Source organism: Mailhella massiliensis (assembly GCF_900155525.1).
Classification (GTDB): domain Bacteria; phylum Desulfobacterota; class Desulfovibrionia; order Desulfovibrionales; family Desulfovibrionaceae; genus Mailhella; species Mailhella massiliensis.
Genome location: NZ_LT706951.1, coordinates 563,516 through 620,793 on the forward strand (window position 1 = coordinate 563,516; position 57,278 = coordinate 620,793).

51 protein-coding genes, 4 tRNA genes and 1 riboswitch (2 of these 56 running past the window's edge) are annotated in these 57,278 nt (G+C 60.8%); of the genes, 41 read left to right on the top strand and 14 right to left on the bottom strand.

The features are described from left to right. Together CZ345_RS08225 and CZ345_RS08230 are read left to right on the top strand one after the other, a co-directional pair. A protein-coding gene (locus CZ345_RS08225) for a manganese-dependent inorganic pyrophosphatase (RefSeq protein WP_077072664.1) crosses the window boundary here: on the top strand, positions 1–100 show its 3' portion. It extends 956 nt beyond the left edge of the window; 100 of the gene's 1,056 nt are visible here — the last part of the coding sequence; its start codon lies beyond the left edge, outside the window; the stop codon is at positions 98–100. Between the two features lie 30 nt (positions 101–130). Beyond that, a tRNA-Met gene (locus CZ345_RS08230) sits at positions 131–207 on the top strand. Positions 208–213: 6 nt separating this feature from the next. Here CZ345_RS08230 and CZ345_RS16580 read toward each other — a convergent pair. Together CZ345_RS16580 and CZ345_RS16585 are read right to left on the bottom strand one after the other, a co-directional pair. Further along, positions 214–516, bottom strand: coding sequence for a hypothetical protein (locus CZ345_RS16580; protein WP_144277284.1), 303 nt, complete (start codon positions 514–516; stop codon positions 214–216). Positions 517–654: 138 nt separating this feature from the next. Continuing rightward, on the bottom strand, positions 655–873 hold the full coding sequence (locus tag CZ345_RS16585; RefSeq protein ID WP_144277285.1) for a hypothetical protein: 219 nt from the start codon (positions 871–873) through the stop codon (positions 655–657). A gap of 90 nt (positions 874–963) precedes the next feature. Between CZ345_RS16585 and fdnG the strand changes: the two genes are divergently transcribed. From fdnG to CZ345_RS08255, 4 genes are all read left to right on the top strand, one after another. Then, positions 964–4,005 (top strand): formate dehydrogenase-N subunit alpha, encoded by a 3,042-nt coding sequence (gene fdnG / locus CZ345_RS08240; RefSeq protein WP_144277286.1) that lies wholly within the window; start codon positions 964–966, stop codon positions 4,003–4,005. 45 nt (positions 4,006–4,050) lie between these two features. Beyond that, positions 4,051–4,710, top strand: a complete 660-nt coding sequence (locus CZ345_RS08245) for a 4Fe-4S dicluster domain-containing protein (protein ID WP_077072667.1) — start codon at positions 4,051–4,053, stop codon at positions 4,708–4,710. A 74-nt stretch (positions 4,711–4,784) separates the two neighbouring features. Beyond that, entirely contained in the window at positions 4,785–5,708 is a 924-nt protein-coding gene (locus CZ345_RS08250) for a formate dehydrogenase accessory protein FdhE (protein ID WP_077072668.1), read from the top strand. Positions 5,709–5,750: 42 nt separating this feature from the next. Beyond that, complete coding sequence (locus CZ345_RS08255; protein WP_077072669.1) at positions 5,751–6,191, top strand: cytochrome c3 family protein; 441 nt, start codon at positions 5,751–5,753, stop codon at positions 6,189–6,191. 492 nt (positions 6,192–6,683) lie between these two features. Here CZ345_RS08255 and CZ345_RS08260 read toward each other — a convergent pair. The 4 genes from CZ345_RS08260 to CZ345_RS08280 form a co-directional block, all read right to left on the bottom strand. After that, positions 6,684–6,759 (bottom strand) — tRNA-Phe (locus tag CZ345_RS08260). Positions 6,760–6,834: 75 nt separating this feature from the next. Beyond that, entirely contained in the window at positions 6,835–7,824 is a 990-nt protein-coding gene (locus tag CZ345_RS08265; RefSeq protein ID WP_077072670.1) for a DUF3426 domain-containing protein, read from the bottom strand. A gap of 263 nt (positions 7,825–8,087) precedes the next feature. Further along, positions 8,088–8,603 carry a hypoxanthine phosphoribosyltransferase gene (hpt, locus tag CZ345_RS08275; protein WP_077072672.1) on the bottom strand — a complete coding sequence of 172 codons (516 nt, stop codon included), beginning with the start codon at positions 8,601–8,603 and terminating at the stop codon, positions 8,088–8,090. A gap of 7 nt (positions 8,604–8,610) precedes the next feature. Next, entirely contained in the window at positions 8,611–9,129 is a 519-nt protein-coding gene (locus CZ345_RS08280) for a TlpA family protein disulfide reductase (RefSeq protein WP_077072673.1), read from the bottom strand. 165 nt (positions 9,130–9,294) lie between these two features. Here CZ345_RS08280 and CZ345_RS08285 point away from each other — a divergent pair, with 165 nt between their 5' ends. Genes CZ345_RS08285 through radA form a run of 5 tightly spaced genes read left to right on the top strand, consistent with a single transcriptional unit; the run spans position 9,295 to position 15,118 of the window. Next, on the top strand, positions 9,295–10,611 hold the full coding sequence (locus CZ345_RS08285) for a sigma-70 family RNA polymerase sigma factor (RefSeq protein ID WP_083717261.1): 1,317 nt from the start codon (positions 9,295–9,297) through the stop codon (positions 10,609–10,611). Positions 10,612–10,633: 22 nt separating this feature from the next. Next, complete coding sequence (locus tag CZ345_RS08290; RefSeq protein WP_077072674.1) at positions 10,634–12,439, top strand: tetratricopeptide repeat protein; 1,806 nt, start codon at positions 10,634–10,636, stop codon at positions 12,437–12,439. Then, on the top strand, positions 12,436–13,287 hold the full coding sequence (locus CZ345_RS08295) for a hypothetical protein (RefSeq protein WP_077072675.1): 852 nt from the start codon (positions 12,436–12,438) through the stop codon (positions 13,285–13,287). The genes CZ345_RS08290 and CZ345_RS08295 overlap by 4 nt, the downstream gene beginning before the upstream one ends. 22 nt (positions 13,288–13,309) lie before the next feature. Then, positions 13,310–13,741 carry a ribose 5-phosphate isomerase B gene (gene rpiB / locus CZ345_RS08300; protein WP_077072676.1) on the top strand — a complete coding sequence of 144 codons (432 nt, stop codon included), beginning with the start codon at positions 13,310–13,312 and terminating at the stop codon, positions 13,739–13,741. A gap of 12 nt (positions 13,742–13,753) precedes the next feature. Continuing rightward, entirely contained in the window at positions 13,754–15,118 is a 1,365-nt protein-coding gene (radA, locus tag CZ345_RS08305) for a DNA repair protein RadA (protein ID WP_077072677.1), read from the top strand. A 1,018-nt stretch (positions 15,119–16,136) separates the two neighbouring features. Here the strand turns inward: radA and tnpA (CZ345_RS08310) are convergent. From tnpA (CZ345_RS08310) to CZ345_RS08320, 3 genes are all read right to left on the bottom strand, one after another. Further along, the gene (gene tnpA / locus CZ345_RS08310) at positions 16,137–16,598 is read right to left on the bottom strand and encodes an IS200/IS605 family transposase (RefSeq protein WP_077072120.1); all 462 of its coding nucleotides are present in this window, start codon (positions 16,596–16,598) and stop codon (positions 16,137–16,139) included. 287 nt (positions 16,599–16,885) lie between these two features. Then, positions 16,886–17,356 carry an IS200/IS605 family transposase gene (gene tnpA / locus CZ345_RS08315; RefSeq protein ID WP_077072678.1) on the bottom strand — a complete coding sequence of 157 codons (471 nt, stop codon included), beginning with the start codon at positions 17,354–17,356 and terminating at the stop codon, positions 16,886–16,888. A 205-nt stretch (positions 17,357–17,561) separates the two neighbouring features. Then, complete coding sequence (locus CZ345_RS08320; protein ID WP_144277287.1) at positions 17,562–18,671, bottom strand: 50S ribosomal protein L11 methyltransferase; 1,110 nt, start codon at positions 18,669–18,671, stop codon at positions 17,562–17,564. Between CZ345_RS08320 and pth the strand changes: the two genes are divergently transcribed. The 6 genes from pth to CZ345_RS08355 all read left to right on the top strand — a co-directional run bounded on the left by pth (position 18,652) and on the right by CZ345_RS08355 (position 24,145). Further along, positions 18,652–19,254 (top strand): aminoacyl-tRNA hydrolase, encoded by a 603-nt coding sequence (pth, locus tag CZ345_RS08325; RefSeq protein ID WP_077072680.1) that lies wholly within the window; start codon positions 18,652–18,654, stop codon positions 19,252–19,254. The genes CZ345_RS08320 and pth overlap by 20 nt on opposite strands. A 165-nt stretch (positions 19,255–19,419) precedes the next feature. After that, positions 19,420–20,739: a transcription termination factor Rho gene (gene rho, locus CZ345_RS08330; protein WP_420538674.1), complete on the top strand. Its 1,320-nt coding sequence runs from the start codon at positions 19,420–19,422 to the stop codon at positions 20,737–20,739. An 84-nt stretch (positions 20,740–20,823) separates the two neighbouring features. Further along, a tRNA-Arg gene (locus tag CZ345_RS08335) sits at positions 20,824–20,900 on the top strand. A 78-nt stretch (positions 20,901–20,978) separates the two neighbouring features. Next, entirely contained in the window at positions 20,979–21,623 is a 645-nt protein-coding gene (locus CZ345_RS08340) for a hypothetical protein (RefSeq protein ID WP_077072682.1), read from the top strand. Between the two features lie 1,032 nt (positions 21,624–22,655). Further along, positions 22,656–23,336, top strand: coding sequence for a molybdate ABC transporter permease subunit (gene modB, locus CZ345_RS08350; RefSeq protein WP_077073018.1), 681 nt, complete (start codon positions 22,656–22,658; stop codon positions 23,334–23,336). Further along, positions 23,333–24,145, top strand: a complete 813-nt coding sequence (locus tag CZ345_RS08355) for a sulfate/molybdate ABC transporter ATP-binding protein (protein ID WP_077072684.1) — start codon at positions 23,333–23,335, stop codon at positions 24,143–24,145. The genes modB and CZ345_RS08355 overlap by 4 nt, the downstream gene beginning before the upstream one ends. A 270-nt stretch (positions 24,146–24,415) precedes the next feature. Here the strand turns inward: CZ345_RS08355 and modA are convergent, their stop codons facing one another. Next, complete coding sequence (gene modA, locus CZ345_RS08360) at positions 24,416–25,162, bottom strand: molybdate ABC transporter substrate-binding protein (protein WP_077072685.1); 747 nt, start codon at positions 25,160–25,162, stop codon at positions 24,416–24,418. A 441-nt stretch (positions 25,163–25,603) separates the two neighbouring features. Between modA and CZ345_RS08370 the strand changes: the two genes are divergently transcribed. From CZ345_RS08370 to CZ345_RS08415, 10 genes are all read left to right on the top strand, one after another. Beyond that, positions 25,604–26,191: a histidine phosphatase family protein gene (locus CZ345_RS08370; protein WP_077072687.1), complete on the top strand. Its 588-nt coding sequence runs from the start codon at positions 25,604–25,606 to the stop codon at positions 26,189–26,191. A gap of 418 nt (positions 26,192–26,609) precedes the next feature. Beyond that, a riboswitch (molybdenum cofactor riboswitch) is annotated at positions 26,610–26,754 on the top strand. Between the two features lie 91 nt (positions 26,755–26,845). Continuing rightward, positions 26,846–27,862, top strand: coding sequence for a molybdopterin-binding protein (locus CZ345_RS08375; protein ID WP_077073019.1), 1,017 nt, complete (start codon positions 26,846–26,848; stop codon positions 27,860–27,862). Between the two features lie 79 nt (positions 27,863–27,941). Then, positions 27,942–30,680 (top strand): molybdopterin-dependent aldehyde oxidoreductase, encoded by a 2,739-nt coding sequence (locus CZ345_RS08380; protein WP_077072688.1) that lies wholly within the window; start codon positions 27,942–27,944, stop codon positions 30,678–30,680. A gap of 97 nt (positions 30,681–30,777) precedes the next feature. Next, entirely contained in the window at positions 30,778–33,111 is a 2,334-nt protein-coding gene (locus CZ345_RS08385) for a pyridine nucleotide-disulfide oxidoreductase/dicluster-binding protein (RefSeq protein ID WP_239446646.1), read from the top strand. A 28-nt stretch (positions 33,112–33,139) separates the two neighbouring features. Continuing rightward, positions 33,140–33,355, top strand: coding sequence for a DVU_1557 family redox protein (locus tag CZ345_RS08390; protein WP_077072689.1), 216 nt, complete (start codon positions 33,140–33,142; stop codon positions 33,353–33,355). After that, positions 33,342–34,100, top strand: coding sequence for a DVU_1556 family methyltransferase (gene trsM / locus CZ345_RS08395; protein ID WP_239446647.1), 759 nt, complete (start codon positions 33,342–33,344; stop codon positions 34,098–34,100). The genes CZ345_RS08390 and trsM overlap by 14 nt, the downstream gene beginning before the upstream one ends. A gap of 107 nt (positions 34,101–34,207) precedes the next feature. After that, on the top strand, positions 34,208–34,672 hold the full coding sequence (locus tag CZ345_RS08400; protein ID WP_077072691.1) for a C-GCAxxG-C-C family protein: 465 nt from the start codon (positions 34,208–34,210) through the stop codon (positions 34,670–34,672). Continuing rightward, complete coding sequence (gene trsS / locus CZ345_RS08405; protein ID WP_077072692.1) at positions 34,673–36,052, top strand: radical SAM (seleno)protein TrsS; 1,380 nt, start codon at positions 34,673–34,675, stop codon at positions 36,050–36,052. Beyond that, positions 36,049–38,025, top strand: coding sequence for a DVU_1553 family AMP-dependent CoA ligase (locus tag CZ345_RS08410; protein WP_077072693.1), 1,977 nt, complete (start codon positions 36,049–36,051; stop codon positions 38,023–38,025). Before trsS ends, CZ345_RS08410 begins: the two co-directional genes overlap by 4 nt. Positions 38,026–38,372: 347 nt before the next feature. Then, positions 38,373–39,530: a DVU_1551 family NTP transferase gene (locus CZ345_RS08415; protein WP_077072694.1), complete on the top strand. Its 1,158-nt coding sequence runs from the start codon at positions 38,373–38,375 to the stop codon at positions 39,528–39,530. A 187-nt stretch (positions 39,531–39,717) separates the two neighbouring features. Here CZ345_RS08415 and CZ345_RS08420 read toward each other — a convergent pair whose 3' ends face one another. Continuing rightward, positions 39,718–40,629 carry a hypothetical protein gene (locus tag CZ345_RS08420; RefSeq protein WP_077072695.1) on the bottom strand — a complete coding sequence of 304 codons (912 nt, stop codon included), beginning with the start codon at positions 40,627–40,629 and terminating at the stop codon, positions 39,718–39,720. 143 nt (positions 40,630–40,772) lie between these two features. On the opposite strand from CZ345_RS08420, the gene CZ345_RS08425 reads away from it, so the two are divergent. Continuing rightward, positions 40,773–44,018: an AsmA family protein gene (locus tag CZ345_RS08425; protein WP_077072696.1), complete on the top strand. Its 3,246-nt coding sequence runs from the start codon at positions 40,773–40,775 to the stop codon at positions 44,016–44,018. 388 nt (positions 44,019–44,406) lie between these two features. Here CZ345_RS08425 and CZ345_RS08430 read toward each other — a convergent pair whose 3' ends face one another. Continuing rightward, positions 44,407–44,667 (bottom strand): HypC/HybG/HupF family hydrogenase formation chaperone, encoded by a 261-nt coding sequence (locus CZ345_RS08430; protein ID WP_077072697.1) that lies wholly within the window; start codon positions 44,665–44,667, stop codon positions 44,407–44,409. Positions 44,668–44,834: 167 nt separating this feature from the next. Between CZ345_RS08430 and CZ345_RS08435 the strand changes: the two genes are divergently transcribed. From CZ345_RS08435 to gpt, 6 genes are all read left to right on the top strand, one after another. Next, a complete protein-coding gene (locus tag CZ345_RS08435; protein ID WP_077072698.1) occupies positions 44,835–45,608 on the top strand; it encodes an MlaE family ABC transporter permease in 774 nt (257 codons plus the stop codon). Positions 45,609–45,616: 8 nt separating this feature from the next. Beyond that, positions 45,617–46,438, top strand: coding sequence for an ABC transporter ATP-binding protein (locus tag CZ345_RS08440; protein ID WP_077072699.1), 822 nt, complete (start codon positions 45,617–45,619; stop codon positions 46,436–46,438). A gap of 10 nt (positions 46,439–46,448) precedes the next feature. After that, on the top strand, positions 46,449–46,892 hold the full coding sequence (gene mlaD, locus CZ345_RS08445; RefSeq protein ID WP_077072700.1) for an outer membrane lipid asymmetry maintenance protein MlaD: 444 nt from the start codon (positions 46,449–46,451) through the stop codon (positions 46,890–46,892). A 3-nt stretch (positions 46,893–46,895) separates the two neighbouring features. After that, positions 46,896–47,522: an MlaC/ttg2D family ABC transporter substrate-binding protein gene (locus CZ345_RS08450; protein ID WP_077072701.1), complete on the top strand. Its 627-nt coding sequence runs from the start codon at positions 46,896–46,898 to the stop codon at positions 47,520–47,522. Beyond that, the gene (locus tag CZ345_RS08455) at positions 47,522–48,388 is read left to right on the top strand and encodes an MlaA family lipoprotein (RefSeq protein ID WP_077072702.1); all 867 of its coding nucleotides are present in this window, start codon (positions 47,522–47,524) and stop codon (positions 48,386–48,388) included. The genes CZ345_RS08450 and CZ345_RS08455 overlap by 1 nt, the downstream gene beginning before the upstream one ends. A 111-nt stretch (positions 48,389–48,499) precedes the next feature. After that, entirely contained in the window at positions 48,500–48,997 is a 498-nt protein-coding gene (gene gpt, locus CZ345_RS08460; protein WP_077072703.1) for a xanthine phosphoribosyltransferase, read from the top strand. 331 nt (positions 48,998–49,328) lie between these two features. On the opposite strand, the gene CZ345_RS08465 is transcribed toward gpt, so the two are convergent. Continuing rightward, positions 49,329–50,444, bottom strand: coding sequence for a metal-dependent phosphohydrolase (locus CZ345_RS08465; protein ID WP_077072704.1), 1,116 nt, complete (start codon positions 50,442–50,444; stop codon positions 49,329–49,331). 134 nt (positions 50,445–50,578) lie between these two features. Between CZ345_RS08465 and CZ345_RS16590 the strand changes: the two genes are divergently transcribed. The 7 genes from CZ345_RS16590 (at position 50,579) to CZ345_RS08500 (ending at position 56,439) form a co-directional block, all read left to right on the top strand. Further along, positions 50,579–50,848: a hypothetical protein gene (locus CZ345_RS16590; RefSeq protein WP_144277289.1), complete on the top strand. Its 270-nt coding sequence runs from the start codon at positions 50,579–50,581 to the stop codon at positions 50,846–50,848. Beyond that, positions 50,836–50,922 (top strand) — tRNA-Leu (locus tag CZ345_RS08470). Before CZ345_RS16590 ends, CZ345_RS08470 begins: the two co-directional genes overlap by 13 nt. Positions 50,923–51,109: 187 nt before the next feature. Then, positions 51,110–51,880 carry an alpha/beta hydrolase gene (locus CZ345_RS08475; protein WP_077072705.1) on the top strand — a complete coding sequence of 257 codons (771 nt, stop codon included), beginning with the start codon at positions 51,110–51,112 and terminating at the stop codon, positions 51,878–51,880. Between the two features lie 20 nt (positions 51,881–51,900). After that, positions 51,901–52,656 carry an esterase family protein gene (locus CZ345_RS08480; protein WP_077072706.1) on the top strand — a complete coding sequence of 252 codons (756 nt, stop codon included), beginning with the start codon at positions 51,901–51,903 and terminating at the stop codon, positions 52,654–52,656. 175 nt (positions 52,657–52,831) lie between these two features. After that, on the top strand, positions 52,832–54,028 hold the full coding sequence (locus tag CZ345_RS08485; protein ID WP_077072707.1) for an ATP-grasp domain-containing protein: 1,197 nt from the start codon (positions 52,832–52,834) through the stop codon (positions 54,026–54,028). Between the two features lie 548 nt (positions 54,029–54,576). Further along, complete coding sequence (locus CZ345_RS08495) at positions 54,577–55,110, top strand: flavodoxin family protein (RefSeq protein WP_077072709.1); 534 nt, start codon at positions 54,577–54,579, stop codon at positions 55,108–55,110. A gap of 201 nt (positions 55,111–55,311) precedes the next feature. Further along, positions 55,312–56,439, top strand: coding sequence for a metallophosphoesterase (locus CZ345_RS08500; protein WP_077072710.1), 1,128 nt, complete (start codon positions 55,312–55,314; stop codon positions 56,437–56,439). Between the two features lie 593 nt (positions 56,440–57,032). Here CZ345_RS08500 and CZ345_RS08510 read toward each other — a convergent pair. Further along, a protein-coding gene (locus tag CZ345_RS08510) for a RelA/SpoT family protein (protein WP_077073021.1) crosses the window boundary here: on the bottom strand, positions 57,033–57,278 show its final stretch. 1,962 nt of this gene lie beyond the right edge of the window; 246 of the gene's 2,208 nt are visible here — the last part of the coding sequence; its start codon lies off the right edge, out of view — the gene reads right to left on this strand; its stop codon occupies positions 57,033–57,035.

Here is a 57,278-nt window from a genome sequence, read left to right on the forward strand (position 1 = left end):
CTGGGCCGACGAACTTGCGGAACAGTGGATGCCCGGCATGATGAGCCGTAAAAAACAGGTTATGCCTTTTCTCATGGAGGCCTTCAATTCGCTTGACTAATATGGGCGAATCGAGTAGGGTTCTCCCCATGGCAAGGTAGCTCAGTTGGTTAGAGCATACGGTTCATACCCGTAGTGTCGAGAGTTCAAATCTCCCCCTTGCTACCATGACTGTCACCCCGGAAGCTTGCTTCCGGGGTTTTCTTTTATCCGCACGTCTTCTTTCTTTTCCGCCCGCCGCATCTCCGCAGTCCTCCCCTCCGCCCGTCCTGCCTGCGCTCCGCATTTTTCTGAAAATTTTTCCTTTCTGCGCCGCAGCAAAGGTTTTCCGTCTCCTTTAAAGCAAAACCGTCTCTGCCGCGTCCTCGTCCGCTGCCGCAATGCGCCTTCTTCCGCTTCCGCCCCTGTTGAAAAAACATCGTTTCTCCCCCTCTTGTGAAGGAAAGGACCATGAACAAGAGCGGAAAAACTCTTCATGGTAAAGAACCGCGTTCCGGGAAGCTCTGAAAAAGCCTCCCTTTCCAGAGAAAGAACCCATCCGTAGACAAAACAGCACAGGAATTTTTGCACAAGTCAAAAGCATTCTTTCCTTCCCGCTCCTTCATCTTTTACTTCTCAAGGCGGGTTGCGCCGTCTTTCCGGCGTTTTTCCCGCCGCAACAGAGGCCATCCTCCAACCGGCACGCGAAACAAGAATGTTTCTTCCATGCATACGGCCCTTTTCTCCGGTTCCCCCGCCCTTCCCGGCCCGCCAACAAAAGAACATTTCTACAATTTTTTCTTCCATTGCAAATGGACATAGGAAATAAAATGAGTTACAGATGAAGGAAAGCATACATGCGCCTTGCGGCCAGGCGGGGAACATGTATATAACCATTCAAAATTATTCCCTTATTCACCCCGTATATTTTAAGGAGCAATACTCATGGCGTGTACACGTAGAGGATTCCTTAAAATGGTCGGCGCAGGGGCCATGTGTCTCACGCTGGCTAATTTTGGATTCGACCTGAAGGAGGCGAAGGCCTACGCCACGTCTCTGAAGATTGAAGGCGCGAAGGAAGTGACTACGGTGTGTCCCTTCTGCGCCGTATGCTGTCAGGTCATCGCCTATGTGAAGGACGGCAAGCTCGTCTCCACGGAAGGCGATCCCGATTTCCCCGTCAACGAAGGCAGCCTCTGCGCCAAGGGCGCGGCTCTCTTCACCATGTACACCGGCGAGCACAGGCTCACCAAGCCCATGTACCGCGCCCCCTACAGCAACAAGTGGGAGGAAAAGGACTGGGACTGGACGCTTGAACAGATCGCCCGCCGCGTGAAGGCCGCCCGCGACAACGACTTCATTCAGAAGAACGCCAAGGGGCAGACGGTCAACCGGCTGGAGTCCATTTTCTGCATGGGCACCTCCCATGCCTCCAACGAAGAGTGCGCCGTCATTCATCAGGCGATGCGCAGCCTGGGGGTCGTGCATATCGACCACCAGGCGCGTGTCTGACACAGCCCGACTGTACCGGCTCTGGCAGAGTCGTTCGGACGTGGGGCTATGACGAATCATTGGATCGACATCAAGAATGCCGATGCCATTTTGATTATGGGCAGCAATGCTGCAGAACATCATCCCGTATCCTTCAAGTGGATCATGCGGGCCAAGGACGCCGGGGCGGCGCTCATGCACGTCGACCCGAAGTTCTCGCGCACGTCGGCACGGTGCGATTTCCATGTGCCGATCCGCTCGGGTACGGACATCGCCTTCCTGGGAGGCATGATCAACTACATCATCGAATCGGGGAGCTGGTTCAAGGACTATGTGGTGAACTACACCAACGCCACCTACGTTCTGGCCGATTCCTACGACTTCCAGGATGGTCTTTTCAGCGGATACGACAAGGAAAAGCGCGTTTACGACCGCTCTTCCTGGACGTTCAAGCGCGATGAATCGGGGGCTCCCGTGCGCGACTTCACGCTTAAAGACGAGAGGTGCGTCTTCAACGTGATGGCCAGGCACTATTCCCGCTACACGCTGGAGAACGTGTCGAAGATCACGGGCGTATCCGAGGAAAACCTCATGAAGGTCTACAAGACCTTCTGCGCCACCGGCAAACCGGACAAGGCCGGCACCATACTGTATGCCATCGGCTGGACGCAGCACACGGTGGGCGTGCAGAACATCCGCGCCTCGGCCATCATCCAGCTTCTGCTGGGCAACATCGGCGTGGCGGGCGGCGGCATCAACGCTCTGCGCGGGGAACCCAACGTGCAGGGGTCTACCGACCATGCCCTGCTCTACCACAACCTTCCCGGCTACCACAACGTGCCTCTGGCACAGTGGCAGACGCTGGAGGAATACAACAAGGCGAACACTCCCGTCACTCATTTCAAGGACAGCGCGAACTGGTGGAGCAACCGGCCCAAGTATGTGGCCAGCCTGCTCAAGGGCTGGTTCGGCGACGCGGCCACGGCGGAAAACGACTTCTGCTACGGCTGGCTGCCCAAGTGCGAGGACGGCGAGGATTATTCCTACATGTACGCCATGGACAGGATGCTGAACGACAAAATGCGCGGTGGCTTCGTGTTCGGCGTGAACCCCATGAACAGCTTCCCCAACACCAATAAGATGCGCGCCGCTCTGGACCATCTCGACTGGCTGGTGGTGGGCGAACTGCACAACTCCGAAACTTCGGACAACTGGCGCCGCCCGGGCGTGGACCCCGCCACCAAGAAGACGGAAGTCTTCCTGCTGCCCTCCGCGCACCGTGTGGAAAAGGAAGGCACCATCAGCAACAGCGGCCGCTGGCTCCAGTGGTTCGACAAGGCTGTGGAGCCTGCGGGAGAAGCCCGCTGCTTCGGCGACATCTATGTACCTCTCATCAACACCATCCGTGAGATGTACAGGAAGGAAGGCGGCGTCTTCCCCGACCCGGTTCTGAAGCTGAACTGGGCGGAGAAGTTCGACGCATCCGACTGGGCGAAGCGCATCAACGGCTTCTTCTGGAAGGATACCACCATCAACGGCAAAACCTACAAGCGCGGGCAGATTGTGCCGGCCTTCGGCAATCTTCAGGCCGACGGCACCACCTCCTCGCTCAACTGGCTGTACACCGGCAGCTGGACGGAAGAGGACGGCAACAAGTCCAAGCGGCGCGACCCCTCACAGACGGAAATGCAGGCAAGGATCGGCATCTACCCCAACTGGTCTTGGTGCTGGCCCATCAACCGCCGCATCCTGTACAACCGTGCGTCCGTCGACCTTGAGGGCAAGCCGTGGAATCCCGACAAGGCGGTCATCGAATGGAAGGACGGCGCCTGGGTGGGCGACGTGCCCGACGGGCCCTGGCCTCCCATGGCGGACAAGGAAAACGGGCGTCAGCCCTTCATCATGAACACCGACGGCGCGGCGCAGATCTTCGGGCCCGGGCGGCTTGACGGCCCCTTCCCCGAACATTACGAACCTGCCGAATCGCCGGTGAAGGAGCATCCGTTCTCCAGTCAGCTGACGTCTCCCTGCTTCAAGTTCCACGAAAGCGAGTTCGACAAGTTCGCCGCTCCGGCCGACCCGCGCTACCCCATCGTGCTGACGACCTACAGCATGACGGAGCACTGGTGCGGCGGCGGTGAAACCCGCAACGTCCCCAACCTGCTGGAAGCCGAACCTCAGCTTTATGTGGAAATGAGCCACGAGCTGGCCAGGGAAAAGGGCATCAAGAACGGTGACGGCGTCATCATCGAAAGCGCCCGCGGCAGCGTGGAGGCCATAGCCATGGTCACCATACGCCTCAGGCCCTTCACCATCATGGGCAAAACGGTGCACCTTATCGGTATGCCCTTCGCCTATGGATGGACGACTCCCGGCTGCGGCGATTCCACCAATCGCCTCACCGTGACGGCCTATGACCCCAATACCACCATTCCTGAAACAAAAGCCTGCTGCGTGAACATCCGCAAAGCCGGCAAGCTGACCGAAATAGCCTGATGAGGCGGGGGCGCGCCGAAGGGCGCGCCCCTCAAGGAGTACGCGATGCCCAAGACATTTCTCATAGATACCACCCGCTGCACGGCATGCCGCGGCTGTCAGATAGCGTGCAAGGAATGGCACAACCTGCCGGCCAACGTCACGAAGCAGCGCGGTTCTCATCAGAATCCCCCGGATCTGAACCCCAACAATCTCAAAATCGTCCGCTTCCATGAGCACCTGGACGACAAGGGCAACGTGGTGTGGAACTTCTTCCCCGACCAGTGCCGCCACTGCCTTACCCCCATCTGTGTGGACATGGCCAATCTCGCCGTTCCGGGCTCCATGATTCAGGACAAGGCCACCGGCGCCGTGCTGGTCACGGAACGCTGCAAGGAACTTTCTGCGGTCGACATCGCCACCATCATCAAGGCCTGCCCCTACAATATTCCGCGCTACAACGAACAGACCAAAATGCTGACCAAGTGCGACATGTGCATCGACCGCGTTTCCGCCGGCCTGAAACCCATGTGCGTGAAAACCTGCCCCACGGGAGCCATGGTCTTCGGAGAGCGCGCCGAAGTGCTGGAAGAGGCGAAGGCGCGTCTGGCCAAAGTGAAGGAGCGCTTCCCCAAGGCCCGCCTTGTGGATACCGAAGAAGTCAGCGTCATCTACCTTCTGGCTGAGGAACCCGAATTCTATCACGAATTCGCAAGCTTCGGCTAAAAACCGGGCAACAGAGCCCTTCCGTTCCGCCTTTTTTCCGCGGCACTGCCGCTTCCAGCCTTTCAGGAGTCATCATGGCCACTTCCCGTCAGACAGTATCCGAAACCCTTGCCGCCATCGCCGCACAAAGGCCCGTGCTTCAACCTGTGCTCACCGCGTTCACGCCTCTTCTCGAAGCGCGCGCGGCTCTGCCGGAAACACTGGCCCCCATGCTGGAGGAAAGCGGCTTTTCCCTGCCTTCGTGGCGGCCGGAAAGAGCGCAGCAGGGGGTGCCGCTCCTCGCCGGAGCGCCGCTGGACGGGCTTTTTCCCCTTCTGCAGGAATCGGCCCGGGCGCTGCTGCCCCTTCTGAGCTCTCTGCCGGGCATGGAAGCACACCGCGCCCCGCTGGAGGAATTCTTCCTCAGGGAAAAAGAGGCCATGAAGGCCGCCCAGGCGCTGCTTGACGGCAACGAAACCGGCATTGCCCGCCTTGCGGAAAGCGCAGCCCTTCCCGCGCCGGTGCTGGTATTCGCGCTGGAAACGTGCCTCGGCCCCGTGATCCGCGTGGTGGCGGCGAAGTACGCCGCCCCCTGGGATGAACGCCCCGCCTCCTGGATGCAGGGCTTCTGCCCCGTATGCGGCTCTTTTCCCTCCATCTCCTACCTGGAAAACCGCGTTTTCGATGAAAAGAACGCGTACCTTGCCGGGGGCGGCGGGAAAAAGCACCTGCACTGTTCTCTGTGCGGAACGGACTGGCACTTCCGGCGCGGAGCCTGCCCCTCCTGCGGACAGGAAGGCTCCGGGGTCATGGAACTTCTTCGGGAAAGCGGCGGCAACCATGGGGAGCGCGTCGACTGGTGCACGAAATGCAAAAGCTACTGTCCTTCCGTGGATCTCAGGGAACGGGAAGCCGCTCCCGATATGGACGCCATGGCTCTGGGCATGATGCATCTCGACATCGTCGCTTCCCAGAAAGGCCTGCAGCCGCTCAAACCCTCCTTCTGGAACCAATTCTAGCCACCTCTCCGGGCATTGTCCCGACTGACTGGGAGACTGCGCATGAGACCGCTTTTCATCCTCACACTCCTCATCTCCCTGGCCTGGTGCGCCCCTGCGGGTGCTCAGGATTTCAAGGGAGCGCTCAAGTACCCCAAAAATCCCATCGTGCTGGGCGGTGAAGAAAGCCCCCGCCTCGCGGTGACGTTCAATCACAGTACCCACGGCGACGTCACCTGCGACACCTGCCATCACAAGCCGCGCTGCGCCATCTGCCACTACAGCCCCTCGCTGGAAAAATCTCCCTATGCCTCGTGCAGCGCCAATGACGGCTGCCACGTCATCAAGGGCAGAAGCAACGACGAAAAGAGCCGCTTCATGGCCTTCCACGACAGGGATTCCCTGCGTTCCTGCTTCGGCTGCCACAACAGCCTGAAGGCGGAACACCCCGAATTCCAGGGCTGCCGTCCCTGCCATCCCAACAAGCCCGCCGAAGGAAAGTAATTTCCCCAGCCCGCAAAAAAGCCCATGCTCCGTTCATCCGGGGCATGGGCTTTTCGTTTACCTTTCTCCGCCCTGCGGAGCACAGAAACGCCGACCGTCCGTCAAAGGACCTCCTCACAACAACGACGGCCTCCCGGAACGGCTGCAGAACCAGGGAGCGCAGGGAAACATGCGGCCCCTCCCATGACGCGGCGTCTTTTTCTCCGCATACCGGGCATATTCACGGCCCGGCAAGGCAAACGCCCGGGCCCGCTCCTCACACGATGTCCGCAATACGGCGCGTACAACAGCGCCTGCGCCCTCCGCATCGCTGTCTTCTTCCCTTCCGTGCCGCACCGGTCTTTCGGCTTTCCCGAAAGAACATCTCCCATGCCGGAACACTCCCCTACGGCCATGGGTCACGAATTCCGTCCGGGGGCATTCCTTCCCGGAACAGAGTGCGTTTAACGAAAAAAAGGGTTGCAACCCTGAGGATGCAACCCTGAAATTCGGTGGTGCCGAGGGACAGAATCGAACTGCCCACACGGGGATTTTCAGTCCCCTGCTCTACCAACTGAGCTACCTCGGCACAACGAAAGAGACCTTACTTCAACTCACCGCGCTTGGCAAGTGTTTTTTTGTCTGTTTTTCAAAAAATCCGATATTACTCGGTAAGATTGCCCGGCCCCTTGGGCAGGGAGGCCTCGGCAATGCGCACCTTGTAGTCGCTCGCCCCCGCCGGAGGATCAACGAACACCACGGTAAAGGGCACTTCGCTGCCCGGAAGCACGTTCACATTGCTGGACACGATGTCGAGCTTGCTGTTCAGCGCCTTGTCGAGCTCCTCCTTATCCAGCACCTCCAGCTGGAAGGAACTGATGCTGCTGCCCGCAAGCTGCTGCTGCGACACCAGCATGTTGCCCGAAGCGTCGTACAGTTCCGCTTCCAGGCGGATCAGTTCCCGGGGCGTGGGGAAGTTGTTCATCACCTTTCCTTCAATGATGATGAGATTGCCGAGCTTTTCATTCTTCACCTGATACTGGCGCACGTCGCGCAGTTCCAGCTTGCTCACCAGAGAAAGCGGGTCCGAGGCATCGGCCGTTTCCAGACCGAAATACGGAGCGACAAGGCCTTTCAGTCCGTCGAGGTAGGGGGTGTTCCCCCACATCCACCAGGCGCCCGCACACAGCGCCACGCAGAACACGAAACTGAAGATGCGGGGAAGAATCGAACGCTTTCTGCGGGGCATGTCCAGCCCGCCGAAGGCTTCGGCGCCGCCCGCGCCGTCGAGGCGCAGCCCCTGCATTCCCCGTTCCCCTGCGGGGCGTTCCCTGCGGGGTTCATCCATGGCAAGGGAAAGGCCTCCGCCGGAACCGGAGGAAGAGGAACCTCCCAGCGAAAGCGTGCCTTCCGAACCGTAGTCCGAAACGGAAGAACGCTTCTCGGAGGGACCGAAATCCAGAGTGTCGGCGGCGGGAGCGGACTTTTCCCCGCGGGACGGGGCCGGCTCCGGCCTGTCCAGAAGAACCGGCGCATCCTCCACGTTAAGCGCGAAGATATGGCGGCATACCGAACAGCGCAGCTTGACGCCCGACTTCACTTTTTCATCGGGCAGGCGATATACCGTATTGCACTGGGGGCAGGTAACATTCATGAGACATTCTCCATGCGTCTGGAGCGGCTTACCCTTCCCGGCAGGCAAAGGCCCGGCCGCAGGAAAAACCGCGTTTCTTCTCCTCTTCCGGGCGGCCCGACGCCAGAACAGGCCGATATTCGGAAAAGTTCCGTCCGGCAAGGCGTCCACCCGCAGCATACGGGGCGGACACGCCGGAAAAGCCGCAGCGTTCCCCCGGAAAAAAACTTCCCGGCAGACTCACCGCGACTTTACTCTGCGAAGCAGACCATACACCGGCTGCATCAGCAGTCAAGCAACTCATAAATCCCCGGAAGATCGCGATATCTTTCCGCGTAGTCGAGGCCGTAGCCCACAATGAAGCCGTCGGGCAGCTCAAAGCCGACGAAATCGGAATGCACCGGAAATTCCCGCCGTTCCTTCTTGTCGATGAGCACGGCGAGCCGCACGGACTTCGCGCCCAGCGAGGCGAGATGCTTCATGAGAACGTGCATGGAACGGCCGGAATCCACGATATCCTCGATGACAAGCACATGGCGGTCCTTCAGGTCGATTTCCACATCCTTGGTGATGCGCACCTCGCCGCTGCTGCTCTGGGCGTCCCCATAGCTGGCAAGACGGACGAAGTCGACGGCGGTTTCCGTCTTCATGGCCCGCACCAGATCGCTGAAGAAGAAAAAAGCCCCTTTCAGCACACATACGGCAACCACGTCTTCGCCGTTGTACACGGCGTCTATGCTCTCAGCCATGGCCGCAACGCGACTTCTAATGACGTCTTCCGACAATAGTTCTTTCAACATGCCTCACTCACCGACGAATAAGACTCATAAGAAACTGTTTCATTTCCGGGGCCGGGACATAGCCCGCCTCGCTCACTTCAATATGGCCGTCCCTGTTGTAGATGACGTTGAAGGGGATGGCGTCGATACGATAGGCCCGCGCCAGTTCCTCGCCGCCGTAGTACACGGGATAGGCCCCCAGCATCCCCATGGACTTCACGAAGCTGTCGGCCTCGCGGATGTTCTCGTCAATGGCGATGCCGATGATGAGCAGGTCCTCCTCGGGAATTTCCTTCCTCATTTTCATGAGTTCGGGAATCTCCCTGCGGCAGGGGCCGCAGAAGGCCGCGAAAAAGTTCACCAGAATCACCTTGCCGTGATTGGCGGCAAGTTCATCCAGCAGTTCATAGGTGTGCACGGGCTTCAGGTGCCTGCCGCCCTCCTGCCCCAGGGCCTCGCCCGCAGGACAGACCAGGGCAAGGGCCAACATGCCGGAAACCAGCGCTCCTGTCAGGCGGCGAAAAAAGCCCGACGGCTTTTCAACCATAAAAAACTCCTTCCTTTTCCTCAAAAGTCGGCGCAGAAGACTTTTCTTCCGCGAACCTGTTTAGGTGTACTGAAAATCGTTGAAAACGCCAACCTTAAACTATAGGATACATTCCGGCAATCAGGCTTCCATCCCCGGAAGCGCCGCCGAAATAAGGATGACTTCATGGCAAAAATTTCCGACTCACGCGAAGCCGAACTTCTTGTCTCCGCAGAACCCGGGCACGGTTCCTCTTCCGCGCGAGGCAAAAAACGCAAGATATCCAAGGATGATGTGGATATCATCGATCTTTCCGAAAGCCCGGCTTCCGAAACGTCTTCCGTTGCGCGCGCTTCTTCAAAGGAAAGTTCCGGCGGAGCTGCAAAAAATCCGAAAAAGCGATCCGCCGCGAAGGAGGAGGAAACCTCCCCCCTCCGTGAGGACGAAGCCGACATGCAGGACGGCCTTTCCGGCGAAAGCGACGACTCCCCGGAAGTCATGGAGGCGGAGCTTGAGCACGCGCAGGAAGGCGAACTCGTCCCCGACGAGGATTTTCCCGCCTTCGACGATTTCGACGACGGCGGAAAAGTCATCGACCTGGGCAGCAATCTGCCCGCCCTCGCGCAGGACAGGCTTCCCAGCGTGCCCATGCGCGACAATCTGCAGAGCTACCTGCGCGAAGTCAGCAAATTTCCCCTGCTGGAACCGGAGGAGGAAACGGAGCTCGCCCGCCGCGTGCGCGATCACGGCGACACGCAGGCGGCCTTCCGCATCATTTCCTCGCATCTGCGCCTCGTGGTGCGCATCGCCATGGACTTTCAGCGCCGCTGGATGCAGAACGTGCTCGACCTCATACAGGAAGGCAACGTGGGCCTTCTGCGCGCGGTGAACAAGTTCGATCCCGACAAGGGCATCAAATTTTCCTATTACGCATCGTTCTGGATCAAGGCCTATATTCTCAAGTTCATCATGGACAACTGGCGCATGGTGAAAATAGGCACCACGCAGGCCCAGCGCAAACTTTTCTACAACCTGAACCGCGAAAGGCAGAAGCTCATCCTTCAGGGCTTCGACCCTGATACGGCGCTTCTGTCCGAAAGGCTCGGCGTCACGCAGGATCAGGTGGTGGAAATGCAGCAGCGCCTGGACGCGGGCGATGTTTCCCTCGACCTTCCCGTCAGCGACGAAAACGGCAGCGCCTCCCGCATGGACTTTCTGCCCGCGCTCGGCCCGGGGGTGGAGGAAGGCATTGCCGATTCCGAGGTCTCCCGCCTGGTACGCGAGAGCATAGCGGAGCTTATTCCCTCCCTTTCGGAAAAGGAAATCTACATTCTGGAGCACAGGCTGCTCACCGACGAACCCGCCACGCTCCGGGAAATCGGCGAACGCTACAATGTCACTCGTGAACGCATACGCCAGCTGGAAGCGCGACTGCTGGAAAAACTGAAAGAACATCTCGGGCGCGAGATCAAAGACTTCTCGGAAGAGTGGATACAGCCCTGACTCTTCCGCCACAGGGATTTTCATGTTCCGTCATTCCACGCCTCGTTTCCGGGCCGGGCGTCGTGCCGCCGCTCCCAGGCGGACAAAGCGCCTGATGCTGGTTTCCACCCTCGCCCTCATGCTGCTTCCCGCAGGGTGCACGGGCAAAACCGATCTTTATTCCCGGCAGGAACGCTTTCTCCCGGCCTCCAGCCTCATGCCTCAGGAGCCTTCGCAGCGGGCGGAGCTCATTTTCGCGCAGCTCAAGCTCGACGCCGCTCTGGACCGCAACGACAAGGACGCCGTTCTCGACGCGGCCGAAAGGCTGCTCCGGTTCGGCACGGGCGCCCACGCGCTGCCCGCCTCCACGCCCATCATCGACGCGGCCATCTGGCTGCTGGCCCACGATTACGAAAACGACGCGGTGCTGCTCGTGCAGAACGCCTCCGCCCAGATGCCGGACGATCTTGCGCTCGTCTCCCTTCAGGCCGACCTTCTCATCCAGCGCAATGCGCGGGAGGAAGCCATAGAACTGCTGAGCAGCTTTGCCGCCGGCCATCCGGCGGACGGGCAGGCTCAGGCGGAGCTTGCGCTTGCGCTTCTGCGCAGCGGCCGCACCGACGACGCCATGAAGGTGTTCCGGCGCATCCCCGAAAAGCAGCTCACCCCGCAGATACGTTTCGCCTACGCCCAGGCGCTGAACGTGTCCGGCCGCTTTTCCGAGGCCAGAAGTCAGCTCGACGCGGCCGTGAAGGAAGACCCGGAATATTCCGAAGCCTGGCAGCTTCTCGCCCTCACGCAGGAAGAGCTCGGCAACAAAGGCGAAGCGAAGAAAATCTACAAAACGCTTCTGGACTCCGACCCGGAAAACCGGAGCGCGCGGCTTTTCCTCATCCGTCTGATGCTGCAGGAAAACAATACGGACGCCGTCGTCGACACGATCATCAGCTCCCACGACCCGCTGCACTTCGCCGTGGCCGCCGCAGCCATGCTCATGGACGAAAAGCTCGCCGCCCAGGCGGAGAAGCTTTTCACCCGGCTGGAAAAGCAGGCCGACATGCCCGACGGCATCTATTTCTATCATGCGGCGCTGCTTTATGAATCGGGCATGGACCAGGACCGCGCGCTGGAGTTTCTGGAGAAGGTGAACGCCAACAGCCCGGAATACGACAAGACGCTGCGCATGAAGGTCCGCATTCTTTATGAACGCAGGCGCTTTTCCGAAGCGCTGCAGACGCTGGACGAACTGCGCCGTATGCATCCTTCCGATGTGGAACCGCTGCTGCTCATGGCCGAACTTCATATGCAGACGCGGGATTTCAAGGCTGCGGACAAGGCGCTGGCGGAAGCCCTCCGCATCCAGCCGGACAATGAAAGCGCCGCCTTCCAGCAGGCCTATCTTCAGGAAGTGCAGGGCCACAGAAGCCGTGCCATGGCGCTCATGGAAAAAGTCATCGAAAAATTCCCCGACAACGCTCTCGCTCTGAACTACGTGGGCTACAATCTGGCCGACGCCGACCGCGATCTGGACAGAGCCTACAAACTTCTTCAGCGCGCCGTGGAACTGGAACCGGAGGCGGACTTCATTCTCGATTCCCTGGCCTGGGTGCATTTCCGCCGGGGCGAGCTGGACGAAGCCTGGGAGCAGATTCAAAAAGCGCTGGAAGCTTCCGACAGGGAAAGCCCCGGCGATCCCGCCATGTTCGAGCATTACGGCGACATCGCCGCCGCCCGGGGCGACAGGGAATCCGCCCTCCGGGGCTGGAGCAAGGCGCTCGATCTGTTCCAGCGCATGGACTACCCCGAAGACGCCGCCCGCGTGCGGCTCAAACTGGAAAAGCAGTCATGAAAAACATCACTCTTCCCCTTCTCTGCCTCGCCCTTTTCGCCATGCTCACAGGCTGCGGCCCCAAGGATCTGCCGCTTACCCCGGAAAGCGACGCCGAAAGCCGCTGGAAGACCTTCGAGCAGATGTCCTCCCGGCCCGTGCAGTATGAACTGCTTTCCGGGAGCCTCCGTTTCGGCCCGGAAAACGACACCCGGCGCGTCACCTATCTTCTCTGGTCAGAGAGCAACGCCGATAACGACGGCCTTCTCGACAGTCACGGCCCCGCCGGGCTGGATGCGGCGGATTCCGATCCCGACATGCCGGGCGACACGCGGGCCATACGTCTTGAAGTGAACGCCGGGGTGGGGGCCAACGTGGCCAAGGCCCTTTTCGACAACGGGCGTATGCTCGTGGTGCTTCCCCGCGACGGCAAGGCCTACACCGGGGTGGAATCGGCGGAAAACATACGCCGCCTCATGGGGCTGTCCCTGCCGTTTTCCATGAATGCTCTCAACGATTTTCTCGCCGGCCGCTACCTGTCCGCTCTTGACGTTCCGGCTCCGGAGAGATACCTCACCGGAAACGACGGCAACATCATCTACCGGTATCGCAGCGAAGGCCGCAGGTGCGAGCTTGAGCTGAATGCCGAGGCCCTGCCCGTGCGCTGGAGCATGAACGGCCGCTGGACGCTGAACATCGCCTACGGCGACGACGCCCTGCCCTACAAGCTGGACGGGCGGACCGACGGCGAAGAGCCCCTTCGCATGGTGCTGCTCGTCAAGGAACGTCGTTCCGCGAGCACGCTTCCCGCAGGAAACATGAAGCTGAACGTACCGCAGGATGTCGCCGTCTACTCGCTGGACCAATAACACCGCGTCACTGGAGAAAGTCATGAGCACCATTTACATCGCGTCCGATCACGGGGGCTTCAACCTTAAAACCTTTCTTGTGCGTTACCTGAAGGATCAGGGACACGACGTGCACGATCTCGGCCCCTCCGATCCCGCGAGCTGCGATTACCCGCTGAAGGCCCAGGCCGTCACGGAAGCCGTCCTCAAGGATGAAAACGCCTTCGGCGTTCTCGTGTGCGGAACCGGCATAGGCATGAGCATGGCCGCCAACCGCGTCCCCGGCATACGGGCGGCGCTGTGCACCAGCGAATTCCACGCCTCCTTCGCCCGCGCCCACAACAACGCCAACATCATCTGCCTCGGCGAACGGGTTTCCGGTCAGGGCATTTCCGCCAGCATGGTGGATGTCTTCCTCAGCACCCCGTTTGAAGGCGGCCGCCACCTGCGCCGCATCAACCTCTTCAACAAGTAATCCTTCCGTTCCATGGCGAAACTGCGGGAAACCTACGTCTGCCGCGCCTGCGGCGCGCAAAGCGCCCAGTGGCGGGGTCAGTGCCCGAAGTGCCGGGAGTGGAACACGCTTGAACTTACGCGCCTCGCGCAGTCTTCCACAGGCAGGCCTCTGCCCGTGGAAGGCCGCGCAGGCGGGCGCATCCAGCCCCTTGCGGAAGTTTCGGGCAGCGACCACGCCGCCTTCGGTACCGGACTCGATGCCCTCGACCGCATTCTCGGGCGGGGCTTTGTTCCCGGCGCCGCCATTCTGGTGGGCGGGGAACCGGGCATCGGCAAATCCACGCTGCTGCTTCAGCTTGCCGGGGCCGTGGCCCGCGAGGGAAAAACCGTTCTTTACGCCAGCGGGGAAGAATCCCTTCCCCAGATACGAAGCCGCGCGGAACGTCTCGACGTACTGCACGACAGCCTTCTTGCCCTGGCCACCAGCCGGGTGGAAGATCTTTTTCCCGTGCTGGACTCGCCGGAAACCGCGCCCGCGCTCCTTATCGTGGACTCGGTGCAGACTCTTGCCTCCGACAGCGCGGAAGGCCTGCCCGGCAACGTGAGTCAGGTGCGGGCCGTGGCCACGGAACTTGTGGAACGCTGCCGCCGGGCCGACACCACGCTGGTCTTGGTGGGCCATGTCACCAAGGACGGCACGCTGGCCGGGCCGCGCCTTCTGGAACATCTGGTCGATACCGTCATTTCTCTGGAAGGCGACCGCCGGGAAATGTTCCGTATGCTCCGCGTGCTGAAAAACCGCTTCGGTCCCAATCAGGAACTGCTTATTTTCCGCATGGTCCGCAAGGGGCTGGAACTGGTGGAAGATCCTTCCACCTTCTTCCTCGGCGCGCGCGACACCTCGCTGAGCGGCACGGCCGTGGTCATGGCCGTGGACGGTCAGCGCCCCTTTGCCGTGGAAATTCAGGCTCTCGCCACCCGAAGCTACCTTGCCATTCCCCGGCGCACGGGTCTGGGCTTCGATGTGAACCGCCTGCATCTGCTGCTTGCCGTACTGGAAAAACGCCTGCACCTCAACTTCGGGCAGGTGGACATCTACGCCAAGGTCGGCGGCGGTATGCGCCTTCAGGAACCGGGGCTGGACCTTGCCCTGGTGGCCGCCCTTCTCTCCTCCTTCTATGATATCCCGCTCCCCGAACGCTGCGTTCTGTGGGGAGAAGTGGACCTCAACGGACAGGTGCGTCCCGTATCGAGTCAGGACATACGCATGAAGCAGGCCCTGCGCCTCGGCTATTCCCCCATACTCTGCCCGGAAAACGCCAAAAGCCGGGGTATCGCCACCGTGGCCGATCTTCAGCGTGTGCTTTTCCGCAAGGGCGCGCCCAAAGACGCATAAGTTCTCCTCATCTACCGGCGCAGGAAGCTTCCCCATGGGCCTTTCCGGGCCTTTTTTCGCGGCGTTTCCACTTCTCCTGAATACCGCTCAGGAGCAAGGGCATAAATCCTCATGGCTTCTGTCATGCCCTTCCGCCGCTCTTGCCGGGATGCCCCTGTCCCCTGTGTTGTGCATCTGGCTTGTTCCGGCATATTGCGGAAAAACGCCCTTTCTCACCATACTCCCTCTTCTGGAAATTTCCCGGCTCCGGGCTTCCGCTGCGCGGAGCTTTCTCAGACAGGTATTTTCCCGGCATCAGCAAAAAAAACCGTATGAAATTCCCCGCCTTTTTCGCAACAGGGCAAAAGGCTGCCGTCCCGCGCTGCCGCCGCTTTTCCGGCACGGTCCACACAGGGCAGAACGCGGGGGAACTATTCCGCACTTTTCGCAAACTCCGAAACCCGTTTCAGCGCGTTGGTGACGGCATGGTGCGACTTTCTCCCCTCTCCTGTTTCACAGCGCCCTCATCATGGCCCGGCAGAATTTCCTCTTCTCGACCGGTTCTTCCCAGGTCCGCCTCTCCTCACCGGCCACGCTGTCGACGCCGCGGCAGTAAGCATACACGATACAGGGCTTGCCGTTTCCGGTCACCTTTCTGTATCCATGCGCACCAGATACGCTTCAAACGCCTTCTTCATGATGCATCTTCCCATGTTTATCTCACCATGGAATGAAGCGCGCTTTCCGTTCAAAAAGATATTATAAAAACATATAGATACCTGTTTATTGACATGCTTTGACAACTTGCTCATTCCTTTGATGAGCACATCGCCTTGCCATGTCGTGAATACATCGGGGCAGCGTACCGTATCAGTACATGCGGCAGTCTTTCTGCGCTGCCGCCTCGCTCCTTCACGGTAAAGGAGCGCGCCTTAAAAGTCAGGACCGCCCCTTCAAGGGGCGGTTTGATTTGACCCTATAAGGGTCTGTTACCCGGCTGCCCTCTTAAGAGGGCTCTGTCTCGACTCTTGCCGAAGAGTTATTTTCTGCTGCTCGTAAACGAGCTGACGGGCCGTTCTACCAGGCTATACTGGTCTGTTATTTTGTCTCGTTCTTCCTGCTCCCTCACATATTTGATGATGGTCGCCTCATTTACTCCCACCGTGCTGACAAAATAACCGGTACACCAGAAATGGCGATTGCCGAACTTGTAGCGCAGATGCGGAAAACTCTCGAATATCATCAAAGAACTCTTCCCTTTCAAATACCCCATGATCTGCGCCACGCTATACTTGGGCGGAATCTTGACGCACATATGAATATGGTCCACACACGCATTTGCTTCCACTATCTCTATTCCTTTGTATTCACACAGTTTTCTCAGAATTTCGCCGATCGTTCTGCGATACCTTCCGTATACCAGCTTGCGTCTGAATTTCGGAGCGAAAACGATGTGATACTTGCAGTTCCAACGGGTATGGTTTAAACTCTGGTCATTCATTATTGGGTTCCTTTGTGTATAGATTTCGAGTCGAGACAACTGGTTATCTCACAAAGGAACCCCTTTTTTAACTTATGTAAAGGCTTCGCCTTTTTGGAACTCCCCGCATAGCGGGGAGTTTTCAGTCTTAAAGTCAGGACCACCCGTAAAACGGGTGGCTTGACCAGCCCTGTAAGGGCTTGTTACTTACTCGCGCCTTAAGGGCGCCGGCTTGAACTTCTCTGGTCGGCGCCCTGCCTTTTTTTCAACAGTTCAAGCCCCCATGTACTTTGACTCGTAGCCTGCTCCTAAAGGAGCTTTCCCTGCTTTGGACTGAACGGATCCGTATATTCCCTGCACGTCCTCTTATCAAACATGATATCTTCTCTATCCTGATCCCGTATATATTTCCTGATCGTTGCTTCGTTCAAACCTACTGTGCTGACGTAATATCCCACGCTCCAGAATCTCCGATTGCCATACCGGTATTTCAGCTGGGAAAATTTATCAAAAATCATCAGTGAACTTTTACCCTTTATATACCCCATAACCGACGATATCGCATACTTTGGCGGTATCATGACAAGCATATGCACATGGTCTATCATCATATGTCCCTCAATAATTTCGATTCCCTTGTAATTACAAAGCTGTCGTATTATTTTTCCTATTTCTTCACGGTATTGCCCGTAAATCACTTTTCTCCTATACTTCGGAGTGAAGACAATATGGTACCTACACAGCCATTTCGTATGTGCCAGATTTTGTTCTTTCGCCATAAAAAAACACCTTTTCGATGTGGACGGGAGCCTGAACAACTCCGTCTTATCGAAAAGGTGTTTTTTTAGGTATAACCATTTTGTGGTCCACCCGCTAAGCGGGTGGTTTTCTGTTTCGGTCGCTTCCGCTCCCTCAACTGCCTGAAGGCCTTAACAAAAACCGCCCGGCGGAACCGGGCGGCGACGAGCTTTCGGGCAAAACGGGCTATTTTACACGCGGCCAGAAGAAGCACACCCAGTCGTCGGCTTCCGGGTCTCCGGCATGGGCGGAACGCGTGGGGTCCGTGGCGGGGGAAGGCATACGCAGTTGTTCCGGCTCGCCCATGCCGGCGTAGGCCTCCAGCATACCGGGCACCTGCACGGCCAGAAAACCGGAAAGGATGAGGCAGCCGCCGGGCTTCACCAGAGGAATGAGCGCAGGAGCCATTTCTCTGAGCGGACCGGCGAGAATATTGGCGATGACCACGTCGAACGTCTGCCCCTGCACCAGCTCCACACTGCCTTCACGGATATCGAAGCCTTCGGAAATACCGTTCATGTCGCAGTTTTCCCGGGCGTTGTCGATGGAAAGCGGGTCGATATCCGCACCGAAGCCGGAAAGGCCCATCTTCACGCAGCCGATGCCGAGAATGCCCGTCCCCGTCCCCATATCGAGAAACGTCTGCCCGGCCTTCATGGCTCCGGCCGCATACAGGCGGCTCATGGCTTCAAGGCACATGGTGGTGGTGGGATGATGCCCGGTGCCGAACGCGGATTTCGGTTCAATGATGACGGGAATGCGTCCTTTCGCATCCTCATCCTTCATCCACGGCGGAAGAATGAGAAAATCCCCGGCCTCCACGGGCGTAAAATAGCTGCGCCAGCCCGCGTTCCAGTCCCGGTCGGGCAGAATCTCCCGGCTCAGGGAGGCTTCGGGCACAAAAAAGGCCAGCTTTTCGGCAAGATTCACGCAGTCCTCTTCCTTGTCGGAAGTGACGCGAAGCAGCATTTCCCCGGAAGGCAGGGATTCCTCCTCCCAGCCGGTTTCGGCACTCTGGGCGGCCAGGGCCTGCGCCATGGGGAAATCGTCCTCGGAAACGACAATGTTCAAACGGTACAACTGCGGCATAACACGCTCCCGCGTTTTGTTGGCAAGGTGAAGAAACAGCTCTATCACCAGAGGGAACGCTTGCCAAGAAGGACTTGACAGGCGGCGGCCTCTGCCGCACATTCGGCACGACACGGCCCTTTCTCCCCGCAATGATTTTCTTCTTTTCCCTTTCGCCGGACAAGGGCCTTTACCCATCGGAACGCACATGGATCTCAACGGACTCATCGTCGGCCTCGGCAACCCGGGGCCTCAGTACAGGGGCACGCGCCACAACATCGGCTTCATGGCGGCACAGGCGCTTCTGGAAGAAGTGGAACGCGGCAACGGCCGCGCGCCGGAACAGCTTTCCGGCTCCCGGTTCAATGCGCTTCTCTGGCGCATTCAGATTCCGCGCGGCGGCACCTGGCTTGTGGCCGAACCGCAGACCTTTATGAACCTGAGCGGCGACGCCGTCCAGCCCCTCATGGCATGGTACAAGCTCAAGCCCGAGCAGCTTCTCGTGGTTCACGACGAGCTGGATCTCGAACCGGGCAGAATGAAGCTCAAGAAGGGGGGCAGCGCTGCGGGGCACAACGGCATCAAATCCATACAGCAGCGCCTGGGCACGCCCGAATTCTACCGCCTGCGCGTGGGAGTGGGCAAACCGCAGGACAAGGAACAGGTCATCTCCTGGGTGCTCGGCCGCTTTTTCGGGCCGGAACAGGAAGTGATGGAACAAACCTTCCCCCACATTGTGGACGCCATACTGCGCTTTACCATCGACGGGCCTGAGCGCGCCATCAACGTGGCCAACACCCGCAGAAAATAGCGACAGCGCTCCGGGGCTTGCCAATAGCGGAAAAAACATCTATAGTTTTTTCACACCCGCGCTTCTGCGGGGGGTTCCCTCCCCTTTCTTTCTTTTCTGTGTTCGCCCCTTTCCGGTGCGATACGCCTTTCCCTTCCCTTCTTTCCCGGTGGTATCTCTATGCCCATACGGAAACGTAAAGCTCCTGTCGAGCCCGAAACTGTAGAATCTGCTCCCCTTATTGATGAAAGCGTCCTCAACCTCACGGAACTGAAGACGCGCAAAATGCAGGATCTCATGGATCTGGCGGAAAAGTATCAGCTTGAAAACGCCAGCTCCATGCGCAAGCAGGAACTCATTTTCGCCCTGCTTCAGGCCTGCGCCTCCCAGAACGGCGTCATCCACAGCGACGGCGTGCTGGAAATCCTGCCGGACGGGTACGGTTTCCTCCGTTCACCGCTGTGCAGCTACATGCCCGGTCCGGACGACGTGTATGTCTCTCCTTCGCAGATACGCCGCTATCATCTGCGCAAAGGCGACTGCGTTTCCGGCCAGATCCGCCCTCCCAAGGAAGGGGAACGCTATTTCGCGCTGGTGCGCGTCAACGAAATCGGTTTCGAGCCGCCGGAAAACGCCCGTCATCTGGTGCTGTTCGACAACCTTACCCCGGTATATCCCGACCAGCAGTTCTGCATGGAAACGGATTCCAAGAACATGTCGTCGCGCATCATCGACCTCATGTCGCCCATCGGCCGCGGGCAGCGCGCCCTCATCGTGGCCCCGCCGCGTACGGGCAAAACCATCCTTCTGCAGACCATCGCCAACGCCATCAACGCCAATTATCCCGATGTGTATCTCATCATTCTGCTGGTGGACGAACGCCCCGAAGAAGTGACGGACATGGAACGCACGGTGAAAAACGCGGAAGTGGTCAGCTCCACCTTCGACGAACCGCCGCAGCGCCATGTGCAGGTGTGCGAAATGGTGCTGGAAAAGGCCAAGCGTCTGGTGGAACGCAAGCGCGACGTGGTCATCCTGCTCGACTCCATCACCCGCCTGGGCCGCGCCTACAACACGGTTACGCCTTCGAGCGGCCGCGTGCTTTCCGGCGGTCTCGACGCCAACGCCCTGCAGCGGCCCAAGCGCTTCTTCGGCGCAGCCCGCAACATTGAAGGCGGCGGCTCGCTGACCATCATCGCCACGGCGCTCATCGATACCGGTTCCCGCATGGACGAAGTGATTTTCGAAGAATTCAAGGGTACCGGCAACTGCGAAATCTATCTCGACCGTCATCTTTCCGACAAGCGCGTGTTCCCCGCCATCGACATCAACCGTACCGGCACGCGCAAGGAAGATCTGCTTCTCGGCGAAGACGTGCTCAACCGCGTGTGGATACTGCGCAAGATTCTCGCGCCCATGTCTCCCATCGACAGCATGGAATTCCTGCTGGACAAGATGAAGGGTACCAAAAACAACAAGGACTTCCTCAACGGCATGGGCCGCTGACAGGCGGCAGGAACGCATAAAAAGGCGTTGACAATCTGCCTGTTGCAGTGCATAGTGCCTTGCGTATGAGGGCTTCTTCCCTTTGCGCCCGTGGCTCAGCTGGATAGAGCGACAGCCTCCGGAGCTGTAGGTCGCGCGTTCGACTCGCGCCGGGCGCACCATGTGAAAGGCAGGGTTACCGGAATTCCGGTAACCCTTTTTTTATTCCCGCACCATCACCACCCGTTTGCGAGGATGTTATGCCCTTTCTGCGCTTCATACTCCTTTTTTCCGTACTGCTGCTTGCCGGATGCGGCTCCCATTATCATGTCGCGGTGGACTCGCTGAGCGACGACCGCCCGCCTTCCGGGGCCAGTTATGAGCTTGTCCCCGGCAACGAAGGCATGAAGAGCACCGACCTTCAGTTCCGCGACATCGCCCGTCAGCTCACGCCCGCCTTCCGCTCCAAGGGTTTTTCCATTGTGGAGGAACATGCGCAGAACCGCGCCGTCGTCACCTGGTGGATGGAGGAACCCCGCGTGTATGTGGATACCAGCACCATCACCCGCGCTCACCCCGTGGTGGTGGGCTACGGACGGCACAGCTATGTGGACTATGTTTTCGTAGAGGAACCGGTGGTCACAAGCACCACGCTGTATTCCGCCAACCTTCTTCTCGAAGCCTACGAGCTCGACAAGGCAGGAAAGGAGGGCCGCCAGATATGGCGCACGGCCCTGCGCTGCACCGCCCCCACCGAAGACTTCCATACGCTGCTCTTCAGTATGCTTCAGGTTCTGCCCCGCGTACTCGGCACACAGAGCCACGGTCTCAAAAGATACGACGTCTTTCTCGGCAATGAAGGAGAAATAGAAGTAACGGACCTTCAGAACGGCGGCACGTTCTGACCGGCCGCATCCCGTACCTCTTCCACCCTTCCGGCTCCGCCGGTAGGGTGTTTTTTTTTGATTAACCGCCCACCGGAGGGGGAGACCCGGCACCAGCGCTCCGAACACCTTCCAGAGAAAATACAGGAGAACACAAAACATGTGCGACCAACCACAGGTCGTTGAAAAAAGAACTGCGAAGGGCACAGAACAGCCCGGAAAACGGAATTTCACATATCGCAGAGCCCCCACAAACGCCCTGCGCCCTCCTCCTTCCCTGCCCCGGACGCTCAGGTCCCGTGCCGTCTGTTTTCGGCTATTGGAGCACACCGGAAGACTGCCGACCCAAAACGCGCCTTGTCGGTACGGACCACATCTGCCGGAAACCGTGCCTTCCCCCTCTGCCCGCAACCATGCCGCCGCTCTCTCCGGCAGGCTGTACCTTCGGCGTGACCGGCAGACAGCGCAAGGCGACCTTCTCCCCTTTTACCGCAACGACACATCACCATTTCACGACGGCCCCCCTTCCCAGAGGCACGACAAAAACGGCGGCAGTCCCGGCACACCGCAACGCCCCCTCCCTTTTTGCTCCATATTCTTCAAGTATTACTTTAATGTTGCCCAGAACCGGCTTCCGCCGCCCCCTTGCGTTTCTCCTCATCTCATCCTGCCCCGCCGCAACGGCTTTTCGCCAGGCACCAGTCCCGCATCGTCGGAAAAACATGTCGGCCCCGTCGTCCCGAGTCCTCGTTTCTTTTCCGGCCAACACCTCCGCAGGCGTCACGCCTGGAAAATTCTCAGGGCAAAATTGAAGAAAAAGGCATAGGCTTCGGGATTTTTACACGACAAAGCATCTTTTCTTTCTTTTTTTCCATGCGACAGCAAAGATCATGCATGGAAAACGCATGGCAGTTCTTAAAAAAATACAGAAAAATACTCTTTCATGCCTTTCACATCATGCATAAATATATACTTTTTCCGTTACAGAAAGAAAAAGTTTCTTGCGCCGACGGATATATTCCTATACGATGCAAGGCAAAGGAGTGCGAAGGTATGGAATTTTCTCTTTTCGGGTATCAGTTCTCGCTGTTTCCCATCTTCCTTTCGCTGAAGGTCGCGGGTTTATCTACGATCGCCTCTCTCGTTCTCGGCACTTTTGCGGCCCGCCTTCTGGCGCGACGCCGCTCCGTATGCGCCGCCGTCATCGATTCGCTGTGTACGCTGCCCATGGTGCTCCCGCCCACGGTGCTGGGCTACTATCTCATTCTGCTTCTGGGGCGGAACGGCGTTCTCGGCCCCGTGCTGAGCGAACTGGGCTTCCAGTTCATGTTCTCGTGGCAGGGGGCGGTGGTGGCGGCCACGGTGGTGGTGTTCCCTCTTATCTACAAATCGGCGAAAACGGCGCTGGAACAGGTGGACGCCAATGTGGAAAAGGCGGCCCGCACGCTGGGAGCTTCGGAACTGTCCGTATTCTTTTCCATCAGTCTGCCCCTTGCCGCGCGCGGCATTCTCTCCGGCGCCATGCTGGCCTTCGCCCGGGGCATGGGGGAATTCGGGGCAACGCTCATGCTGGCGGGCAACATCCCGGGCAAAACGCAGACGCTGGCGCTGGCCATTTACGATGCCTTCCAGGCGGGAAACGACGCTCTGGCCGCCTGCCTGGTCATACTCACCTCGTGCATCTGCGCCGCCATCCTCATCACCGCCGACTATCTGCTGGGAGGTTCCCGTTGATCGATCTCTCCGTCCAGACCACGCTGAAGGGAAAGAAGGGTTCCTTCACCCTCGACATCAGCCTGAAAAGTTCCGCCGACCGCCTCGTTCTGTTCGGCCCTTCCGGCTCGGGCAAAACCCTCACCCTGCAGATGATTGCCGGGCTCATCCGGCCCCGGCGGGGACGCATCGCGCTGGATGATGCGGTATTCTTCGACTCGGCAAAGGGCATCGACATGCCCGCGCGCCGCCGCCGGGTGGGATATGTGTTTCAGGACTACGCGCTCTTCCCGCACATGACGGTATGGCAGAATCTGTCCTTCGCCCTGCTGCGCCATAAGGAAAATGATTCCGCGCCGGGGCTTTTCTCCCTGCTTCCCGCAAGGCTCGACGACAAGGACCGGGAAACCATACGGCACATGCTGGAACTTCTGGAAATCACGCATCTGGCGGACCGCCGCCCCGGCCAGATATCGGGCGGACAGAAGCAGCGCGTGGCTCTGGCCCGGGCGCTGCTCATTGCTCCGCGCGTGCTTCTGCTCGACGAGCCCTTCGCCGCGCTGGACCCGCTCCTGCGCATCCGTATGCGCAAGGAGGTTTCGCGTATTCTCAGCGACTGCGGCGTCCCCCTCATCATGATTACGCACGACCCGGAAGATGTGGACACCTTTGCCGACGATCTCGCCGTGTACGCCAACGGCAGCATTCTTGCCATGGAAGAAAATTTCCGCGGCCGCACGCTGTTCGCGCAGGATTCCCTTTCCTACCTGACGGATATCCTGAGCCTCGGCGGTCATGCCGACAGGCCCTACGGCTTCGACGACGTCTGATCAGGGAGCCTCAAAGGCCCCTTCCGCCGGCCTCTCAGCGGCGTCCCGAAAGCAACGACGATGCTCCCGTATCACAACGATACGGGAGCTTTTTCCCAAGGCCGAAAGGGCATCATCCTCCCCTTTCGGGGAGCGCGGAACATGCCTTATCCGCCTGACCGGTCATGCCGCCTTCATGCGGAACTTCTGCCCGGCCCGCTTTCCCGGCTGTCGGGAAGCGGCATCCGGGCCGCCCCGCACGAAACGGGGCGGCGAAAGAGCGTGTCCGCCCTACTTTACCGGGCTGAAACCGTAATGGGCCAGAATTTCCAGCCCTCGGGGAGAAAGAACGAAATCCACGAACTTCTGCGCCATCTGCCTGTCGGCGCTGTCCTTCGTCACGGCAATGGGGTAGCACACGGGCTTGTGGCCGGTCATGGCGGTCACGATGCGCACGTCCTTGCCGCCTGCCAGCGCGTCGGTGCGGTACACGAAACCGGCATCGGCTTCACCGCGCTGAATATAGCTCAGCACCTGACGCACATTGTTGCCGAAAACAAACTTGCTCTGCAACGCTTCCCAGGTTCCGGCGCTGGTAAGGGCCTCGCGGGCATAACGTCCTGCGGGCACGCTTTCGGGCTGACCGATGGCGATATGCTTCACCTCCGCGCCGGAAAGCGCTTCAGGCCCGGCAAGCGTGCTCTTGGCGGGGGTGATGAGCACAAGGTCGTTCAGCGCAAAGTCCTTGCGGGTGGCGGGGTCCACAAGGTTCTTCTTCGCGGCGGAATCCATGGTTTCCTGATCGGCGGAAGCAAACACGTCCACAGGCGCGCCCTGCTCCATCTGACGGAGCAGATTGTTGGAAGAGGCGAAATTCAGGTTGACCTTCGTCCCCGTCTCCCTGGTGAATTCCTGGGAAATCTGGGTGAAGGATTCCGAAAGGCTGGCTGCGGCGGAAACGGTAAGCTCCGCGCCCATGGCCGAGGGGGCGTTCAGGCAGAAGGCAAGAAACAGCGCCGCGAATCCAAGTTTTTTCATGAGTTCCTCCTCATTTCAAAAGTTTCTTCTAACATACAAGATTTGTTTATTTTTTCAATCCGTTTCACAATTTTTTCCGAAAAATAAAAACGTGTGCAATATCAGGGCGTTATTTTTTGCGGTCATATCCTATTTTTTTAAAATCGTGACTTTTTCCATTCCTGTCCCGCCTTCAAGAATCGATGCACCTTCTTTTTTTCTTCATACGCGGCATACACGGCGCGCCGAAGAAGAAAAAAAACATTGCACGCATCACACGGACGCACGCCCGTTTCCGCCGCTTTCCCCGTTCTGCTGCAAAAATGCAGAGAGTTCTCTCCCCGGAGAGGATATACGACGTACCTTTTCCTTCCCTTTTTTCCGTTTTTATAGGATGACGACAAAAAGCCACCTTTCACAGAACCCGGGCCGTCAGGGCCTGCGCGCGAGAACGAGAAAACCATGCCCACGCTCTTTCTTCTCCGTCACGGTACGCTTCTCCCCAATCCCGAACGCCGCTTCATCGGTCAGCGCGACATTCCTCTCAGCGAGGAAGGCCGGAAGCAGGCCCTGTTCTGGAGAAAGGAACTTTCCTCCGTTCCCTTCCGGGAAGTCTGGTGTTCCGATCTGCCGCGCTGCCGGGAAACGGCGGCGCTCATCGTCCACGAACGCCCTCTCTCCGTTTCCGCAGTTCCTGCATTCCGGGAAATCCGCCTGGGAAACTGGGAAGGACTTACCCGTCAGGAGGTGGAGGCCCGCTTTCCCGGCGCGCTCGAGGCCAGAGGCAGGGACTTCTGGAACTACGTTCCTTCCGGCGGAGAATCCTTCGCCATGCTGGCCCGCCGCGTGCTTCCCGTGCTGAAACGCCGCCTCCTTGCCCTTCCGCCCGAGGCTTCGGTTCTGCTGGTGGCCCATGCGGGGGTCAACAGGCTCATTCTCATGCGTTACCTCGCCCTCGACATGAAGGACTTCTTCTCCCTGCCCCAGCCCTATGCTGCCTGTACCGCGCTTTTCTGTTCCTCCGAAGACATCGCCCGCCTCGGCGTCTGAACCTGCGACGCCTGCATGTCGGAGCGTTTTACCGTCTGCAACAGAATCGCCGCCTCCCTTCTGCTCCCTCTTCCGTGTCTGTCATTTCGATATTGCCGAACGCAGCGCAGGCGTCCCACCTCCTCTGCATCCGCAGAAAGACATCCCCTCCACCTTCCGACATGCCGCATTTCAAAATAAAAACTCTTCCGTCTTTCATTTTCGTCTTTCATTGCATCGGAAAGCCAACGCAGTTTTACAATAAAAAGACATTTCTCTTATATTTTTTCATTACAAAAGTAAAATATATCTTTATTTAACGGCAAATATGAAATGAAACGGCATTGTGATTTAAATTTCAAACCGTTTTTTCACACTTCCAAAAAAGTACCATTAATTTTCTCCGTATATCTTGACGAAAAAAATCTATTTCAATATGGTTAAAGAAAGTTTTCGAGTCAGGCCCTGCTAAAGCGTATGCCATGCGGGCTGACCTGAACCTTCATGGTTCACAGGGTGGCGCGGGAAACGGCTCCGCCTCCATTAAATGCTCCGGCATGGAAAGAAAACCTGTGCGAAAGTACTCCCGAAGCGGGCCTGCCTGCATCCGGGCCGGTATTTCCGCTCCGGTATGTGTCTTTTCATCTGTGAGCGTTTTTTATGTCCAGAATTTCCATGCAGACCATTCCCGTTTCCCGGGCCGTCGGTACGGTGCTCTGCCACGACATCACCCGCATCGAACCCGGCGGAAGGAAGGGTCCCGTGTTCCGCAAGGGGCACATCGTCAGGGAAGAAGACATTCCCGTCCTTCTCAGCGTGGGGAAGGAACATCTCTATGTCTACACTCCCCTCCCCGGTCAGCTTCACGAGAACGAGGCCGCAACGCGCATCGGCAACGCCGTGGCGGGCCGGAACATCGCCTTTTCCGACATCAGGGAAGGCCGCATCAACTTCCTTTCCACCGTGCACGGTCTGCTTCGCGTGGACGTGCCTTCTCTCTGCGCGGTCAACTCCTGCGACGAAATAGTCCTCGCCACGCTGCACACCATGCAGGAGGTGCGGAAGGGCCAGGCCGTGGGCGGCACGCGCGTCATTCCCCTGCTCATCGAAGAAGAGAAGATTCAGCACATGGAAGAGCTGGTCACCTCACCCGTTCTTGAGGTTCTGCCCTTCCGGCCGTTCAGGGTGGGCATAGTCACCACGGGCAACGAGGTCTACACCGGGCGCATCAAGGACGCCTTCGGCCCCGTGCTGAAAAAGAAATTTGAAGGTCTGGGAAGCAGCATTCTGGGACAGGCCTTTTCCGACGACTCCGTGGAAATGACGGCGGGCGCCATCCGGCGCTTCATCGAACAGGGGGCGGACATGGTGGTCTGCACGGGCGGCATGTCCGTGGACCCGGACGACCGCACCCCCTCCGCCATCCGCGCCGCAGGCGGCGAGGTGATCACCTACGGAGCGCCCACCTTCCCGGGGGCCATGTTCCTGCTTTCCCACATCAACCATATTCCGGTACTGGGGCTTCCCGGCTGCGTGATGTACTACAGGGCGAGCATCTTCGACCTTGTGGTGCCGCGCATTCTGGCGGGAGTCCCCGTCACCCGGGAGGATATCGTGGCCCTCGGCCACGGCGGTTTCTGCTCCGGCTGCGCCGAATGCCGTTATCCGGCCTGCGCCTTCGGCAAGAACTGATCCTCCCGCATCGGCCCGAATTCGGACGGAAGCCGACGCGTCCGCCCCTTCTCTGGATTCCTCTTAAAAGGAGCTGCCCATGTTCATCAAATCCCTTCTTGTCAACGGCGTCCGCCGCCAGGTGCTTGTCAATGCGGAAGATTCGCTTGCCAACGTCCTGCGCGACCAGCTGCAGCTTACCAGCGTGAAGCTGGGCTGCGAAAAGGGTCACTGCGGCGCCTGCAGCGTCATTCTCGACGGCAAGCTGACCCGCACCTGCGTGCTGAAGATGAAGCGCGTGCCCGACGACGCCACCATCATCACGCTGGAAGGCATCGGCACCCCCGATCATCTGCATCCTCTGCAGGAAGCATGGATATTCCACGGCGCGGCCCAGTGCGGTTTCTGCACGCCCGGCTTCATCGTCGCGGCCTACGCGCTTCTGCAGCAGAATCTCTCCCCCACCAGAGATGAAGTGCGCGACTGGTTCCAGAAGAACCGCAACGTCTGCCGCTGCACGGGCTACATCCCGATCATCAACGCCGTCATGGACGCCGCGGCCGTCATGCGCGGAGAAAAGGACATCGAGGAGATCCGCTACAAGGAACCCGCGGAAGGTCATCACCTGGGTTCCACCAAGCCGCGCCCCAGCGCCGTGGCCAAGGTGACGGGCACCGCCGAATTCGGTGCGGACGCCACCGTCCACATGCCCTCGAACACCCTGCACCTGGCTCTCGCCCAGGCCAAGGTTTCCCACGCCATCATCAAGGGCATCGATACTTCCGAAGCGGAAAAGATGCCCGGCGTCTTCCGCGTGCTCACCCATAAGGACGTGAAGGGCAAGAACCGCATCACCGGCCTCATCACCTTCCCGGACAACAAGGGCGACGGCTGGGACCGTCCCATCCTCAACGACACCAAGATCTTCCAGTACGGCGACGCGCTGGCCATCGTCTGCGCCGACACCGAATGCCATGCCCGCGCCGCTGCGGAAAAGGTGAAATTCGATCTGGAACTTCTGCCCGAATACATGGACGCTCCTTCGGCCATGGCTCCGGACGCCATCGAAATCCACCCCGGCACTCCCAACATCTACTATGAACCCCACATCGAAAAGGGCGAAGATACCGCTCCCTACTTTGCCGATCCCGAAAACGTGGTGGTGGAAGACAGCTTCTACACGCAGCGTCAGCCTCACCTCAACATCGAACCCGACGTGGGCTACGGCTACATCAACGACAAGGGTCAGGTGGTCATTCACTCCAAGTCCGTGGGCCTGCACCTGCACGCCCTCATGATCGCCCCCGGCCTCGGGCTGGAATTCCCCAAGGATCTCGTTCTGGTGCAGAACACCACCGGCGGCACCTTCGGCTACAAGTTCAGCCCCACCATGGAAGCGCTCATCGGCGTGGCCGTCATGGCCACCGGCCGTCCCTGTCACCTGCGCTACAACTATGAACAGCAGCAGCAGTACACCGGCAAGCGTTCGCCCTTCTGGACCACCGTGCGCATGGCCGCCGACAAGAAGACCGGCAAGCTCAAGGCCATGGAAACGGACTGGACGTGCGACCACGGCCCCTATTCCGAATTCGGCGACCTGCTGACCCTGCGCGGAGCCCAGTTCATCGGCGCGGGCTACAGCATCCCGAACATCCGCGGCAACGGCCGCACCGTGGCCACGAACCACGCCTGGGGCGCCGCCTTCCGCGGCTACGGCGGCCCCGAAGCGGAATTCCCCTCCGAAGTGCTCATGGACGAACTTGCGGAAAAGCTGGGCATGGACCCCTTCGATCTGCGCCTTGCCAACTGCTACCGTGAAGGCGACACCACTCCCACCGGCCAGACGCCGGAAGTGCTGAGCCTGCCCACCATGTTCGAAAAGCTCCGTCCTCTGTACGAAGCGGCCAAGAAGCGCGTGAAGGAAGAATCCACCGACACCGTGAAGCGCGGCGTGGGCCTCGCCCTTGCCGTGTACGGCGCGGGTCTCGACGGCCCGGACTCCTCGGAAGCCTGGGCGGAACTCAACCCCGACGGCACCGTGACCATCGGCTGCTCCTGGGAAGACCACGGTCAGGGCGCGGATTCCGGCGCCCAGTGCACGGCGCATGAAGCCCTGCGTCCTCTGGGCATCCATGTGGACGACATCCGCCTCGTGCTCAACGACACCAGCAAGACCCCGAACTCCGGCCCCGCCGGCGGTTCCCGCTCTCAGGTGATGACGGGCAACGCCATCCGCGTGGCGTGCGAACAGCTCATCGAAGCCATGCGCAAGCCCGAAGGCGGCTTCTACACCTACGAGGAAATGAAGGCCGAAGGCCGCGACGTGCATCAGGACGGCAAGTGGACGGCTCCCTCCAAGGGCTGCGGCGAAAACTGCCAGGGCGATCCCTTCGCCTGCTACATGTACGGCCTGTTCATGGCGGAAGTGGCCGTGGACACCACCAACGGCAAGACCAAGGTTGAGAAGATGACCATGGTGGCCGACATCGGCACCGTGGTGAACAAGCTCATCACCGACGGTCAGATCTGGGGCGGCCTCGCCCAGGGTATCGGCCTCGCCCTCTCCGAAGACTACGAGGACATCAAGAAGCACAGCACCATGCTCGGCGCGGGCATTCCCTATCCCAAGGACATCCCCGACAACATGGAAATCATCTATGTGGAAAGCAAGCGTCCCGACGGTCCGTTCGGCGCTTCCGGCACGGGCGAAATCCCGCTCTGCGGCCCGCACCCTGCCATCATCAACGCCATCTACAACGCCTGCGGCGTGCGTATCACGCACCTGCCCGCCTATCCTGAAAAGGTGCTGGCAGGCCTGAAGGAAAAGGCCGCCAGGTAGGCATTCCCCCTTCCCGGCCGGAGAGATCCCGCATCTCTCCGGCCCTCCTTCCTTCTGCCCGGATACCTTTCGGGCAGTCTTCTTTTGAGGTGCCGCCTTGCTGGAACAAAGCCAACTGCATGCCATTGAAGCGCGCTGCACACAGGAGGCCGCGCCCCGCTGCCGCACGGCCTGCCCCCTGGACATGGACGTACGCGCCTTTCTCGAACACCTCTCCGCGGGCAACCCGCGCGAAGGCCGCAAACTTCTGGAACGGCACCTGCCCCTGCCCTCCGTGCTCACGGCCGTGTGCGATCATCCCTGCGAAAACGCCTGCCTCAGGCGCGATCTCGGGGGGAGCGTCGCCGTGTCCGCACTGGAACGGTACTGCATGAAGGCCGCGCCGTCCCAGACGCGCCCGCTCATCCGCCCTCCCAGGGCGCAGAAGCTCGCCGTGCTCGGCGCGGGGCTTGCCGGGCTTACGGCCGCCTTCGACATTTCCCATAAAGGTTTTGCCGTCACCGTGTATCACGACGGCGCGCGGGAAGACGCCATGCGGAAGGCCTTCCCCGCTCTGGATGCCGCCGCTCTGGAAGAGGAGCTGCGCTCGCTGGAAAAACATCATGTGCATTTTGTTTCCGCTCCGCTTACAAAAACGCTCCTTGAAGAGTGCGAAAAGAACTTCGCGGGCGTATTTGCGGACGCCTCGCTCTGCGCGTTCGTCCCTTCCCGGGAGGAGACGGACGGCATCACCCTGCTCTGGAGAGGCAATGTCTGCTGCGGCGGGTGGGAAAGTCTCACGCCTACGGGCGCGCGTTTCGCCTCCGCCTCCCTTCAGGCCGGAGAAGGCCGCAAGGCGGGCATCACCCTGCAGCGCATCATGACGGGCGTTTCCCTCGTGGCCTCGCGCGAGGCGGAGAACCGGAAGGACAGGCTGCACACCCCGCTGGAGGGGGTGGAAAGCGCCGCCCGCATTCTTCCCGCCGAGGGTGGCTATGCGGAAGAACAGGCACGGCAGGAAGCTTCCCGCTGCATACGCTGCGCCTGCATGCAATGCGTGAAGGAATGCCCCTTCCTGCAGAAATACAGGGAATTTCCCCGCATCTACGCGCGCAAGATATACAACAACGCCTCGGTGGTGCGCGGCACGCGCACGGCCAACGTCATCATGAACGGCTGCGCCCTGTGCGGACAGTGCGAAGTCATCTGCCCCGAACATTTTTCCATGGCGGACCTGTGCCTTCAGGCGCGGCAGGACGCGGTGGAAAGGGACGTCATGCCCGTTTCCGCCCATGAATTCGCGCTGGAAGACATGGCTCAGGCTTCCGGGCCGGAGGCCTCCTTCTTTCTGGAAGATCCCGCCCTTGCCGCAAAGGGCGGGCACGGCGCGGCCATGTTCTTCCCCGGCTGTCAGCTTGCCGCCTCCCGCGGGGAACAGGTGCTTGCCATGTACCGTTTTCTGCGCTCCTCTCTGCCGGGGGGCGTATCGCTCTACAGTTCATGCTGCGGCATTCCCGCGCACTGGGCAGGCAGGGAAGCGCTTTTCGCCTCCCATGCCGAAGCTCTTCGCACCGTATGGGAAGAGGCGGGAAAGCCGGAAATTCTTACGGCCTGCTCTTCCTGCATGAGCGCCCTGGCCCTGGCCCTGCCCGAGGCGATTGTCGTTTCCCTGTGGGAAAGGCTCGACGCCCTTCTGCCCGAAGCCTTCCCCAGCCCCGCGCCCGGCGTCATGAACGTGCAGGACCCGTGCGGAGCGCGCCATAACGCGGCATGGCAGAAGGCCGTGCGCTCCCTTGCCGCCAAGGCGGGCATAACGGTGGAAGAAGCGCGCCGTACCGGCGAGGAAAGCGCCTGCTGCGGCTACGGCGGCCTGGTATGGAACGCCCAGCCCGACGTGGCGGACGCCATGGCGGAAAAACGGGCCGCGGAATTTTCCCGCCCTGTGCTCGCCTCCTGCATCATGTGCCACGACCGCTTTGCCGAAAAGAACGAAAGCTGGCATCTTTTCGACATTCTTCCGCCCACCGCGGGCGAGGGAAAAGCCCATGCCGCCACGCCTCCCGGGCTTTCCGCAAGGCGCTCCGGGCGCATCGCGCTGAAGGAGGCGGCGCTTGAGGAATTTATCGGGCAGAAAAGCGCCCCGCATGAGGAAGGCATCCTGCTCCGCATTCCCGAAGAAGTGCGGCAGGCCATGGAAAAGCGCTACATACTCCGGCAGGACGTCGTTGCCGCCATTTCCGGCATCGAAGAAAGCGGCGCAAAATTCCTCAACAGGGAAAACGGCCATTTTCTCGGCTCCTGGAGGCCGCGCAACGTGACCTTCTGGGTGGAGTACACCGCCGATGCCGACGGCGGCTTCACGCTGGTCCGGGCATGGTGCCACCGCATGGTGGTGCCCGGGGCCATACAGCCGGCAACGAAAGTCATCATGGAAGAGCGCGTGCACGCCTGACCTTCCCCAACATCGAGGTGATATCCGCATGAGTCTGGAACCGAACTTCACAACGGACGGCGGCGACTGGGTATGCGCCCGCTGCCATGTCCCCCTTGAGCAGATCAAGGTGCAGGCCCTTTACATGCACAGCGCCTTCGACGTATTCCTGCCCCGCTGCCCCTCCTGCGGGCTGACGCTCATCCCCCAGTCGCTTGCCGAAGGCAAGATGGCGGAAGTGGAAGCGCTGCTTGAAGACAAGTAACATGCCTTCCGCCTCTCCTTTGTATGCTTCCGCGCTGTTTCAGAGCATTTCGGGCGGCGCATGGCATCCCGGCGGGGAGGAACTCACCCGCCGGGGCCTTGCGCTGTGCGGCTTTCCGCCGGGAGCCTGCATTCTGGATGCGGGCTGCGGCTCCGGGGCCGGGCTCCGGGTGATTTCCTCCCTCGGGCTTCGCGGCACGGGGCTGGACAGGGAATGCCGTCTTTCCGAACCGTTCCCCTTCGTGCAGGCGGATGTGCAGAACCCGCCCTTTGCCGAAAATTCGTTCGACGGCATCCTGTGCGAATGCGTGCTCTCCCTTCTGCCGGAACCGGAAAAGGCCCTCGGCCGCTTTGCCTCCATTCTCCGCCCGGGCGGAAAGCTCCTTCTTTCCGACCTGTTCGTGCGGGGCGGCTCCCCCGTGCCGGGCGCGGCGGCAGGCTGCGCCGCAGGTGCGCGCACGCTCCGCGAAATGGAGGATATGCTTGCCGGCGCAGGCTTTCTTCTCCTTGCGTTTGAAGACCACAGCGCAGCGCTCAGGGAACTTGCGGCAAAACTGCTCTGGTACGGCGACGACACGCTCCACGCGCAGCTTCGCACAGGCGCGTGTTCCTGCAGCGCTTCCCGGGGCGGTCCCGGTTACGGGCTGTGGATGGCAACACCGGCAAAGTACCGTGCGGGGGAAGACATAAAGCCGGCTTCCGGTTCCTCTGCCTGCATGGAGCATTCGCCCCTGCCGCAGCCGTAAGGCTTTTTCCGGGAACACCGGCCCCCCTCTTCGTCTTTTCCCTGCCGGAAACGCCGGAAAGGCCCGTTTTCGGGCCATGGCATGAACTTTTTTTCAAGGAGGCTTCCATGAATCCTGTTCTGCTGGATCTTCTTCCCCATGTACGGCAGGGCCATTGCTGCTCGCAACTGCTCTTCGCCCTTGCCGAACAGCTTGCCGGAGCGGAAGAGCCCGGCCTCATGCGGGCCATGCGCGGCCTCTGCCACGGCATAGGCCAGTCCGGCGGGCCGTGCGGTCTGCTTACCGGCGGGGCGGCCGCGCTGGCATGGCTCTCCGGCGGCAGCGCCGGGGAACCCCATCCCATGCTGGACGCCATGACGGGCGAATACGCCGCATGGTTCGCCGAACGCACCGCCTCCTGCGGCGGCAGCGGCTGCGAAAACGTCTCCCGGGGCCTTGCTGCGGAAGCGGGCCAGAGCCTGCCCGAAGGGGCCATGCCGCCCATGGAACTCTGCGGCGACCTGCTGGCGGAATGCTGGGGGAAAATTCTTGATATCTACGACGCCTACGGCCTGGAAAACGCGAGGTCGTAAATGCTGCTTTCCCAGACTCAGAGCCTCTGTCCCGTCTGCCTGCGCCTTGTGGACGCTTCCTATATTAAGGAAGGGGACACGGTGTACCTGCGCAAGCATTGCCCGGAACACGGCATGTTTCAGGTTCCCGCATGGAAGGAGGAAAAAGGCGCGCCGGAATTTCTTGCGTGGAAAAAGAGTCCGCGCATTCCCGCCTACCCGGCAGAACCCGCCGTTCCCGGCCGTCTGGGCTGCCCCTACGACTGCGGCCTCTGCCCGGAACACGCGCAGCATACCTGCACGGGGCTTGTGGAAGTGACCATGCGCTGTTCCCTGGGCTGCCCCGTGTGCTACGCCAGGGCGGGCAGCAGCAGCGACGATCCTTCCCTCGAACATGTTCAAAAGCAGCTCGACACGCTCTTCCGCGCCTCCGGCCCGTGCAACGTGCAGCTTTCCGGCGGGGAACCCACGGAAAGGGACGATCTGCCGGACATCATACGCATGGCGCGGGCAAAGGGGTTCGCGCTGGTGCAGGTCAACACCAACGGCCTGCGCCTCGGCACGGAACAAGGCTATGCCGCCCGCCTCAGGGCCGCCGGGCTGGATTCCGTGTACCTTCAGTTCGACGGGGTGGACGATGGTGTATTCCGCACCCTCCGCGGCCGCGACTGCCTCGAGGTGAAAAACGCGGCGCTCCGCGCCTGCGGAGAAGCCGGACTCGGTGTGGTGCTCGTGTGCACGCTGGCGCGCGGCGTCAACGATCATCAGGCGGGGGATCTGCTGCGCTTCGCCCTGTCGCAGGGCGAACATGTGCGCGGGCTGCATTTTCAGCCGGTATCCTCCTTCGGGCGCTTTCCGTGGGACATGTCCGAGGCTCCCCGCATCACCCTGCCCGAACTCATGCTGGCGCTGGAGCGGCAGAGCGGCGGCATGGTGCGGGCCTCCCACTTCCACGCGCCTTCCTGCGAGCATCCGCTCTGCTCCTTCAGCGCCGTGTACGCAAGGGCGGGCCAGGCGCTGGAAGGACCTCTCGGCGCAGCCTGCTGCTCCGGCGGAACCGGCCTTGCCCGCAGCCCGCGCGTGCTCGACAACGCCGAAACCTCGCGTATATCCCGAGCCTTCACCGCCGCGCACTGGAGTTCCCCCCGGGCGGAACAGGCCTCGCTGAACGACGATTTTTCCCGTTTTCTCGCCACGTCCGGGGCGCAGAAGCGCTTCACCCTTTCGGCCATGGCCTTTCAGGATGCTCTCAGCGTGGATATCGAACGCGTGCGCGGCTGCTGCATCCATGTGGTTTCCCATGACGGCAGGCTCATCCCCTTCTGCCTGCACAACCTCACATCCTTCGACAACGTGCCCCTCTACCGGGGAAAGGATGCAGAAAAAGGCACTCCGTCATGAACATGCCCCCCGTCACCCCCTCGTGCATGGACGCCTGGCTTGAGGCGCAGTGCGGCCCGGCGGACGGGCGCTCCCTCCCCGAACGGCTGGAGGAAGCCCGCTTTTCCGCCCTGCGCGCCACCCTGCGCCGCGCCCGGGATCTGAGCCGCTGGTACGGCCGCACCCTGAAAGGCCTTGACCTCGACGTGCGTACCATGGAGGACATGCGCCGCCTGCCCTTCACCACCCCGCAGGATCTGCGCGACTACCGGGAATTTCTCTGCATTCCGCAGGGAGACGTGCAGCGCATCGTCACGCTTCAGACCTCCGGTTCCACCGACGCTCCCAAAAGGCTGGCCTTTTCGGAGGGCGACCTCGCCCGCACGGCATCGTTCTTTGCCGCAGGCATGGCGCAGCTCGTCCACGGCGGGCAGAAGCTCATGGTTCTCCTGCCCGGCGCCCAGTGTCCCGACGGCGTCACCGACCTTCTGCGCAGGGCCCTTTCTCCCGCCGGGGTGGAAGTGGTGCCCGGCTCGCCGGAAGCCACGCCCGAAAGCCTGAGAAGCGACCTTGCCCTCCACCGCCCGCAATGTCTGGTGGCGGCCCCGCATCAGCTCGCCGTGCTTTTCGAGGAAGTACGGAAGGACGCCGCCTTCCGAAGCCTCGCCCGATGTGTGAACGGCATACAGTCCAGCGGCGACATTCTCGACGCCTCCGTTCGCGACGGGCTGGAAAATGCTCTGGACTGCCTCGTGCTCGATCATTACGGCATGACGGAAACCTGTTTCGGCGGCGGGGTGCAGTGCCTTGCGAAAAGCGGCTATCACCTGCGGGAACTGGACCTTTTTCTGGAAATTCTCGATCCCGTCACCGGCCTTCCCGTGCCCGGCGGGGAAACCGGGGAAATCGTGCTCACCACGCTCCACCGCGAAGCCATGCCCCTCATCCGTTACCGCACGGGCGACGCCGCGGCCTGGCCTTCCTCTTTTACCCATCTAGATGTGTATAAGAAAAAGCAGCAGCAGCGACGATCCTTCCCTCGAAGCGGCGCCGGTTCCCGCCTGATTGCCGGAGCCCGCGGCCTGCTCGGCGGCACCACGGGCGGGGGGTTGGCCGAAGCCCGCGTCATTGCCGCCTGCGCCGAAGCATGCAGAGACCAGAAGGCCCGCGTGCTCGACATCGCCATGGACGGCACCCTTGCCGCCCGCTCCGAAATGATCTGCGGCGGACAGGTGCGCGTGCTCATCGAACCCTTTTTCCCCGACGATCCCGCCTTTTCCTCCATCGCCGCGCAGGCGCTCCATGCGGCGGAAGGCGAAGGCTGCCGCATCGTGCGGCCCTATCCTGCCGTGCGTACGGCATGGACGCTGCTGTTTGAAGACGGCACCATAAGCGGGGAAGAACTGCCCGAATCGGCGCGGCAGGCCCTGATCTCCGCACCTCTTGACGAAGCCGCCCTCATTCCCTGCGGCGACACCATGTATTTCTGCGAATCCTGCCGTCCGCCGGAACGCATGATCATCGTGGGCGGGGGGCATGTTTCCAAACCCACGGCCGCCGTGGCCGGACTGACCGGCTTTGCCGTGCATGTTCTGGACGACAGGCCGGAATACGCGAATACCGGCCGCTTCCCCAACGCCGTCACGCACGTCACGCCGGAATACGCGCACTGCTTCGACGAACTTCATGTCACAAGCCGCGACTATATCGTCATCGTCACGCGCGGGCACCTTTTCGACGGCGTCACCGTGGCCCAGGCCCTGAAAACCCCGGCCCGCTACATCGGCATGATAGGCAGCACGCGCAAGAAGCAGCAGATCTATGCAGGCCTCAGGGAAAGCGGCTTCACCGAAGAAGACCTCGCCCGCATACACGCGCCCATAGGGCTCGACATCGGCGCGGAAACGCCGGAGGAAATCGCGGTCAGCATTCTTGCCGAATGCATCGCCGTACGCCGCAACGCTCCCGCCCCCGTGACGTGGAGAAAGAAATAGCGCATATTACGCAGTCGTGCCGCTCCGGCCGGAACCGTCTCCGGCCGGAAAAACGCCTTTTTTCCCCATGGCGGCATACGGCGGCCTTTTGCCGCGTCTTGCCGCAGGCCTTCCCTTCCTGGGGCGTACGGTGAAGCGCTCTTTCTGCAAAGGCTTTCTGCCGCCCTCCGCAACATGTCTTCCACGGCTGGCGAACACATGGTACGGGGAAAAACACGGCGTTTTTTCTTGAATATCGGGCAGAGCACGCTTACCCTTTTCCCGGAGGGGAAAATTTTTTCCGTTTTCCGAAACTCCGGGCAGTCTTCGGGCCGCCCGGCCATTCAGGCTCCGCGCCGCACCGTTTCATGAACGCATACGCCCTCATTCTCGCCGCCGGTTTCTCCTCCCGCATGGAACCGCACTTCAAGCCCCTCCTGCCCCTGCCTCTGCCCGGGGGCTCCCGTTCCGCCCTTGCCGCGCTCTGCGGGCTGTATCTTGCCGAAGGGGTACGCCCCGTGGTGGTGGGCGGCAACAGGGCCGCAGAAACCCGGAAGGAAGCCGAAGCCTGCGGCGCGGCCTTTGCTCTGAATCCTCATCCCGAACGGGGCATGTTCTCCAGCATCCGCGCGGGAGCTTCGGCCCTGCCGCAGGACTGCACGCACTTTTTCGTGCATCCCGTGGATATTCCGCTGGTGCGCCGCATGAGCGTGCGCGCCCTGCTTGAGGAGGCGGCCCCTTCCGGCGAAGAAGCGCTCCTTCCCGCATGGCGCGGAGAAACGGGGCATCCGCCGCTTTTTCCCGCTTCTCTTCTGCCTGTCCTGCGCCGTGCAGGCGATGACGGATGCCTGCGCGATATTGTGAAGGAGGCCTCCCCCCGTTCCGTCCCCGTGGCGGATTCCTTCATTCTGAGGGATATGGACAGACCCGAGGAGTACGCCGCGCTCTGCGCCCTCGCCCCTTCGCAGGACATTCTTTCCCCCCGGGAGGCGGAAGAACTTCTCGCCGTGCGGCATGTACAGGAAAGAGGCGTGGCGCACAGCCTTGCCGTGGGCGCCGTGGCCGAAGCCTTCGCCCTTGCGCTGAACCGCGCCCGCGTTCTGCGGCGGGAAGAGCCTCTCTCCCCCTCCCTCGCCCTTGCAGGCGGCATCGTGCACGACGTGTGCAAGGGGCAGCCGCATCACGAAGCCGCGGCGGGCAGACTGTTCCGTTCTCTGGGCATGGAACGCATGGCGCGCCTTGTGGAGGATCACCGCGATCTCACCCTGCCCGATTCCGTGCCCCTTTCCGAAAGGGAACTCGTCTTTCTTGCGGACAAATATGTGCGCGGCTCCTCCCCCGTCCCTCTGCGCGAACGCTTCCACAGCAAGATGGAACGCTTTTCGGGCGATGCCGAAGCCTGCGCCGCCATTGCCGGACGCATGGAGCGGGCGCTTCGCATGGAGGCCCGCCTTCAAAAGGAATGCGGCACGAGCCCGGAACGCATCGCCGCGCATACGCTGGGCGGGCATACGCCAAGCGCTTAAAAAACGCGCGGAAGGCGGGCGCTGCGCCCGGCCTCCGCGTCTTTCCGCTTCCTTGTGCAGCGCGCCGTTTCCTGTATTCCGCCCCTTTCCGGCGGGAAGCCTGCCCTTTCCTCATAAGAGGCCGGAAACAGCGCCGCCCCGCAGAGCGGGGCGGCTAAAGGCCTTGCGGCGGAAAACAGAATACCGGTCAGATGCGGCCGATCACGGCATACACCCCGGCCAGCAGCAGCGGCAGCGCCAGAAAAGCAAGGGAACGGCGCTGCATGGGCAGAGCGGCACGGCTCACGGCATACCACAAAAGCGCGGCGACAGGCAGGAAGAACATGCCCGCGGTAAGCGCAACCGGGGCATACTGCGCGGCAAAGGGCAGAAGCGCCAGACTCTGCGCGGCATCCACGGCGGGATACATCCAGAACATGGACGCGGCCGAAGCCGTGAGCAGAAGGCCGGAGAACATGGCCTGCCGGGAACGCATGGCAAGGGTGAAGGTGTAGTAATCCCGTCCGAAATCGTCATGATTGCGGCAGAGAATATGCCAGCACAGCGCAAAGGCATAGGCGGAAGTCAGGGCAAGGCACAGGGCAAAAACCACAAACAGCGCAAACCCCAGGCTGTGCAGCCCGGCCAGAAGCACGAGAAAGGCCTGCATGGCCTCTTCCGGGTCGCCCGCGCCGCCCGTGAGCGCGCCGAGGCAGAAGGCCCAGCCCAGCACGCAGAGGAGCGTGGCCGCAAGCATGGCCGCAAGGCCGCTCAGCACGCTGAAGAACGTCCTGCCCTTCTTCCCGGCCAGAAGCACGGCCACGGAACAGAGCGTCCCCAGCGCGGCGGCAAGCACCAGCACTTCCCACACGAACATCCAGGGGCCCGTCATAAGGCGGTTGATGAAGCCGTCGGCCAGAAAATCGGCGGCAAGCCCGAGAGCGAACACGGTGTGCAGCACGGCGGTAAGGTGTTCCGTCTGCCCGGCGCTCTTGTCATACAGAGAACGGCGGCGCGCCGCGGCCAGCCTGTGATCCCATATGCAGACAAAGGGCAGAACGGCCCCGGCAAGCCCCACGCAAAGAAGCACGGCAAGCGCCGCGCAGGTATAAAAAGTCATGAATACTCCTGTCGCCTTCCGGCGTTGAAGGCCCCGACCGCGAACGATTTCCCCTTGTACACTGACGACAAGTTTTCTACTATGCCCGCAGCCCGGCCTGAAAAAATCGGTACGAAAAGTACCGCGGCCCGTCAAGAGGGAATATGCGGAAACCTCGCCTTGGAACGGTACTTCTGCTTCTGTGGGGGATTTTTCTCACCTCCATGGTCTACGGTTACCTCGCATGGCTTCAGCCATCGCGTCTGTCCTCCACCGTGTCCCAGCTTCTGGAATCGAAGCTCGGCGTACAGTGCAGCATAGGCGAGGTATCCCTTTCCCTGTTTCCCCTGCCCACGCTCCACGCGAGCGATCTCAGCCTTCTGCGCGGCAGCATGAACCATATGGAGCTGCACATCCGGCGCGCCCATATCCAGATAAGCTATTTTTCCCTGCTCCGCCTCAGGCCCGTCATCCGCTCCCTCCGGCTGGAAAGCCCCACGCTCGACGTTTCGGCCGATCAGCTCTCCCCTGTCGAAAAGGAAAAAGAACAGCCCTTCGCCTCCTTCACGCTGCCGAAGCTCCCGCGCAGCGTCATCGGCGTGCGCATCGTCATGGAAAACGGAACCTGCCGCCTCATCGGCGCGGAAGGCAGGGGCAGTCTCGCCCTTTCCGGCATTCAGGCGGATTCCCGCCTGCCGGGGCTTCTGCCGGGGCATCTCAACCTTGCCGTGGAGAACATGCGCCTCGCCCTGCCTTCCGGGCTGGAAATTTCGGCCAGGGATTCGCGCCTGTCCCTCGCTTCCCTGCGCCGGGGCCTGAGCGGCGTATGGAACGGGAGCGTGCAGCTTTCCTCAGAAATGCAGCTCGGCGCGCTCGATGCCGTGCTGGGCAGGGAAATTTCCGCCCCCTACCGCTATTTCCCCATGACAAAGCCCCTCGCTCTGGACTTTTCCGCCGATTTCACCGCCTCGCCCGAATCGGGCAGCTACAGCGCGCAGGGCAAGGCCGCAGCCTCGGCCACGCTCACCATGAACGGGCATCCCGTGCCCATTTCCCTGGCCGTGCGCTTCCACATGCCCGACCTTGCAACGCCCGTCACCATAGCGGAGGCCGACGCCCGCATGGGCGACGACCATGTCACCCTCTACGGCAATGTCTCCGGCCTCACGGAAGCCTCTCCCCTGTTCCGGGGCCGGGCCGACATCCATCATTTCAGCCTCATCCGCTGGTTCGGTTTCGGGCGGCTCATGGACCCGGGCCTTCAGCAGGCGCTGGACAATATCACAGGTTCTTTCGAGAGTATGGAACTCAGCCCCAGGGGCATCGTCGTTCCCCGTCTCAAGGCCGTGGTGCAGGATATCCCTCTGGAAGGCGAAGGAAGCTGCCGGGAATTTCTCAAGCCCGACATCCGCATCAGCGCCCATGCCAAAAAGGCCGATCTGAACCGCATCTTCCCGGAACTTACGGGCAACATACCCGACATGTCGCACCTGCCTGCGCCGGTGCTGCCCCTTGATGAAGACGACGAACCTCCGCAGCCTTCCGATATCCATGTAGGCTACGACATACACATAAGCGCCGACGAGGCCGACATTCTCGGCCTGCGCGCGGGCGGGGCCGACGTGCATGTGGTTCCCGCGCCCTCCCACGGAACCATGCTCGTCATCGAGGTGGGAAACGTGTACGGCGGCAAAGGCTCATCCCGCGTCTATCTTCAGGACGACATCCGCGTCACGGCCGATCTCAGCCGCGTTTCCATGGACGGGCTCACCAGAGACATGGCGGGCTTCGCCGCCGTGGGCGGCATACTCAAAAAAGGCTCGGTGGATCTCACCTTCCGCCCCGGTTCCGGCCTCACCATGCTGAGCAGCCTCAGCGGCAGTGTGAAGGGCAGCCTGGAACAGGGCCGCTTCACGCTTAAAAACGGCCGTTCCCTGCCCTGGCGCAGTATGGAGGTCAATGCTCAGGCCAAGGCCGCTCCGGGCAGAAAACTCACCTCCATGCCGCCGAGCATGGATTTTCGCGGCAAATGGAACGTGACGCTCGCCACGGATGCCTGGTCCGTCACGGCGGACGCTCCCCAGGCCGCCCTCGCCTTCAGCACATCCTTCGGTCTGCCCGTCGCCATGCGCGGCCAGGCCGTCACGCTTCAGGCCTCTTTAAGCAAATCCCTTTCCGCCCTGCTTGCACGGAACATGGAATTCACCCTTTCCGGCAAGGGCAGCTTCGACATCAATAACAATACCGTATCCCTGGAAGATGCCGTGCTCCGCCACCCGGCCTTCACCGTAAACGGCGATCTTGCTCTGGCAAACTTCCCCGCGCGCCCCTCGGCCACGGGCAGGCTTTCCTTCTCCACCTCGTCGCTCAAGGAATGCGCCGAGCTCTTCGGCCTGCCCCTGCCGCAGCTTTCCGGCAGAAAAAAACTCGAGAGCGCCAGGGCCTCCGCAGGCGTATCCTTCCAGGCGGACAAGGCGGAATTCACCGACCTTGCCCTTACCGTGGACGACACGCACCTTACCGGCCGCCTGCGGCAGACGCTTCAGGGCAGGCCGCTGCTCAGCGGAGAACTCCACTCTCCTTCCCTGAATCTCGACGACTACATGGCAAAGGACGGCGAAAAAAAATCCGGCTCCGGAACCTCGACGCCGCTGCCTCTTGATTTTCTGAAAAACAGGGATCTGGATCTTAAAGTTTCCCTTCAGAAACTGCGGGCCTTCTCCACCACGCTTTCCCATGTGGAGCTGCCCGTTTCGCAGAAAAACGGCGTTCTCTCCATCCCCATCCGCGCCGCCTTCCCCGGCGGAGGAAGCGCTTCCGGCTCCTTCCAGGCCGCGCTTTCCCAGAACGGAACCCATGCGGATCTTTCGCTGAACGCCCGCTGCCGCGAGGTGAACATGCTCAACTTCAGCCGCGACAGGGGGCAGAAAACGCATATCAGCGGAACCGGCAGCGCAGAAGCCGATCTGCGCTCCCGGCAGAAGAACTGGCAGGACTGGAAAAAGGCTCTGGACGGAAAGCTGTCCTTCCTCGTCAGGGACGGGGCCATCATCTCTCCCCCGCAGGAGGCGCGCGGCAAAAGCTCGACGACCGACTTCCGCACCATGTCCATGTCGGCGGCCGTCAGCAGGGGCGTGGCCACCTGCCGGGACTTTCTCATCAAGGGTTCCCTGACCACGGTCACCGGCTCGGGCACCGTCAATCTGGCGGCGGAAAGCATCGACGCAAGGGCCACCGTCACCCTTGCGGGCATACCGGAAATGCCCATCACCATCACGGGCAATCTGTTCAAGCCCAAGGTCACCTATCAGCTCATCGGCGCGGTTACGGGAACGGTGGGCAACCTGGGTTCCACCTTCTTCGACATCGTGGGCGGCGTGCTTACCGCGCCCTTCCGCCTTTTCCAGTAACGCCCCTCCCGAAGATGCGGGGGCGGAAACGGCGCTTTCTTCCGGGCTGCTTCCCGCCGCATGAAGGCGCGGCCAAGGCTGCGCGGGGCCCTCGCCAAGCCGTCTGCACGGACAGAAAAACAGCCCGGACAGGAACACTTCCCTCTGTCCGGGCTGTTTCATGCATGTTTATTAATGATGCGGCGTGAATGATATCCGCCGTCAGGGCGTACCGCGCAGGGCCGCGCCTTCATGCAACGGCTGAGGTCACTCTGCCCCTCGGGCGCAACGCGGAACCTTCCCCGAAAAGGCGGAAAAAATCGCGCTTCGCCAAGCCTTTCTCCCCCGCTGCCGTATTCCCTCATCCGGGCGGCAAAAGGCCTTTTTCCGCACGGAAGCGCGCGGAAGGCTACAGCGCTTCCGGCGAAAGCCCCCCGTTCACGCCGAGTTCCGCTATCTGCCGGAATATCCTGAGCGATTCCTCGGCCTCGGCGGCATCAAGGCTGCGCAGGGCAAAGCCTGCATGAACGATGACGTAGTCTCCCGGGCGCGGAGCTTCGGGCAGAAGCAGCGTGGAAATATCCATATACGTTTCCCCGCTGCCCACGCGCACGCGGGCCTTTCCTTCTTCCGGCACGTCCACCACGCATACGGGAACGGCAAGACACATAGGCATTCTCCTGAAAAAAACGGTCTCTTTCAAAGTTCGGCCTCTTCCTCATACTCCGGCCGCGCCCGTCATGCAAGCGCCGCATACCTTACTGCCGCAAGGCAGATTGCAATGTCATGCGAAATCGGCTAACGTCCGAAAATTACCCCTGAGGTTAAGGTATCAGTATGAATGAAATCTGCGCACCCGTGCTGAATCTTGTGAACCGCCTCGGCGAAATGGCGCTGTTTCTGTCCGACGCCGTCCGGCAGACGTGGCATTGCCGCCGTCTGGCCGGCAAGGTGCTCCAGCAGGTGTACGTCATCGGCGCAAAGTCCATGTTCGTCATTCTGCTCATCGGCCTGTTCACCGGGCTGGTGCTGGGCCTTCAGGCCTTCTATGCCATGTCCATGTTCGGCGCTCAGGGCATGCTCGGCTCCCTGCTCGCCCTCACCCTCATCCGCGAAATGGCCCCCGTGCTCACCGCCGTCATGGTCACGGCGCGCGCCGGCTCCGCCATGACGGCGGAAATAGGCGTCATGCGCATTTCCGACCAGGTCGATGCGCTCGAAGTCATGGACATCAACCCCGTGGGCTACATGGTCACGCCGCGCCTTCTCGCTTCCGTGATCACGTTTCCCCTGCTTACGGCCATCTTCACGGTGGTGGGCATCTTCGGCGGCTATCTTTCCGCCTGCGTGCTGCTCGGGCTCAACGAGGGGCGCTATTTTTCAGGCATAGAATCCAGCGTCACCCTGCACGATGTGGAAGGCTGCTTCCTCAAGGCGGCGGTGTTCGCCGTCATCGTCATCACCGTATGCTGCTTCCAGGGCTACAACGCCCACAGAAGAAGCGACGGCAAGGGGGCCGAGGCCGTGGGCAACGCCACCACCTCCGCCGTGGTCATGAGCTGCGTGCTCATTCTCATGGCCGACTATGTCCTCACCTCTTTCCTTCTTTAGAGGCGCGCATGAACCAGCAGGCCTGGGATATCAGCATAGAACATCTGGACGGCGGCTATGAAGGCCGCCTCGTCCTTCAGGATTTTTCCGCGGTACTGCCCGCCGGAACCATCACCACCATTCTCGGGGAATCCGGCTGCGGCAAGACCACGCTGCTGCGCCTGCTTCTGGGGCTGAACCGCCCCTCCGCCGGGCGCATTCTCATAGGCGGGCGCGACGTGTGCAACATGTCGGAAAAGCAGTTCCGCAAGCTGCGCCGCCGCTTCGGCGTGCTCTTTCAGGACGGAGCGCTCATAAGTTCCCTCACCCTTGCGGAAAACGTGGCCCTGCCCCTCGTGGAACACACCACCGTTGCCCGGAAGACGCTGCGGGAAGCGGCCCTGCGCACTCTCGAACTTGTGGGGCTGAAGGACTTTGCCGACTATTATCCCGGAGAGCTTTCGGGCGGCATGCGCAAGCGCGCAGGTCTGGCCCGCGCCATCGTCACGGAACCGCCCGTGCTTTTCTGCGACGAACCCACCTCCGGGCTCGACCCCATCACCGCCGCCCAGATGGATCAGCTCCTTCTGGACATGAAGGCCTGCTACCCCTCCATGACCACCGTGGTGGTCACCCACGATCTCGGCAGTGTGGACCATATTGCCGGGCATGTGCTGGTGCTCAGAAGCGGCAGGGCGGCCTTTGCAGGCACCAGAGAAGAACTGAAGGCGTCGCAGGATGCGTACCTGCGCCGCTTCCTTGACCGTAAATTCGAAGAATCCCGCCGTATGGCGGCCCCGCCTCTGGACAGCTCCGTGCGCCGGGCCCTCGCCGAATGGCTGGACGATTAACGAGGAAGCTATGTCTGCTGCAAAAAACACCGTCGTCGGAGTGTTCGTGGTCATCGGCCTTGTCTGCGTGACCTACCTCACCATCAAGCTGGGCCGCATGGAAGTTCTCGGAGACAACGGCTACACCGTCACGGCCCGCTTCTCTTCCGTGGCCGGTCTGAGAACGGGCGCAAGCGTGGAAATCGCGGGCGTGTCCATAGGGCGAGTGTCGGCCATACGCCTGGATACGAAGGATTATACCGCCCATGTGGACCTGCGCATCAACGAGGGCGTGCCCCTTTCCGAAGACGTCATGGCTTCGGTAAAAACCAGCGGTCTCATCGGCGACAAATACATTGCCATCACCCCCGGCGGATCGGAAGAACTGCTCGCTCCGGGCAGCCTCATCACCGATACGGAACCGGCTCTCGACCTTGAAGCCCTTATCGGCAAAGTTGTTTTCGGAGGCGTATAAGCCATGAAATTCAAGCTGTTCATTCTTTCCCTCATCGTTTTTTCCCTGGCGGCCCTGCCTGCCTTCGCCGCGCCCATGACGGCCCGGCAGACGGCGGAAGCCGGGGCGGAGCGCATTCTCGCCCTGCTCGGCGATCCCGCCTTCAAAACGCCCGAGGGCAAGCCCGCCATCCGTGAGAAAATCGAAGCGGAAGTGCTCAATCTCTTCGACTTCGAGGAATTCTCCACCCGTACCGTGGGCCCCACCTGGCGGCAGTTCACCCCTCGGCAGAAGGAAGAGTTCAAAACCGCCTTCACCGAACTTCTGCGCAACACCTACATCGACACGCTGGATGAATACAACGGCCAGAAGGTGCGCTTCACCGGCGAGGTGAGCGGCGGCAACGGCAAGCGCGTGGAAGTGCAGATGGAATTTCTGGCCGACCAGAAGGTCTACCCCGTGGCCTTCCGTATGCTGGAAAAGAACAACCGCTGGGTGGTGTACGACGTGCTCATCGAAGGCATCAGCATGATCAAGAACTACCGCGACCAGTTCCGCGACATTCTCAACAAGAACAATCCCCAGGAACTCATCGACCGCGTGAAGGCGAAGGCCGAGGAACAGAAAAACAAAAAGAAGGAAGCGAAGTAATGCCACGCCTGCTTTTCGCCGCCCTCCTCGCGCTGGCGCTCGCCTGCTCTGCGGCCTGCTCCGCGCATAAGGAGGCCTCCCCCGTTGCGGATACGGAAATCTCCGCCCCCGCGCAGGAGCTTTCCGCCGCTCCCGAGCCCGCCGATACGGAAGACTACGGCGGCCTGGACGACTACGACGATTTCAGCGAGGAGGACGCGGCCCTTCAGAACGACCCGCTGGAAGGCTGGAACCGCTTCTGGTTCCGTGTGAACGACTGGTTCCTCCAGTATCTGGTCAAGCCTCTGCACAAGGGCTACGCCTTCATCGTGCCGGAAGCCATCCGTTCCGGCATCAGCAACTTCGCCCACAACGTCACCTTCCCGGTACGCATGGCCAACAGCCTGCTTCAGGGCGAATTCGCCCAGGCGGGCGTGGAATTCGACCGTTCTCTGGTCAACTTCATGGTCAGCCTCGGCTTTGCCGACGTGGCGAGCCAGAGCAAACCGCTGTACCCCTACCGGCCGGAAACGGAAAACTTCGACTATACGCTCGGCGTATGGGGCGTGCCCGACGGGCCGTACTTCATCATTCCCTTCCTCGGCCCGTCCACCGTACGCGGGGCCGTGGGCGAAACGGGCGACGCCTTCATGAAGCCGCAGGACTACCTTCTCGGCTGGGAAATCAGCATTGCCGGCAGCGCGTTCTTCGCCTTCAACAACGCCGATTCGCTGTACAAGGCCTACGACCAGATCACCGAATCCGCTCTGGAACCCTATGTGGCCCTCAGAAACGCCTACCTCAGCATGAGGAGGAATCAGCAGCTCAACCTTACGCTGACCTCCAACGCGCAGGACAAGCTTCCTGCCGATACCGTACAGGAATGATCCGGGTGCGGGGCGCGGAAAAAGGCCGCGCCCCGCATCCCCGGCAAAACAAGCGACAGCCGCCGCACAACGCGCCCTTTGTCGGGAAACGCTTTTTTCAGGAGACTTACCGTGGCAAAAGCAGACCGCTATCATAAAACCTTCCCCGTCACCTGGGAACAGCTCCACCGCGACGCCAAGGCCCTCGCCTGGCGGCTTCTGGAACGCGGCGTCTTCACCAGAATCGTGGCCGTAACCCGGGGCGGACTCATTCCCGCAGGCATTATCGCGCGGGAACTCAACATCCGTCACATCGACACCGCCTGCATCATGCTCTACAACTACCGTGAGGAAAGCGACGCCGAAACCGTGCTCAAGAATGCCGATCCCTCCTTCAACGAGCCCGATACCCTCGTCATCGACGACCTCGTGGATACCGGACACACGGCGCAGATTCTGCGCGCGGCGCTCCCCAAGGCACACTTCGCCACGCTGTACGCCAAGCCCGAAGGCATTCCCCTGGTGGACACCTACGTCACGGAACTGAGTCAGGATACCTGGGTGCTTTTCCCCTGGGATTCGGACATACAGTACGCCAAACCCATTATCGATCTGAAGCACGAAGCTTAGGCAGAGGCCGGGGCAACCCCGGCCTCTGTTTTTCCGATTCCCGCCCCTGCCTTTTCCAGAAAGCCCCGCGGGAAGGTTCTGGTCAGGCCGCTGAACGGCATCGCCTTTTCCCTCCGCTGCGGGCCGTTCGCCCTCTCCCCTCCCCCATGCTCTTCCCTCTCCCTCGCTTTTGCGTGAGGCGTGCGTTCTTCCGGCGGAACACGCGGCAGATTCTTTTCCCGCCTCTTCCCGCGTTTTCCGCACCAGCGCCTTTTTCCGCGTAAAAAACAGCAAAAAACATCCCCGGAGAAAAATTTCCCCCGGGGATGACCATGTTCTTTGGCGGATGCGGTTACGCCGTGACCACCCGGCTCACTTCCTCAGCCAGGCGGGAAGCGCCGTTCTTGCTGTAGATGTTGTACAGCTCCATGGCGCTTCTCTGGGAAAGCACATAGTTGCGGAAGCTGTTGAACACCCTGCCCTCGAGGTCCTTGCCCCTGATGTTGTAGCGTTCGGCGGCAATCTTCTTCAGTTCCGCGGTAAGCCACTGTGCGGCGGGCACGCTGAGCACCCAGTCGTGGTCGGCCAGATGGGTGACGAAGCCCTCGGGTCTGCGGGGCAGAGGCAGCGTTTTGCCGTCCTTTTCCAGATAGCCGTTCGCCACGGGGTCCTTTCCGGCAATGATGGCGGCCGCCCTGATCCAGTTCACCACGGAGGCCTCCAGCGCCGAGGTTCCGGGATGGTCGTGAGCGCAGGCCTGGGCCACGCACACTTCCGCAGGAAGTCCCTTGTTCATGGATTCGGCCACGCTCAGGATATGATGCGCGCCGGTACCGGCAATGGAAGCTTCCGGCAGGCAGGAGGCATCGTCCTTCCACTGGAACACCCACGGTTTATGCACGTCGTGCAGAAGCTGGGAGGCCAGGGCCACATCCCTGTCCACTTCCATGTGGAATATCGTTCTGTAGTTGTCGCACAGGGCCTTGGCGCTGGCCACGTTGAGCGCAACGTGCGTGACAAGACCGCCGGGGTAGGCATGGTGGCTCCCCCAGCCGCTGCCGGGAGCGGAATAGGAAGGCTGCGGAGCCTTGTCGGCGCCTGCACAGGCGGGGAAAATACCGGCGGCCTTTTCCTCCAGCAGCTTCGCCTTCTTCAGTTCGGCAACAAGGGCCTTTTCATCGTTCTTCGCCACCCGGGGCGCAGGATTTTCCAGCATGTCGAGCACCGCGCCGCGCAGGGAGGCGTTCACGATTTCCCCGGCGGAATCCTTCATGTAGCGCCATGCGTCCATAACCTTGGCGGAACTTTCCGCCATCTGCCGGGGCGTCATGGAAACGCATTCCTCAAGGCTGACGACCTTCACCTTGCCGGGAGCGGCCGCAAAGGCTCTGGACGTCATGCCGCCCATGGCGAAGGCCGCACCGGCAACCAGAGTTCCGAACATAAAATCACGTCTGCTGCTGACCATAGTTTTTCCTCCATGAATATATGCCTTATCGAGCACGTCTAGAGAAATATCCTGCCGCTGTAACGGCACCATGAAGCGATTATGAATTTTACTGCGGCATGATACCGTGCTCATGATGCAATTCATGAAGAAGCATGACGCAATTTTTACAAGAATATGAAGCCTTCCTGCCTGGCGGCGCTTTTTTCTTCCTGCCGGATTCACCGGTGCTGCATTTCTCTGCATGGGAAATGCCTGTGCCTCATGCTCCCGGATTTTTCCGACGAATAAGGGGGCTTCCCTGTTTTTCGGGGCCGTTTTTCTGCAGAAAAACGGAAAAAGAAAAAAAATTTCTTCAAACCCTAAAAAAATGCTTGCCAAGGGAGGGCAAATCGTCTACTTACACACCTGTGCCGAAGTGGTGAAATTGGTAGACACGCTAGGTTCAGGGTCTAGTTCCCGTTCGGGAGTAAGAGTTCGAGTCTCTTCTTCGGCACCAGCAGAAAGCATGAAGCCCGGAAGACAATACGTCTTCCGGGCTTTTTCTTTTCCTCCGTCTTTCTTTTCCTGTCCGGCCTTGCGGCACAACGTGGAATTGAATTTCATGCGGCGCTATGTTAACTTCGGGGAAACAACGCTCCGCACGTTCCTTTGCCTCAGCGGAGAAAAGGAAGCTTGTTCACTCTATGGTCAAAACATGGAAACTCTCCATTCCTGAACTTACCGGCAGGGAAAGACGCCGCGCCTACGTCTACCTGCCCACCATGTACAGGGAACAGCCGCGCCGCCGCTTTCCGGTACTGTACATGTTCGACGGGCACAACGTGTTTTTCGATTCCCACGCCACCCACGGCAAAAGCTGGGGGCTGGGGGAATATCTCGATTTTCTGGACGTGCCCATCATCGTCGCCGCCGTGGAGTGCAACCATCATCCCGACAACGGCCGTCTTTCCGAATACTCTCCCTACGACTTCACCGATCCCGAGTTCGGTCCCGTCACGGGGCGCGGCGAAATCACCATGGAATGGCTTGCCAACACCTTCAAGCCCCTCATCGACAGGCGCTTCCGCACCATTCCCTGGCGGGAGCACACCTTCATTGCGGGCAGTTCCATGGGCGGCCTCATGAGCCTGTACGCCGTAACGAAGTACAACGAACTCTTCTCCCGCGCGGCCGCGCTCTCTCCCCACATCTGGGCCGATAAAAAAAGGGTGCTCCAGCTCATCCGCACCACCCCTCTCACTCCCGACACCGTCATCTACATGGACTGGGGCTCGGAGGAGTTCGGTGGCGACAAGAACATGACGCACGATCTGCGCCGCCTGGTGGACGTGCTGCTCGACAAGGGCGTGCACCTCACCTCGCGCGTGGTGCCGGGGGGAGAACACAGCGAAGCAAGCTGGGAACGGCAGATTCCCTTCTTCATGGAAACATTGATGTACGGCCTCGAAGGCTGAACCGACAAGGAGGACACGATATGCAGACAAGATATTTCAAGCAGTACAGCCCCGCCCTCGGCCGCGACATGGAGTGCAAGGTCTACGGTCACGCAGGCAGACCGCTGCTGTTCGTGCCCTGCCAGGACGGGCGCTTCTTCTCCTTCGAGGACTTCCACATGTCCGACACCATGGCCCCGTGGATCGAAAGCGGCAGGCTCATGGTAGTGGCCATCGACACCATCGACCAGGAAACCTGGTCCAACCGCGGCGGCGATGCATGGTGGCGCATCCGCAGGCATGAAGCCTGGATGAACTACATCTTCAACGAAGTAACGCCCTTCACCCAGCATCTGGCGCACACGGCCAACGGCTGGGAAAGCGACGCCGGTATCATCGCCTTCGGGTGCAGCCTCGGCGCGCTGCATGCCGCCAACCTGTACCTGCGCCGTCCCGACCTGTTCAACGGGCTTCTGGCCCTTTCGGGCATCTACACGGCTTCCTTCGGTTTCGGCGACTACATGGACGAAGTGGTCTACCGCAATTCCCCCGTGGACTACATGGCGAACATGCCTTCCGACCACCCCTACATTTCCCTGTACAACAGCCGCCGCGCCGCCATCTGCGTAGGCCAGGGCGCATGGGAAATGCCGGAAACCACCCGCCGCCTGCAGGAAATATTCGAGCACAAGGGAATCCATCTCTGGGTGGACATCTGGGGGCACGACGTGAACCACGACTGGCCGTGGTGGTACCGTCAGGTGGAATACTTCATGCCCTGGCTGCTCGGGGAATAACGGCGCATCGCACGCCCGGGGCCGCCCTTCCCCGCCCCGCAAGGGCCCGCCGCATCAGAAAATGCCGCCGTATGATAAACCATGTTGATGTTGCCGATAAAAAACGAAAACAACAAAAATCCGAACGGAAAACAACATCACTGTCCGGCGGTACGCCAATAAAAAGGAAACGCCCATGAAAAACTTCGTGTTCATCTCGCCGAATTTTCCCGTCAACTACTGGAAGTTCTGCCATCACCTCAAGGCCGACGGCATCAACGTGCTCGGCATCGGCGATCAGCCCTATGCCGAACTTCTGCCGGAACTGCGCGACAGCCTTCAGGAATACTACAAGGTCGGCAGCCTGGAAAACTACGATGAGGTTTACCGGGCCATGGGCTACTTCATCCACAAATACGGCCGCATCGACTGGCTGGAGTCCAACAACGAATACTGGCTGGAACGCGACGCGGCGCTGCGTACCGACTTCCACATCACGAGCGGCTTTCAGACGAGCGACATGCCGCGCATCCGCTACAAGTCGGGCATGAAGGAATACTACCAAAGGGCCGGCATCGCCACCGCGCCCTACACGCTGGTGGAAAGCAGGGAAAACTGCCTCGCCTTCATCAAGGAAACGGGCTGGCCCGTGGTGGTCAAGCCGGACAACGGCGTGGGCGCGTCGGATACGCGCAAGCTCACCTGCGAAGAGGATCTCGATGACTTCCTCGCCCGCAGGCACCCCGGCGTGCGCTACATCATGGAAGAATTCATCCATGCGGAAATCAACTCCTACGACGCCATCTTCAATTCCCGGGGCGAGCCCATCTTCGAAACCGGCAACGTCACGCCCATATCCCTCATGGACGTGGTCAACGAAGCGGACAACGCCATCTACTACCTGCTCAAGGAACTGCCGGAAGACACCCGCGCCGCAGGCCGCGCCACGGCAAAGAGCTTCGGCGTGAAGAGCCGCTTCGTGCATTTCGAGTTCTTCCGCCTCACGCAGGACCAGAAAGGCATGGGCAAAAAGGGCGACATCGTGGCTCTTGAGGTGAACATGCGCCCCTGCGGCGGCTACAGCCCGGACATGATGAACTTCGCCTGCAGCACCGACGTGTACAAGATATGGGCCGACATGATCGCCTACGACCGTTCCACCCAGCCTGTGGGGGAACACTTCTACTGCGCCTTCGCCGGCCGGCGCGACGGCAAGAAGTTCAAGCTCTCCCATGAAGACATCATGGCCCGCTACGGCGCGCAGATGAAGATGGTGGGCCGCATTCCCTCGGCTCTGGCCGAGGCCATGGCCGACCAGATGTACATGGCCAACTTCTCCACCATGGAAGAAATGCGGCGCTTCTACGCCGACGTGCTCGCTCCGCAGGACTAGAAGAAGCTCTTTCGCGGCCCGGTTCGCCTGTCTCCCAAGGAAAGGCGCACCGGGCCTTTGTTTCTTTTCTCCCGGCAAGAGGATGAAGGGCAAGACCCCTTCCCGAGGGATTCCGCAGCTGATCTGCCGCTGGAAAGGGCCGTATGTTCCACGGACGCTCCGGCCCGCGCCGGAAATGACGGCGGCCTTCTGCCCGGAAGAGGGCGAAAAAAGCTGCCGCACTCCGCCTCCGCCGGCCGGAAAAACATCGCCTGCGGATGCTGCCTGCGAGAGTTTCAGGCAAGAATATGAGCGTATCCGCTCTGGACAAAAAGGCGCTCTTTTCCAAAGATGGGAGGCGGAAAGCCGCCCTTCCGTATCGAAGAAGGCAGGAGCGGTCCTTCCCGGCTGCTTCCGGCATTCCGGTACGCCTCGCATCCGCCCCCTTGCCGTGCGCCGACTTCCGGGAGAGGGAACAACGCCGTATTTCACCGCGCCGGGCACGCCCGGCACACAACCATCGCAACGGCTCCAGACAAGCCGCGGCGCATACGCGCCTGGAGGAGAATATGAAAAACATCCTCATCATTTCCGCAAGTCCGCGCAAAGGCGGCAATTCCGAACTTCTGTGCGAATCGTTCATGAAGGGAGCTCTCGAAGCCGGGCACAAGGTGGAAATCGTGCGCCTGCGCGAGCACGACCTGCATCCCTGCTTCGGCTGCGAAGCCTGCCAGGCCACGCACGCCTGCGTGCAGAAGGACGGCATGGCTCCCCTGCTGGACAAGCTCCTTGCCGCCGACGTGGTGGTCATGGCCACGCCCGTGTACTTCTATTCCATGAACGCACAGATGAAGACCTTCATCGACAGAACGCTTCCGCACTACACCGAAATTTCCGGCAAGGAGTTCTACTTCATCGCCACCGCCGCCGACAGCAACCGCTCCGCGCTGGAACGCACCATCGACGCCTTCCGCGGCTTTACCGACTGCCTGGAAAAGCCGCAGGAAAAAGGCGTGCTGCTTGCGCCCGGCGTGTGGAAAAAGGGCGACGTGGCCTCCAGCCCTGCCATGGAACAGGCCTTTGCCATGGGCCGCAACGCCTGAGCTGCGCTTCGGCCTTTTGCGGGCCTGGCGATTCTCGCCAAGGGCGCACAAGCCTCCTTCCTCTGCCGCATGAAGGCCGCATGAAATGCCCCGCCCTTTCGGGCTTCGCTTTCGTCTGATACCGGGGGCGGAGCGGGCCGCCGCCCGCTCCGCTTCCCGCACCTTTTCCTCCAAAACACGCCCCCGGCTCCGCACCTGCCTATGCGACTTCTCCTGCCTTCCGTCATCGCCGCCGTCTACTGCTTTATGAGTCTCGTTCTTCCCTTGAAGGCGGGCTTTGTCCTCAAGGCCCTCATGGGCGCGGCATTTCTGGCCGCAGGGCTCAAATACGTCTTCTATCAGGTGGTGGGCGGAGGCTTTTTCCGGCCGGAGCTGCCGATTCCCGTCATGCTCGCGGCGGAAGCCCTGTACGCCGCGCTGCTGGTGCTCTTTTTCCTTGCGCTGGTCAAGGATGCGGCAAGCCTCGGCCTGTGGCTGGCCCGGCGCATGGGCGCTTCGTGGCGCATGCCCCTCACGGGCGGCATACGCTGCACAATCCTTGTGGTTCTGGCTCTGGCAAGCGGCGCATGGGGCACATGGCAGGCCGTGCGTGTACCCGATGTGCATACCGTGGAACTGGAGCTGGAAAAACTTCCAGCAGAACTTGAAGGTTTTACCCTTGTCCAGCTCAGCGATCTGCACATAGGCCCGGTGCAGAAGGCCGCGTGGCTTGAAGAAGTGGTACGCAGGGTCAACGCCCTCTCCCCGGATGCCGTGGCCATCACCGGCGATATTGCAGACGGCCTGCCCCGTGCGCTCAGCAGAGAAATGGCCCCGCTGGCAGAGCTCAGGGCGAAATACGGCGTGTTCGGGGTCACGGGCAATCACGAATATTACTACGACGCACGCGGCTGGCTGCAGGAACTTTCCTCCCTCGGCGTCATCATGCTGAACAACGAACACCGCGTGCTTCCCGGCGGGCTCGTCATCGGCGGCGTTCCCGACAATACCGCGGCCCGTTTCGGCGGCCGGGGAACGGATGTGAAGGCCGCGTTTTCCGGCGCGCCCGAGGGGCCGCGCATTCTTCTGGCCCACAAGCCCAACGACAAAGGCCTGCCCTCTTCCGTTGCGGACGTGCAGCTTTCCGGCCACACCCACGGCGGACTCATCTTCTTCCTCGCACCGCTTATCGGCCATTACAACGACGGATACGTCCTCGGTCTGTACCATACGCCGCAGGGCAAGCTTCTCTATGTCAGCCCGGGTACGGGCCTGTGGAACGGCTTTTCCTGCCGCCTCGGCATACCCTCGGAAATCACCCGCTTCGTGCTGAAGACCAAAAGGCCGTAAGCCGGAACTTCACGATTCTCCGCCCTCTTCTGAGCAAAGCCCCCGTTTCTGCCCCGTGCAGAATAGCCTTTGCACCGTTCTGCAAAGCTCCCGGGGCTTCTCTTTTCCGCCGTCCGGCCCGCCGGAAAAACGGACCGTGCCGCCCCCTGCCGCGCGGCTTCCGCGTTTCTGCGGTACGGCCCCGGGACGGCCGTGCGGAAAAAGGCCTCAGCCTCAGGCCGTTCCCGTCAGGCTGTCTTTTCCGCGTCCGCCGGGCAGGGGAACGGCCCTTGCCGCTGTCCCGGGGAAAGCCCCGTTTCAGAAAAAATACCCGGCCCTGCCTTCCCGCAGACATCTCTGCCGCCGAAGGTCGGCAGGCCTGATTCGTCCGCCCCGTCCCGGAAAAATTCCGGTATGCTCTGTGCGCCCGGCATGTTCCGGCACAGCGCCGTGCGGAAAACACGCCTTCCGTCACGCAGCATCCCCGTTCCGCGCGGCCCGGCGACCTCTCCCGCCGGAGTCGGAACATAAAAAAAACGGAGTCCGCGCAAAACGCGAACCCCGCTTCCCACCGGAAGGGACGAAAACGGCTCCGTCCCGTTCCGCAGTTCCCGTCAGATATCCATATTGGAAGTGCCGCGCCGCACTTCGAGCACATGCTCTATGGTACGCAGCTTGTCTATGGTCTGGTACAGATGCACGGCGTCGCGCACTTCCACGGTGAAATCCATCTGGGAACGGCCGTCCACGGTGGACTTTATCTGGAGCGCGTTGATGTTCACATCCTGCTGGGCGAAGGCAAGGCTGATCTTGGCCAGCAGGCCCTTTTCGTTGAGACCCACCACGCTGACTTCCGCCGG

Bases quoted from the DNA above. Each gene is read 5' to 3' on its own strand.
- CZ345_RS08280 (WP_077072673.1), bottom strand. From the start codon at position 9,129: ATGGTTGAAAAGCCGTCGGGCTTTTTTCGCCGCCTGACAGGAGCGCTG.
- CZ345_RS08245 (WP_077072667.1), top strand. From the start codon at position 4,051: ATGCCCAAGACATTTCTCATAGATACCACCCGCTGCACGGCATGCCGC.
- CZ345_RS08285 (WP_083717261.1), top strand. From the start codon at position 9,295: ATGGCAAAAATTTCCGACTCACGCGAAGCCGAACTTCTTGTCTCCGCA.
- CZ345_RS08295 (WP_077072675.1), top strand. From the start codon at position 12,436: ATGAAAAACATCACTCTTCCCCTTCTCTGCCTCGCCCTTTTCGCCATG.
- modA (WP_077072685.1), bottom strand. From the start codon at position 25,162: ATGAAAAAACTTGGATTCGCGGCGCTGTTTCTTGCCTTCTGCCTGAAC.
- CZ345_RS08370 (WP_077072687.1), top strand. From the start codon at position 25,604: ATGCCCACGCTCTTTCTTCTCCGTCACGGTACGCTTCTCCCCAATCCC.
- CZ345_RS16580 (WP_144277284.1), bottom strand. From the start codon at position 516: ATGAAGAGTTTTTCCGCTCTTGTTCATGGTCCTTTCCTTCACAAGAGG.
- CZ345_RS16585 (WP_144277285.1), bottom strand. From the start codon at position 873: ATGCTTTCCTTCATCTGTAACTCATTTTATTTCCTATGTCCATTTGCA.
- CZ345_RS08420 (WP_077072695.1), bottom strand. From the start codon at position 40,629: ATGACTTTTTATACCTGCGCGGCGCTTGCCGTGCTTCTTTGCGTGGGG.
- mlaD (WP_077072700.1), top strand. From the start codon at position 46,449: ATGTCTGCTGCAAAAAACACCGTCGTCGGAGTGTTCGTGGTCATCGGC.
- CZ345_RS08380 (WP_077072688.1), top strand. From the start codon at position 27,942: ATGTTCATCAAATCCCTTCTTGTCAACGGCGTCCGCCGCCAGGTGCTT.
- CZ345_RS08465 (WP_077072704.1), bottom strand. From the start codon at position 50,444: ATGGTCAGCAGCAGACGTGATTTTATGTTCGGAACTCTGGTTGCCGGT.
- CZ345_RS08475 (WP_077072705.1), top strand. From the start codon at position 51,110: ATGGTCAAAACATGGAAACTCTCCATTCCTGAACTTACCGGCAGGGAA.
- CZ345_RS08485 (WP_077072707.1), top strand. From the start codon at position 52,832: ATGAAAAACTTCGTGTTCATCTCGCCGAATTTTCCCGTCAACTACTGG.
- CZ345_RS08320 (WP_144277287.1), bottom strand. From the start codon at position 18,671: ATGAGTCCGTTGAGATCCATGTGCGTTCCGATGGGTAAAGGCCCTTGT.
- radA (WP_077072677.1), top strand. From the start codon at position 13,754: ATGGCGAAACTGCGGGAAACCTACGTCTGCCGCGCCTGCGGCGCGCAA.
- CZ345_RS08415 (WP_077072694.1), top strand. From the start codon at position 38,373: ATGAACGCATACGCCCTCATTCTCGCCGCCGGTTTCTCCTCCCGCATG.
- CZ345_RS08410 (WP_077072693.1), top strand. From the start codon at position 36,049: ATGAACATGCCCCCCGTCACCCCCTCGTGCATGGACGCCTGGCTTGAG.
- CZ345_RS08265 (WP_077072670.1), bottom strand. From the start codon at position 7,824: ATGAATGTTACCTGCCCCCAGTGCAATACGGTATATCGCCTGCCCGAT.
- CZ345_RS08390 (WP_077072689.1), top strand. From the start codon at position 33,140: ATGAGTCTGGAACCGAACTTCACAACGGACGGCGGCGACTGGGTATGC.
- CZ345_RS08455 (WP_077072702.1), top strand. From the start codon at position 47,522: ATGCCACGCCTGCTTTTCGCCGCCCTCCTCGCGCTGGCGCTCGCCTGC.
- CZ345_RS08500 (WP_077072710.1), top strand. From the start codon at position 55,312: ATGCGACTTCTCCTGCCTTCCGTCATCGCCGCCGTCTACTGCTTTATG.
- CZ345_RS08290 (WP_077072674.1), top strand. From the start codon at position 10,634: ATGTTCCGTCATTCCACGCCTCGTTTCCGGGCCGGGCGTCGTGCCGCC.
- tnpA (WP_077072120.1), bottom strand. From the start codon at position 16,598: ATGAATGACCAGAGTTTAAACCATACCCGTTGGAACTGCAAGTATCAC.
- CZ345_RS08440 (WP_077072699.1), top strand. From the start codon at position 45,617: ATGAACCAGCAGGCCTGGGATATCAGCATAGAACATCTGGACGGCGGC.
- CZ345_RS08255 (WP_077072669.1), top strand. From the start codon at position 5,751: ATGAGACCGCTTTTCATCCTCACACTCCTCATCTCCCTGGCCTGGTGC.
- tnpA (WP_077072678.1), bottom strand. From the start codon at position 17,356: ATGGCGAAAGAACAAAATCTGGCACATACGAAATGGCTGTGTAGGTAC.
- CZ345_RS08495 (WP_077072709.1), top strand. From the start codon at position 54,577: ATGAAAAACATCCTCATCATTTCCGCAAGTCCGCGCAAAGGCGGCAAT.
- CZ345_RS08480 (WP_077072706.1), top strand. From the start codon at position 51,901: ATGCAGACAAGATATTTCAAGCAGTACAGCCCCGCCCTCGGCCGCGAC.
- CZ345_RS08250 (WP_077072668.1), top strand. From the start codon at position 4,785: ATGGCCACTTCCCGTCAGACAGTATCCGAAACCCTTGCCGCCATCGCC.
- pth (WP_077072680.1), top strand. From the start codon at position 18,652: ATGGATCTCAACGGACTCATCGTCGGCCTCGGCAACCCGGGGCCTCAG.
- CZ345_RS08375 (WP_077073019.1), top strand. From the start codon at position 26,846: ATGCAGACCATTCCCGTTTCCCGGGCCGTCGGTACGGTGCTCTGCCAC.
- CZ345_RS08340 (WP_077072682.1), top strand. From the start codon at position 20,979: ATGCCCTTTCTGCGCTTCATACTCCTTTTTTCCGTACTGCTGCTTGCC.
- CZ345_RS16590 (WP_144277289.1), top strand. From the start codon at position 50,579: ATGACGCAATTTTTACAAGAATATGAAGCCTTCCTGCCTGGCGGCGCT.
- hpt (WP_077072672.1), bottom strand. From the start codon at position 8,603: ATGTTGAAAGAACTATTGTCGGAAGACGTCATTAGAAGTCGCGTTGCG.
- CZ345_RS08425 (WP_077072696.1), top strand. From the start codon at position 40,773: ATGCGGAAACCTCGCCTTGGAACGGTACTTCTGCTTCTGTGGGGGATT.
- trsS (WP_077072692.1), top strand. From the start codon at position 34,673: ATGCTGCTTTCCCAGACTCAGAGCCTCTGTCCCGTCTGCCTGCGCCTT.
- rpiB (WP_077072676.1), top strand. From the start codon at position 13,310: ATGAGCACCATTTACATCGCGTCCGATCACGGGGGCTTCAACCTTAAA.
- modB (WP_077073018.1), top strand. From the start codon at position 22,656: ATGGAATTTTCTCTTTTCGGGTATCAGTTCTCGCTGTTTCCCATCTTC.
- CZ345_RS08400 (WP_077072691.1), top strand. From the start codon at position 34,208: ATGAATCCTGTTCTGCTGGATCTTCTTCCCCATGTACGGCAGGGCCAT.
- CZ345_RS08450 (WP_077072701.1), top strand. From the start codon at position 46,896: ATGAAATTCAAGCTGTTCATTCTTTCCCTCATCGTTTTTTCCCTGGCG.
- CZ345_RS08430 (WP_077072697.1), bottom strand. From the start codon at position 44,667: ATGTGTCTTGCCGTTCCCGTATGCGTGGTGGACGTGCCGGAAGAAGGA.
- CZ345_RS08435 (WP_077072698.1), top strand. From the start codon at position 44,835: ATGAATGAAATCTGCGCACCCGTGCTGAATCTTGTGAACCGCCTCGGC.